The sequence below is a fragment of the Synechococcus sp. NOUM97013 genome (assembly GCF_014279815.1).
Classification (GTDB): Bacteria; Cyanobacteriota; Cyanobacteriia; order PCC-6307; family Cyanobiaceae; genus Synechococcus_C.
Genome location: NZ_CP047941.1, coordinates 2,350,181 through 2,407,851 on the forward strand (window position 1 = coordinate 2,350,181; position 57,671 = coordinate 2,407,851).

The 57,671-nt window shown below is 58.6% G+C and carries 37 protein-coding genes and 1 pseudogene (2 of these 38 running past the window's edge); 25 read left to right on the forward strand and 13 right to left on the reverse strand.

Features of this window, described 5'->3' with window-relative positions; translation table 11 throughout:
* Positions 1-3,538: the 5' portion of a CHAT domain-containing protein gene (locus SynNOUM97013_RS12705; protein ID WP_255442803.1), read on the reverse strand. It extends 530 nt beyond the left edge of the window; the window shows 3,538 of its 4,068 coding nt (coding positions 1-3,538); the start codon lies at positions 3,536-3,538; its stop codon lies beyond the left edge, outside the window.
* 136 nt (positions 3,539-3,674) lie between these two features.
* Here SynNOUM97013_RS12705 and SynNOUM97013_RS12710 point away from each other — a divergent pair, with 136 nt between their 5' ends.
* Positions 3,675-5,378, forward strand: a complete 1,704-nt coding sequence (locus SynNOUM97013_RS12710; protein WP_186480106.1) for a ShlB/FhaC/HecB family hemolysin secretion/activation protein — start codon at positions 3,675-3,677, stop codon at positions 5,376-5,378.
* Positions 5,379-5,647: 269 nt separating this feature from the next.
* Here the strand turns inward: SynNOUM97013_RS12710 and SynNOUM97013_RS12715 are convergent, their stop codons facing one another.
* On the reverse strand, positions 5,648-8,215 hold the full coding sequence (locus SynNOUM97013_RS12715) for a 4Fe-4S binding protein (protein ID WP_186480107.1): 2,568 nt from the start codon (positions 8,213-8,215) through the stop codon (positions 5,648-5,650).
* A 226-nt stretch (positions 8,216-8,441) separates the two neighbouring features.
* A complete protein-coding gene (alaS, locus tag SynNOUM97013_RS12720; RefSeq protein WP_186480108.1) occupies positions 8,442-11,123 on the reverse strand; it encodes an alanine--tRNA ligase in 2,682 nt (893 codons plus the stop codon).
* Between the two features lie 35 nt (positions 11,124-11,158).
* Between alaS and SynNOUM97013_RS12725 the strand changes: the two genes are divergently transcribed.
* The 5 genes from SynNOUM97013_RS12725 (at position 11,159) to SynNOUM97013_RS12745 (ending at position 16,740) form a co-directional block, all read left to right on the forward strand.
* Positions 11,159-11,572, forward strand: a complete 414-nt coding sequence (locus tag SynNOUM97013_RS12725) for a hypothetical protein (protein ID WP_186480109.1) — start codon at positions 11,159-11,161, stop codon at positions 11,570-11,572.
* Positions 11,569-14,769: a DEAD/DEAH box helicase gene (locus tag SynNOUM97013_RS12730; protein ID WP_186480110.1), complete on the forward strand. Its 3,201-nt coding sequence runs from the start codon at positions 11,569-11,571 to the stop codon at positions 14,767-14,769. The genes SynNOUM97013_RS12725 and SynNOUM97013_RS12730 overlap by 4 nt, the downstream gene beginning before the upstream one ends.
* A 4-nt stretch (positions 14,770-14,773) precedes the next feature.
* Positions 14,774-15,679, forward strand: a complete 906-nt coding sequence (locus tag SynNOUM97013_RS12735) for an SWIM zinc finger family protein (protein WP_186480111.1) — start codon at positions 14,774-14,776, stop codon at positions 15,677-15,679.
* Positions 15,672-16,157 (forward strand): MEKHLA domain-containing protein, encoded by a 486-nt coding sequence (locus SynNOUM97013_RS12740; protein ID WP_186480112.1) that lies wholly within the window; start codon positions 15,672-15,674, stop codon positions 16,155-16,157. Before SynNOUM97013_RS12735 ends, SynNOUM97013_RS12740 begins: the two co-directional genes overlap by 8 nt.
* Positions 16,158-16,326: 169 nt before the next feature.
* The gene (locus SynNOUM97013_RS12745; RefSeq protein ID WP_186480113.1) at positions 16,327-16,740 is read left to right on the forward strand and encodes an Hsp20/alpha crystallin family protein; all 414 of its coding nucleotides are present in this window, start codon (positions 16,327-16,329) and stop codon (positions 16,738-16,740) included.
* A 100-nt stretch (positions 16,741-16,840) separates the two neighbouring features.
* On the opposite strand, the gene SynNOUM97013_RS12750 is transcribed toward SynNOUM97013_RS12745, so the two are convergent.
* Positions 16,841-18,145: an NRAMP family divalent metal transporter gene (locus SynNOUM97013_RS12750; RefSeq protein WP_186480114.1), complete on the reverse strand. Its 1,305-nt coding sequence runs from the start codon at positions 18,143-18,145 to the stop codon at positions 16,841-16,843.
* Between the two features lie 72 nt (positions 18,146-18,217).
* Here SynNOUM97013_RS12750 and SynNOUM97013_RS12755 point away from each other — a divergent pair, with 72 nt between their 5' ends.
* From SynNOUM97013_RS12755 to SynNOUM97013_RS12780, 6 genes are all read left to right on the forward strand, one after another.
* Positions 18,218-19,972 (forward strand): diflavin flavoprotein, encoded by a 1,755-nt coding sequence (locus SynNOUM97013_RS12755; RefSeq protein WP_186480115.1) that lies wholly within the window; start codon positions 18,218-18,220, stop codon positions 19,970-19,972.
* The gene (locus tag SynNOUM97013_RS12760; protein WP_186480116.1) at positions 19,972-21,801 is read left to right on the forward strand and encodes a diflavin flavoprotein; all 1,830 of its coding nucleotides are present in this window, start codon (positions 19,972-19,974) and stop codon (positions 21,799-21,801) included. Before SynNOUM97013_RS12755 ends, SynNOUM97013_RS12760 begins: the two co-directional genes overlap by 1 nt.
* A 102-nt stretch (positions 21,802-21,903) precedes the next feature.
* Positions 21,904-22,617 carry a rubrerythrin family protein gene (locus tag SynNOUM97013_RS12765; protein ID WP_186480117.1) on the forward strand — a complete coding sequence of 238 codons (714 nt, stop codon included), beginning with the start codon at positions 21,904-21,906 and terminating at the stop codon, positions 22,615-22,617.
* A 44-nt stretch (positions 22,618-22,661) separates the two neighbouring features.
* On the forward strand, positions 22,662-23,189 hold the full coding sequence (locus SynNOUM97013_RS12770) for an NADPH-dependent FMN reductase (protein WP_186480118.1): 528 nt from the start codon (positions 22,662-22,664) through the stop codon (positions 23,187-23,189).
* 17 nt (positions 23,190-23,206) lie between these two features.
* Entirely contained in the window at positions 23,207-23,953 is a 747-nt protein-coding gene (locus SynNOUM97013_RS12775; RefSeq protein ID WP_186481639.1) for a pirin-like bicupin family protein, read from the forward strand.
* A 114-nt stretch (positions 23,954-24,067) separates the two neighbouring features.
* Positions 24,068-24,274, forward strand: a complete 207-nt coding sequence (locus tag SynNOUM97013_RS12780; RefSeq protein WP_186480119.1) for a hypothetical protein — start codon at positions 24,068-24,070, stop codon at positions 24,272-24,274.
* 10 nt (positions 24,275-24,284) lie between these two features.
* Here the strand turns inward: SynNOUM97013_RS12780 and SynNOUM97013_RS12785 are convergent, their stop codons facing one another.
* From SynNOUM97013_RS12785 to SynNOUM97013_RS12800, 4 genes are all read right to left on the reverse strand, one after another.
* Complete coding sequence (locus SynNOUM97013_RS12785; protein ID WP_186480120.1) at positions 24,285-24,533, reverse strand: hypothetical protein; 249 nt, start codon at positions 24,531-24,533, stop codon at positions 24,285-24,287.
* Between the two features lie 109 nt (positions 24,534-24,642).
* Complete coding sequence (gene gcvP / locus SynNOUM97013_RS12790) at positions 24,643-27,579, reverse strand: aminomethyl-transferring glycine dehydrogenase (protein WP_186481640.1); 2,937 nt, start codon at positions 27,577-27,579, stop codon at positions 24,643-24,645.
* Positions 27,580-27,635: 56 nt separating this feature from the next.
* Positions 27,636-28,025, reverse strand: coding sequence for a glycine cleavage system protein GcvH (gene gcvH, locus SynNOUM97013_RS12795; protein WP_186480121.1), 390 nt, complete (start codon positions 28,023-28,025; stop codon positions 27,636-27,638).
* Between the two features lie 21 nt (positions 28,026-28,046).
* Positions 28,047-29,324 (reverse strand): methionine gamma-lyase family protein, encoded by a 1,278-nt coding sequence (locus tag SynNOUM97013_RS12800; RefSeq protein ID WP_186481641.1) that lies wholly within the window; start codon positions 29,322-29,324, stop codon positions 28,047-28,049.
* A 211-nt stretch (positions 29,325-29,535) separates the two neighbouring features.
* Between SynNOUM97013_RS12800 and SynNOUM97013_RS12805 the strand changes: the two genes are divergently transcribed.
* Entirely contained in the window at positions 29,536-30,399 is an 864-nt protein-coding gene (locus SynNOUM97013_RS12805; protein WP_370586480.1) for an acyl-CoA desaturase, read from the forward strand.
* Here the strand turns inward: SynNOUM97013_RS12805 and SynNOUM97013_RS12810 are convergent.
* On the reverse strand, positions 30,387-31,112 hold the full coding sequence (locus SynNOUM97013_RS12810; protein ID WP_186480123.1) for a hypothetical protein: 726 nt from the start codon (positions 31,110-31,112) through the stop codon (positions 30,387-30,389). The genes SynNOUM97013_RS12805 and SynNOUM97013_RS12810 overlap by 13 nt on opposite strands.
* Before the next feature lie 55 nt (positions 31,113-31,167).
* On the opposite strand from SynNOUM97013_RS12810, the gene SynNOUM97013_RS12815 reads away from it, so the two are divergent.
* From SynNOUM97013_RS12815 to SynNOUM97013_RS12840, 6 genes and pseudogenes are all read left to right on the forward strand, one after another.
* Positions 31,168-32,100, forward strand: a complete 933-nt coding sequence (locus SynNOUM97013_RS12815; protein WP_186480124.1) for a fatty acid desaturase — start codon at positions 31,168-31,170, stop codon at positions 32,098-32,100.
* Positions 32,101-32,141: 41 nt separating this feature from the next.
* A complete protein-coding gene (gene rplI / locus SynNOUM97013_RS12820) occupies positions 32,142-32,600 on the forward strand; it encodes a 50S ribosomal protein L9 (protein ID WP_186480125.1) in 459 nt (152 codons plus the stop codon).
* A 76-nt stretch (positions 32,601-32,676) separates the two neighbouring features.
* A complete protein-coding gene (dnaB, locus tag SynNOUM97013_RS12825) occupies positions 32,677-34,095 on the forward strand; it encodes a replicative DNA helicase (protein WP_186480126.1) in 1,419 nt (472 codons plus the stop codon).
* 113 nt (positions 34,096-34,208) lie between these two features.
* On the forward strand, positions 34,209-38,654 hold the full coding sequence (locus SynNOUM97013_RS12830; protein ID WP_186480127.1) for an Ig-like domain-containing protein: 4,446 nt from the start codon (positions 34,209-34,211) through the stop codon (positions 38,652-38,654).
* 66 nt (positions 38,655-38,720) lie between these two features.
* Positions 38,721-38,822: pseudogene (locus SynNOUM97013_RS12835) on the forward strand (DnaB-like helicase C-terminal domain-containing protein); the annotation flags it as partial.
* A gap of 15 nt (positions 38,823-38,837) precedes the next feature.
* Entirely contained in the window at positions 38,838-39,047 is a 210-nt protein-coding gene (locus tag SynNOUM97013_RS12840) for a hypothetical protein (RefSeq protein ID WP_186480128.1), read from the forward strand.
* Between the two features lie 6 nt (positions 39,048-39,053).
* Here the strand turns inward: SynNOUM97013_RS12840 and SynNOUM97013_RS12845 are convergent, their stop codons facing one another.
* A complete protein-coding gene (locus SynNOUM97013_RS12845) occupies positions 39,054-39,941 on the reverse strand; it encodes a neuromedin U (protein WP_186480129.1) in 888 nt (295 codons plus the stop codon).
* A gap of 143 nt (positions 39,942-40,084) precedes the next feature.
* On the opposite strand from SynNOUM97013_RS12845, the gene SynNOUM97013_RS12850 reads away from it, so the two are divergent.
* The 6 genes from SynNOUM97013_RS12850 (at position 40,085) to SynNOUM97013_RS12875 (ending at position 56,051) form a co-directional block, all read left to right on the forward strand.
* Positions 40,085-41,047, forward strand: coding sequence for a response regulator transcription factor (locus tag SynNOUM97013_RS12850; protein ID WP_186480130.1), 963 nt, complete (start codon positions 40,085-40,087; stop codon positions 41,045-41,047).
* A 442-nt stretch (positions 41,048-41,489) separates the two neighbouring features.
* On the forward strand, positions 41,490-52,097 hold the full coding sequence (locus SynNOUM97013_RS12855; protein WP_186480131.1) for a cadherin domain-containing protein: 10,608 nt from the start codon (positions 41,490-41,492) through the stop codon (positions 52,095-52,097).
* An 85-nt stretch (positions 52,098-52,182) separates the two neighbouring features.
* Complete coding sequence (mnmG, locus tag SynNOUM97013_RS12860) at positions 52,183-54,159, forward strand: tRNA uridine-5-carboxymethylaminomethyl(34) synthesis enzyme MnmG (RefSeq protein ID WP_186480132.1); 1,977 nt, start codon at positions 52,183-52,185, stop codon at positions 54,157-54,159.
* Between the two features lie 24 nt (positions 54,160-54,183).
* Positions 54,184-54,924, forward strand: a complete 741-nt coding sequence (locus SynNOUM97013_RS12865) for a hypothetical protein (protein ID WP_186480133.1) — start codon at positions 54,184-54,186, stop codon at positions 54,922-54,924.
* 32 nt (positions 54,925-54,956) lie between these two features.
* Positions 54,957-55,532 carry a chorismate lyase gene (locus tag SynNOUM97013_RS12870; RefSeq protein ID WP_255443109.1) on the forward strand — a complete coding sequence of 192 codons (576 nt, stop codon included), beginning with the start codon at positions 54,957-54,959 and terminating at the stop codon, positions 55,530-55,532.
* Between the two features lie 87 nt (positions 55,533-55,619).
* Complete coding sequence (locus SynNOUM97013_RS12875; RefSeq protein ID WP_186480134.1) at positions 55,620-56,051, forward strand: hypothetical protein; 432 nt, start codon at positions 55,620-55,622, stop codon at positions 56,049-56,051.
* A 37-nt stretch (positions 56,052-56,088) separates the two neighbouring features.
* Here SynNOUM97013_RS12875 and SynNOUM97013_RS12880 read toward each other — a convergent pair whose 3' ends face one another.
* The 3 genes from SynNOUM97013_RS12880 to SynNOUM97013_RS12890 form a co-directional block, all read right to left on the reverse strand.
* Positions 56,089-56,610 carry a DUF1269 domain-containing protein gene (locus SynNOUM97013_RS12880; RefSeq protein WP_186480135.1) on the reverse strand — a complete coding sequence of 174 codons (522 nt, stop codon included), beginning with the start codon at positions 56,608-56,610 and terminating at the stop codon, positions 56,089-56,091.
* 91 nt (positions 56,611-56,701) lie between these two features.
* The gene (locus tag SynNOUM97013_RS12885; protein ID WP_186480136.1) at positions 56,702-57,337 is read right to left on the reverse strand and encodes an RNA helicase; all 636 of its coding nucleotides are present in this window, start codon (positions 57,335-57,337) and stop codon (positions 56,702-56,704) included.
* Positions 57,338-57,447: 110 nt separating this feature from the next.
* Positions 57,448-57,671, reverse strand: the 3' end of a protein-coding gene (locus SynNOUM97013_RS12890; RefSeq protein ID WP_186480137.1) for a SprT family zinc-dependent metalloprotease. The gene runs 325 nt beyond the window's last position; 224 of the gene's 549 nt are visible here — the last part of the coding sequence; the start codon falls outside the window, past its right edge; its stop codon occupies positions 57,448-57,450.

A 57,671-nucleotide genomic window follows, 5' to 3' on the forward strand; every position in this document is an offset into this window, starting at 1 on the left:
CGCCATTCAACAAAGCCTGTGGTGAGAAGTCGTCATTGAGATATCGATCAGCACCAGCGGAAGCTTCGAGTTGCTCCAGTTCCTGAGGCACAAGCGGCAACGGCGCAAGGGTCTCAAATTCAGATGCCCCCAGTGCCAGCTGCCGCCCAGAAGACGACTGAGATGGTGCCAATGGAGTGAGTGCGAGTGAAGGCGTCAGTCCGAAGGCGTACTTCTCACCGAAGAAGCTTGTCCCGTCACTGAGTGCAGCGAAAGGAACAGCTTGCAAGCCCTGATCGGCTGCGATCAGCAAAGTCTCAATCTCTTGGCCTTGAAGCGACTCCCAAATGGGAGCAACCAACAGGGCATGCAACTGACGCGATGGCGAAGCTGGGTCATCAACGGCCAGAGGCTCCTGCCGTGACAACTGACGGTAAAGAGCCTTCAACAAACTGGAAAATCGTCCACGGTTGAGCGACACGCGTCGAGCCTCCACGGGGGCATCCGATCCGATCAAGGTCAGATCAAGGAAGGCATCTTCGTCTTGGCCATTGGATGCCGACGTCTGCTGCGTAAACCGAACTTGGAGCACTGCAGGATTGGGAGCCAAACCGTCGCGTTTAACGCGACTCAAGATGTTTTGAACGTCCTCAACGCTACGGAGCGACGTACGCAATGCATCCTGAGGAAGTCCAAGTAATGATGCTGTGCGACTTGTCGCCGATTCATCCGATTTTTGAAACTCTGCGACGGCTTGCTCAGGAGACACAGTTTGAGGACTACCTGACGCTGCAGGCGGTGGTGCCGTGGTGCCTGCAACAGAGGCGGCGGAATCACCGCCACTACCAACATCAACTTGCAAAACAGGGCCAACAGCCTGCGACTGCGTCGTTATGGAACCACCTGAAGCACTGGAAGAAGAGTCAGACCCTGCCGCTGAAGATGATTCATTAGAAGTCAAAACGGAAACTTCAGCGATTACAACCAACTCTTCCAATTGGTCATCATCGAAGGGAACCTCAGCGACATCTTGCTGTTCCTCTAAGTCCGACGTCTCGTCAATTTCGACTTCATCAATTTCATCGATTGGTACATCCGTTGGCGGGTCTGTAGGCGCATCTGTGGTTTCTGTTGATGTATCTATTGATGTATCAGTTGGGGAACTCGTGACCGCATCAGACCCTGATCCACCGGATACGGAAGAAGGAGAAGCGGAAGAAGAAAGATCGACGAGCGACCCGTCACTGACAAATGTTGACCCCGTATAGCTGATGGATGCCGTAGCAGGAAATGTAAGCGTTCCGCCGCCAGCCTTAGTGAATGAACCACTACCAGTCACAGGGGCATCCCAAACCAGATCAAAACCACTGCCGACACTGATTCCGCCACCCCCAGAACCTAATTTCAAACTCGTATTCGTGACAGTCTCACTGCTATCGCGGCGCAGAAATGATGCATTGTCCAAAAAGATAGACGAGATATCTGGCAACACTTCCGAACCAGAAGGTTGATCCATCCAGACCGTGCCACCCCCAGTAGATTCAACTTTGGTGACATTTAAGGACCCCTTGAACCGAGCTGTTCCAGAGCCGATGTGCAGAATGTCACCAGGAGCCGAGGAAGATTGAAGACCACCCGAACCGAAGCTTGACTGAACAGAGCTCACAACAATTTGACTATCACCAAGATTCAACGCATCCTGCAGCGTGATATCACCTGCCCCCGCCAGAGTCAAAGAAGCTGAGACACCAGAATCGGAAGACACTGTATCGCTGAGCGTGAGACTGTCTTGCTTCACTTCAATCGTTGAACTCGATCGGAGCAAAACAGGCAGAGTAATTGAGTTATCACCCGAAAGACTGAGCAACTTACCCCCATCAAGCTCGACATTTTCACCAAGACTGATCCCGCCAGCCACCTCAAAAATGGCACCAGATTGAGCCTTAGTATAAGAGCCAGTACCCAGCGCGTTAGTTGCTGTTGCGCGCAATGTACCGGCTTGGATCGTGGTGTTGCCTGACCAAGAAGAGCTATCCCCAGAAACAATCAAACGACCAGCTCCGGATTTATTCAAATTTCCAGAGCCGGTGAGCGTGGCGGCCATCAGTGGAGGAGAGGAATCGCCAGAAGTACCGATCGTGGTATTCCCAGTCGAAATATTGAGCGGCCCATTCAGCGCTAAAGTGATGCCCGAAGAAGACGCTACATAGCCTTGTTCGGCATCCAAAGAGAGCCCGCCCGACCCCGTAGTGATGCTGGAATTCAGTTCGATATCTCCAGTTGCATCTAGAACAAGATTTGCAGAAGAGCTTGAGTAATCAATCGAAGCTCCAGATTCCCATGTGATATTTCCGGACTCTGATGAATCGTCAGAAGGTCCTGTCTGAATAATCACATTGCCACTTATCAAAGCAGATCCTATTTCAGCAGCACTCACAAATGATCCAGAGCTACTTGACTGGAATAGCTGTCCAGAGACAGAACTATCTGGAGTGATGTTTGTTTGCCCTGAACCGATTGTGATGTCGAAAGGATCCAACAACCAATCGCCAGACAATCCATTCGCAGCCGTGACATCTAAGCGTTCCGGCTCAGCTACCAGCACAGGCCCCGACGTTTCAATCTGGCCGCCGTTGCCAGCCACATCACCACCGCGTGCCAAAAGCGTGCCCTGCGCCACGGTGCCACCGGATGGATTGTTGAGATCACTCCAAATCACCACCGTTCCACCATTACCGGAGCCCGTGGATGAGGCATCCACAACAGATCCCGGCTTCATCCAGGTCTGGCTGGCCTGACGCACCGTCGGATCACTGTTCTGCCAGCTGCCACCAACCTGCACCAAACCGCCCTCAACGGTGCCCGTCGCCAACAGTTGCGATCCCTCTCCAACGCTCACTAAATCCCCTGTCAGCGTGAGCGAACCACCGTCACCTGCGGCATTGCTCACGGAAAGGCGGCTGTTCAGCACATCGATATGGCCACCCGGCGCATCCACCAACAGCGATTCGTCGATATCAAGCGACACCCCCTCCATGCGGATCAACGGACGCCGACCAGCCAAATCACCCGAAAGCAGGCCCAGGGCACCAGGCAATGGGTCGCCACCCAACCCAGGAATCGCCGTTAAGGGTGAGTTGAAAACATCAAAGACTCCACCTGCAAAACGCAGCTGGGAGGCAGTACTCAACGTGAGTTGGGGAATCTGCTGAAACGATGCGCCGGGCATCAATTGAATACCGCCCGGAGAAAGCAAAAACAGATGGGCCGGCGATGAAAGTGAAACGCTTTTATCAATGAAGCTTCCATCGGCTGCGGTGACACCCAACACGAGGTTGCGGATGCCATCGCTATCGATCGACACACCCTGGATGGCCCCTCGGGTGTCGAATTCACTCAGGCGGTGAAAGCGATTGCGACCACTATCGCTGCCACCACTAATCCGACACAAACCACTCTGGCAGCGACCATCAAGAACACCGTTAATTCGTGTTCCCAGAGAATCAGAAGCACGACTGGCAACATCCGCACGTGCAGAGACGCCGGTGATTAGGAGCAACAGTGGAATGAATGCCAGTCGTTTCATGCCACGTCTCCTAAGCCCTTAAGAGCAACACTGTTTTGAGCGTCCTGAAACGCTAGGACAATTCTCTCAGGGAATCTTAAAGTTCTGCTCAGTTTCAAGCGCTGCCTCCATGCTTCTCCTGTTGGCGCAGCTGGCTTCACCACCGATTCAGCCGGGTCCAGCTCGCTTACCAGCAGAGCGCGCACCCAATCAGCAACCACGGTTGCCATCGCAAACAGACAGCGAGACAACACCCTCCATCACGCTTCCCTCCGATGAACCCTTAACGCCAGCGGCTGAAGACTCAAGCCCCGCCGGTCACGACACGCCAGGGTCCAGTCGCACCGTCAACATCGTCGGGGATCTTCCTTACTCAAACGGCGATCTTTCAGAGCTGCTCGAACGCTGCAGCAAAGCCAACGACCAAGCCAGCCGACTGCAGCAGTGCGCCGAAGCACTCACAGGCCTTCTGCAAAAAGATGGCTACGTGAACTCCAGGGTGTACGTCGAGGCTGAACCAGCCCCTGGTCAACTCAACGTGGTCATGGGACAGCTCGTTGAGCTGCGGATCGAAAGCGAAAACGCCGGACTTGAGCAACGGGTGCGCCAGCGGCTCAGCCCGTTGCTGAACCGCACCTTGAATTTGCCCGACCTCCAACAACAACTGCTGCTCCTGAAACAGCGTTCTGTGGTGGGCACGGTGGCAGGCAGCCTTGGGAAACTGGGAAGTGACCCCACCCAAGCGGTGCTCAACCTGGTAGTGACGCCTGCCAAACAGCCCTGGCGCGGGGACTTGAGCATGAGCAACGACGGCAACGCTGGAAGCGGGGAATGGCGCAGCGTGGCGGTGCTGCAAAAGCCCACACTGCTCACCAATGGCGACGTTTTTCAGTTCTACGGAGAACTCAGTGCCGATGGCACTCCGGAATTAGGCACAACATTGGGCTCTCTCAGTTACACCTATCCAATAAGCGAATCCTGGACGCTCACTGGTTCCTTTGGTGCCAGTCGCCGGAAGCTAGTGGAAGCCAAAGGAGCCGCCAATGATCTGAGCTTTCGTCAATTTCAGGGCTTGGCCCAGCTGCAATGGACGTTTGCAGAGTCCAGCAATCAAACCTGGTATGCCTCAGCGGGACTCAGCATCAACCGCAATAACAGCTATCTCGACGGAGACTCTGTTCCTCTGATCATTGGCGGCGGTCCCGACGGCGACCTCACCACGGGATATTTACGTCTGGGATTAGGCCATGGCGGCAATCACGGCAACTTGGGATGGAACGCGCAAATTTACGGCCTACAGGGAATCGCAGGATTGAGCTCTCAAACCCAACTGGAGGATTTCTCCTTTTTCGGCATTCACCCCGGAGAGTCACGCGCACTTGGAGGAGTCGCATCATTGGGATGGACTATGCAGCCAAATCTGCAACTCAATCTGCGCGCTTCCGGCCAAGTGGCCTTCAACGAACTCACAAGTGACATGGGATTTGGCCTAGGGAGCGATGTTGGGCTTCGAGGCTTACCAGGAACATTGATCAGTGGAGACAATGGCTGGCTCAGCACAGGGGAACTGAACTGGACGTTCTGGCAAAACAGCAAGAACGCCCTGCAGTTGGTTCCTTTCATGGGGATTGGAGGCATCCAAACCACTCGCGACTCAGTGACCATGGACGACACAATCGGCACGGGGGGATTACTACTGCGCTGGCTGCGGGGCCAACACTGGTCTGTGGAAGTGGGCTGGGTCGATCAGTTCAATGCCAACGACAACGTCGGGATCTGGAACGACTGGTTGATCGGCAGCGGTGCCTACGGCAAGGTGCGCTATCGATTCTGAGGCAAGCGCTAACGCACACCAACGAGCCGGGCTTCTGAAGAAACTGAAGATCGACAACTTGCAAACGACTCTGTTCCTCGGTCACCGTGTGCCACCGGAGCGCAATTGGCTCCAAAATCATGCAATGCAAGCAACGGGATCAAAGTTCAAGGAGCACAAAAATTGCCCGAACTTGTTCGCACCAAACAAGCAAGATTTAAAGCAATTGGAATGCTGAACAAGAAGGTCTTCAAACGGAGCTACACGTCATTTTGCCAGCTTCGATAAAATCAAATAGGTGTGGCACCTGATCGCTTCAATCGCTTGGCAAGTTGACGCAGCAAGCCATGGGTGAAATGGCTCGAGCGTTGCAACAATTCATCAAAGGCGTGAGCCGGGAAAACAAAGACACCGAGGCCATCGGGACTGGCCTGAAGCAAGCCCATGGATGGCTCTCCGGAGATCACATCCATCGCACCGATGACAGAACCAGCATCATGATGCAAGAGCTGACCACCCTCGGTTGTTTCGGTTGCACCACCACGAAGAACGACCAGGATTAAGTTTTTCTGATTGACAGCATCTCCAGCTGACCACGATTTCAACCAGCCATGTTCAGCAACCCATAGCAATCCAGATGGCAATAAGTCACGAAACAAGCTCGAATTTGCCAAGTGTGGAAATTCATCATGATCACGATGCGGTTGCCCTTTGAGCTGACTCTCCAAAAACATCGATGTCCCTAGTCCTGGCCGGCCAGACTGCAATCGCGACGCAACAACCCCAGGCCTGATCAATCGCTCCACCATCAAGACCCAACCGGCTGTATCTGGATCAGGATCCATCCATAACGTCTCGAGCGCCTCATCCAAAGAAGCGCTCTGTTCTGGGATTTGCTGATACTCCTTTTCCAAAACATCAGGCGGAAGAGCTTGGGCAATTTCGTTCAAACGCTGCTCCATTGCCAACGCCAATGGATGCAGCAAAACCTGGTCAGAGGCTTGCTCTTGCAATGCCAACAAGTAGGCACGCTCTTGCTTGAACTGTTGCAGACGTGTCTGGATCCTCAGCTGCGCCAAATCACCAGAACTGTGGAAACGTCTCAGCACACGCTCAGCCTCAACATCCTCCAAACCTGAATCCAACTTCAAACGCTCCAATCGAGGCTGCAACTGCACAGGCAAAGAATCAACATCGAGAGTTTGCAAGCCGGAGATTTCCAGAAAATCCTCAACGATTTCGGCAAAAGCCTCCTCACGCAATTGCTGAAGCTGCAAAGTTCGCTCATCAAGCTGCAACAAAGTTGGTTCATCGGCCGCTAAAACACGGATGGTCGCGTGGTGATCTTCTTCAGAAAGCTGCAAACTCTGACGCAACTCTTCTAATTCCACTAGGGCTTTGGCGCGATCAAGAGAGCCATTACGAATCAAATCACGAATAACTCCTTGGTAAATCTCACGGGCACGTCCACGAACAGCAACAGGAAGAGCCTTGGCCAAAGTAAACACCTCTTGCGCCGACAAGTCCTGCAATCTCCTTCCATCCAATGCAGCATCAAGGCCTGGCAGCTGCTTCAATTGTCTCCTCAAACTGTCGGTTGTACTCTCACGGCGATAAGTCGACTGATCACGTGCCCAAGATCGGAATAAAACAATCGCAGAGAAAACTAAAACCAATGAGCGTATCCATTGAGCCCCATGGGGACCAAAAGCACCCTGACTTGGGTCAACAAACCAGAAAAAAATGTTGACTGATAAAAAAGTAGCCAGCAAACGAGTCCTGCTGACCGCTAAGTCTGCCGCTGAGGGTAGACCTAGCTTTTCATATTGACGCAAAAGAATGCGTTCAATCCCTTGGAATACAGCAACAGAAGCCCAGCCAGTCAAGACCAACAGCAGCGGGATCACAACAACCCTTGGGAATGGAAGCCAGCCGCGTAGAGGATCCCAAGCACGCGCAGGCAGTGTTGCATCAAAAGCCCAGTGACCCTGACGTAAATATGTCAATTCTGAATCTTGAGGGGCCATATGAGCCTCAACGGCCATCATCAACTCAAAGAACATCAGGACCAAGCCTGGATAGGAATACCAGGCCCAAGTCAATCCACGCTTACCGCGAAGAGACTTCCAATAATGGCGTTCAGAATCAATATCAATGCAAGAGGCTTGGCACGCCACACATGCACTTTGTTCCTTACCTGAATCAGCAATTGAGCGACACATTGACTGGGTGATCTTGCTGGTACTCCCGATATGAGCGGCTCCTCCAAGAGCACTACGCTGACCAGTCAAAATGGTCTGAACAGGACCCATCGGACAGATGTATTGACACCATGCCTTCCCGGCATAAAGCCAACCAACGAATGCAGCTGCTAACAAAGTAAAAATCAGTAGCGACGCTAGACCTATTGGACTGGAATTAACGACCAAGAGACGCAGACAAAGTCCAGCAATTAGAAGCGACCACTGCAACTGCACATGATGACGCGCAAGCCATGAATCCGGCTTGACTTTAATGGGCTCAAAACGACCCTTTTTATTCATAACTTTGCGCTGAATTCCAAGTGCTCGAGAAGTCTGGGAGACAAAAGCCAATGGACAAATTCGGCGCCAGAACTCATGGCTACCAACAACCAAGATCAACAACCCAGCCGGAACGATGACGCCCCAAAACAAACGATTACCAGGCTGGCGATGCATCAAACACTCGAGCGCATTGGGTTCACAACCTGGAGCCAGCGAGGTTGGCAACGTCAATGCTGGAATCAGCAGCGACAGGATCAACAAACACCAACCCGTCAATAAAACCCAGCGCACCACCCGCGCCTGGTGTTCTGGCCATTGGCTGAACCAACGCATGCTTCATCGCGCTCGAACGTCGCCTTAACTTCGCCAAATTGACCTTCGACAGTCAATCCGTCGGTGACAACCCAGCGTCGACGAACCGCAACTGGAAGCCTTGCTCGAACTGCTGAAGCTGCCGCTGAAGATCCAAAGGCAGGATCTGAGCGTGCAGGTGATCACCGATGACGCCTCACGGTGTTCCGCATGAAGCAAGCCACTGGCTTGCTTCATGGCGCGTTAATTACCCCTGCAGCTCTTGCTGCAACGAAGTTTTTGCATGTTCTAAAGCACCCTCCAGGGCCGCCCCATCGCGCCCTCCAGCCTGAGCCAGGTTGGGACGGCCGCCGCCACCGCCGCCACAGAGCTTGGCGATGCCACCGATGAACTTGCCGGCCTGGAGCTTGGCGGCAATCACCGACTTACCGAAGGCCGCCACCAAAATCACCTTGCCCTGATCAGCTGGATCCGGCAGTCCACCGATCACCACCGCAGCACCATCCCCCAGCTGATCCGCAAGGCTCTGGGCAGCCCCCTGCAGACCTGCGCCATCCACACCATCGAGCCGTTCCACCAGCAGCTTGAAGTCGCCCAGCGCAACAGCCTTCGAAGCCAGTGCCGCTGACTTGGCCACTGCCAGTTCAGCCTGCGCCGCGGCCAGCGCCTTGCCGGTGGCCTTCAGCTCGTCTTGCAGAGCCGTCACCCGCTCCACAATCTCCGCAGGCTGCGCCTTGAAGCGCTCACCCAGCTGCTTCACCACCGCATCACGTTCATTGAGATAAGGCAGCACCGCAGCACCGGCCACAGCTTCGATGCGGCGAATGCCGGCGGCGACACCGCTCTCACTCACGATCTTGAACAGACCGATCTCCGCCGTGTTGCCCACATGGGTGCCACCGCAGAGCTCCATCGACACGCCCGGCACATCCACCACACGCACCACATCGGCATATTTCTCACCGAACATCGCCACCGCGCCGGCGGCTTTGGCTTGTTCGATCGCCATCTCCTGCACTTCAAGCGCATGGGCATCGGCGATCCAACCGTTGATCAAGCTCTCAATGCGTTCCAGTTCCTCGACGGTGACGGCTCGCGGGCAGTGGAAATCGAAGCGAAGGCGGTCAAAACTCACCAGAGAGCCGGCCTGACCGATGCCGGGATCCACCACCTGTTTGAGCGCTGACTGCAACAGGTGTGTGGCGGTGTGATTGGCCTGGGCACGACGGCGGCAGGCACGGTCCACCCGGCCGTGCACCACATCGCCTACCGACAGCGCACCACGCTCCACACGACCGCTGTGCACGAACACACTGCGATTGCGGCTGACGGCCTCGACCATCACGATCAAGCCATCGCCAGCCTCGCCGTCCGCCACCAGGGTGCCGCGATCACCGATCTGGCCACCGCCTTCGCCATAGAACGGCGTGACATCCAGCACCACCTGCACGGCATCGCCAGCAACAGCGGTCTGCGCCGGCTCACCGTTGACCACCAGGGCCTGAATGCTGCTGCTTTGTTCCAGCTGCTCATAACCCCGGAATTCGGTGTCTTGCAGTCCTGCGGCCACCTGATCGATCGCGTCTTGCAGCGTGAGATCAATGCTCACCGCAGCTGCTTTCGCCCGCTGACGCTGCTGCTCCATCGCCGTCTCAAACCCGGCGACATCCACAGCAAGGCCATGCTCCTCAGCGATCTCCTGGGTGAGCTCCAGAGGGAAGCCATAGGTGTCGTAGAGCTCAAACGCCTGCTCACCACTGATCTGCGACGGCTTGGCGGCGAGCACATCCGCGAGCAACTTCTCGCCGCGTTCCAACGTCTCCAGGAAGCGTGCTTCCTCCCGTTGCAGTTCCGCCAGGATCACCTCCCGGCGCTCCAGAAGTTGCGGGTGTGCTGATTGCATCAGGGCGATGGAGGCCTCGCCCATGGCCTGAAGAAACGGCTTGTCGATGCCGAGCAAACGGCCATGGCGCACCACACGGCGCAGCAGGCGCCGCAGGATGTAGCCGCGGCCGAGGTTGCTGGCGGTGACGCCATCGCTGATCAGCTGGGTGACCGCACGGCTGTGGTCACCGATCACCTTGAGCGACGTCTTGCCCTTGTCGTCGAGCTGGTGGTAGTCCACACCAGCCCGCTCAGCAGCCGCCTGAATCAGCGGAAAGATCAGATCGGTTTCGTAGTTATTGGGAACCTTCTGCAGGATCTGAGCCATACGCTCCAGACCCATGCCGGTGTCGATGTTGCGGTTCGCGAGCGGCGTGAGCGTTCCCTCCGCATCGCGGTTCGACTGCATGAACACCAGGTTGTAGAACTCGATGAAGCGGTCGTCGTCTTCCAGATCGATGCCGTCATCGCCCAGTTCCGGCTTGAAGTCGTAGTAGATCTCCGAACAGGGTCCACACGGTCCGGTGGGACCGGAGGCCCAGAAGTTGTCTTCCTCATCCATGCGGATGATCCGCTTGGGGTTCACCCCCACCACCTCACGCCAGATCTGCTCGGCTTCGTCGTCTTCCCGGAAGACACTCACCACCAGATTCTTGGGATCGAGACCGAACACCTGCGTGCTCAGCTCCCAGGCCCACTCGATCGCCTGCTGTTTGAAGTAGTCCCCAAACGAGAAGTTGCCGAGCATCTCGAAGAAGGTGTGGTGCCTGGCGGTGCGGCCCACGTTCTCGATGTCGTTGGTGCGGATGCACTTCTGAGAACTGGTGGCACAAGGGGCTGGACGCTCCTGCTGGCCAAGGAAAATCGGTTTGAACGGCAGCATCCCGGCAATGGTGAGCAGCACCGTGGGGTCGTCAGGCACCAACGAGGCGCTGGCCATACGCTTGTGGCCGCGCTCTTCAAAGAAGGCCAGAAACGCTTCTCGGATCTCTGCACCGGTGCAGGGACGCGCTGCATCGGTTCGCGACGATCGTGCAACAGCCATGGCGGGTTCGGGCTCGAAAAGCGGGTCCAGCAGCCATGATCGCCCCTGAGCCGCCACCGACGTTGGCTGACAGCACTGCCGAGCCGAGCCGCGCTTCCCTGAGGCTGCGCTCCCTGAGCTGGGCCCTGATCGCGGGGGTCACAGCAGGGCTGATCAGCCTGCCCTTCGGGATCGACCAGGCCGTGCGATCAACAGGCTGTGGATTGTTTTACGGCCTGCTGGCCTTCCATCTGGAGCGGGTAGATCCAGAGGATTCCCATCTCCAGGCAGGACTGGTGGGAGCGATCTGCGGGGTGCGGACTTTGGGAATGTCGCTGGCTTCCCCTTGGGATGGTGCGGATGCCCTGGCATCATTAGTGAAGGACTTCGTCATGGGCTGGCTGCCGTTGATCGGCAGTTCGCTCCTGCTTCACGGGTTCCAACGCATGTTGTCTGCGTCGCGGCCATGAGCCTGCTGCACGCCACCTGGCTTCCGGCCATTCGTACTCCCAGCAGCTCCGGGCGAGCTGCGCTGCTCGTGTGGGCCGACACCTGGAGGGTGGCCGAGCCGATGGGACCCGGAGCGACACCGGCCATCCATCCATTCACGCTCAACGCCGAAGACCTGCGGGCCCTGCTGAGCGAACGGGATCTGCTGCCCAACGGCATCATCGATGCCACCGCCTGTCTCACCCTGCCGAGCCGCAGCGTGAAGCCGAAGCGCAAGGCCAAGGCCGCCCAAGAGTCGTCGAGTGACGAGGAACCTCCCTGGTGCGGTCTGCCGCTGCAGGCGGGCGAGCCGATCCCCAAAACCACGGAGTGGTGGCCCTGGCAGGTGCAAGGCCTGGCGATTGAACCGATGGCAGCGACGGAGTGGCTGGCGCGATTGCCCCTCTCTGGGCGTCATCCGGATCTGGCCGACGAGCTGCGCTGGTGGAGCCACATGCAGCGCTGGGCGCTCAGCCTGGTGGCCAGGGGGCGCTGGCTGCCGCAAGTGGAACTGAGCAAGGGCGAGGGTTATCCCCATCGCGCCCGCTGGGTGCCGCTGCTCAACCGGGAAGAAGATCGCCGCCGCCTGGAAGACCTGGCAGCACGACTTCCCCTAGTGGCGACCTGTGCGTTGCCCTGGCGTGAACCGACCGGCAAACGCAGCAATCGGATGACCCGCCTGCGACCTGAAGCGATGCGGGCCGCCAATCCCGTGGCCTGCTGCCGCCCCCGCAGCGGCCGCCTGCGGGTGGCCACCCTGCTGGAAGACCTGGTGGATGCCCAGCTGCGCAAGGGCTTCACACCGGATCAGGAAGGCCTGGACCCGTTGCTCTGCGCCTGGGAAGAAGCGCTCAGCTCCGACACGGGCGTGATCAACCTCAAAGACGAGGACGCCGAACGTCTGGCCACCGCCAGTCACCACTGGCGTGAGGGTGTGGCCGGCAATGTGGCCGCCGCCCGTGCCTGCTTGGAACTGGAGACCCCGGAGGAAGGTGAGGACCTCTGGCCGCTGCGTTTCTTCCTGCAGGCGGAAGCGGATCCCACCTTGAAACTGCCGGCCGGTGCGGCCTGGGCCGCCGGGCCCGACGGCCTGCAATTGGGAGAGATCCCGGTGGAGCGTCCCAGTGAAGTGCTGCTCGAAGGCATGGGACGGGCACTCACCGTATTTTCGCCGATCGAACGCGGCCTGGAGAGCGCGACGCCGGAAGCGATGCAGCTCACCCCGGCCGAAGCCTTCGTGCTGGTGCGCACCGCAGCACGCCAATTGCGGGATGTGGGGGTCGGCGTCGATCTGCCCCCGAGCCTCTCCGGCGGTCTAGCCAGCCGACTCGGCCTGGCCATCAAGGCCGAACTTCCCGAACGGTCCCGCGGCTTCACCCTGGGCGAAAGCCTGGATTGGAGCTGGGAGCTGATGATCGGTGGCGTCACGCTGACGCTGCGTGAGCTGGAGCGTCTGAGCGGTAAACGCAGTCCGTTGGTGCGCCACAAAGGGGCCTGGATCGAACTGCGACCCAATGACCTCAAGAACGCTGAGCGGTTCTGCGGCGCCAACCCGGAACTGAGCCTCGACGATGCGCTGCGCCTGACCGCCACGGAAGGCGACACGATGATGCGGCTGCCGGTGCATGCCTTCGATGCAGGACCTCGGCTGCAGGCGGTGCTGGAGCAATACCACCAGCAGAAATCACCGGATCCACTGCCGGCCCCCGAGGGCTTCTGCGGGCAGCTGCGGCCTTACCAGGAGCGGGGACTGGGATGGCTGGCCTTCCTGCATCGTTTTGATCAGGGCGCCTGCCTGGCCGATGACATGGGCCTGGGCAAAACGATCCAGCTGCTGGCGTTTCTCCAGCACCTGAAGATGGAGAAGGAACTGAAGCGACCGGTGCTGCTGGTGGCTCCCACATCGGTGCTAACCAATTGGAAGCGGGAAGCCGCAGCGTTCACGCCTGAACTGCAGGTGTGTGAGCACTACGGCCCGAAACGCCCCACGACGCCAGCAGCCCTGAAAAAGGCCCTCAAGGATGTGGACCTGGTGCTCACCAGCTACGGGCTGCTGCAACGGGACAGCGAGCTGCTGGAGAGCTTCGACTGGCAGGGCACGGTGATTGATGAAGCCCAGGCCATCAAGAACCCCTCGGCCAAACAGAGTCAGGCCGCCCGTGACCTGGCCCGAACCCGCAAAGGCACCCGCTTCCGCATTGCCCTCACCGGTACTCCGGTGGAGAACCGCGTCAGTGAACTGTGGGCGCTGATGGATTTCCTCAATCCCCGCGTGCTGGGGGAGGAGGAATTCTTCCGCCAGCGCTATCGGATGCCGATCGAACGCTATGGCGACATGTCATCGCTGCGGGATCTCAAATCCCGAGTCGGCCCCTTCATCCTCCGCCGACTGAAGACCGACAAAGCGATCATCTCGGATCTGCCGGAGAAGGTGGAGCTGAGCGAATGGGTGGGATTGAGCAAGGAACAGAAATCGCTCTATGCCAAGACCGTCGAAGACACCCTCGATGCCATTGCCCAGGCCCCCCGCGGCAAACGGCACGGCCAGGTGCTGGCATTGCTCACCCGCCTGAAGCAGATCTGTAATCACCCCGCCCTTGCGCTCAAGGAAGAATCAGCGAGCGACGACTTCCTGAAACGCTCCGTGAAGCTGCAACGGCTCGAGGAGATTCTTGAAGAGGTGATCGAAGCGGGCGATCGGGCGCTGCTGTTCACGCAGTTCGCTGAGTGGGGCAAGCTGCTACAGGGCTACCTACAACGGCGCTGGCGCAGCGAGGTGCCCTTCCTCAGCGGCAGCACCAGCAAGGGCGAACGTCAAGCGATGGTGGATCGCTTCCAGGAAGATCCGCGGGGGCCGCAACTGTTCCTGCTGTCGCTCAAGGCCGGCGGTGTGGGCCTCAATCTGACGCGCGCCAGTCACGTGTTTCATATCGACCGCTGGTGGAACCCCGCCGTTGAAAACCAGGCCACGGACCGCGCTTACCGAATCGGTCAGACCAACCGGGTGATGGTGCACAAATTCATCACCAGCGGATCCGTAGAAGAAAAGATTGACCGAATGATCAGGGAGAAGTCCAGACTGGCGGAAGACATCGTGGGCTCCGGCGAAGAATGGCTCGGAGGCCTCGACATGGGCCAGCTCAAGGAGCTGGTGAGCCTCGACGACACCCCGTCTTGAAACCATGAGCATCACTCCCAGCGGCATCAACACCTCCCTCGGCGATGAAGGGCTGGGCCAGCAGCCCTGGTGGGTTGAGCAGTGGATGGAGCTGATCAACTCCTACCGCTTCAAGAAACGCCTAGAGCGCGCCTGGACCTACGCCCGAGAAGGGCATGTCACTTCGATCCGTTTCGAGGGACGTCGCGTGCACGCCCGGGTGCAAGGCACCGGCGAAGACCCCTACAAGGTGAAGCTCTGGTTGGACGTTCTCAACGACGAGGACTGGAGCTACGTGCTGGAGGCCCTCACCCAGAAAGCCCGCTGGTCAGCCCAGCTGCTGGCAGGAATCATGCCGGCCGACATCGAGCGGGCCTTCGCCGCCAGTGGCCGGCGCCTCTTCCCCTTCAAGCTCCAGGAGGTGCGCAGCGAATGCAGCTGCCCCGACAAGGCGAACCCCTGCAAACACATCAGTGCCGTCTATTTCCTGATGGGGGAACGCTTCAGCGAGGATCCCTTCGTGCTGTTCCAGCTCAGAGGCCGCACCCGGGCCAAACTGCTGGAAGACCTCGCCGAGCACCGGCTCAAAGCGCTCCAGGCCCGGGCCGCGGAACTGTCCGCCGCGAGCGACGCATCTGCGGAAGCGGGAACTGCCGCTGAACCCGACACCCCTGGCACGATCACGCCTCCCCATCCGGCGGTGCTGGACCCGACGCTGTGGTGGCGTTACGACGCCAACCTGGACGGTGATCTGGTGGTGATCACCCCAGCCATGGAAGGAGACACCGGTCTGGACTCCGCAGGTGAACTGCCCCTCGCCGAGGAACCACGTTTCCCAGAGGCCAAGCCACGCTTCATTCAGCACCTGCGCGACCAGGGACAGGCCCTGGCGCAGCGGGCCATGCTGGAGGCGATGGCCGCCGGTGGCTGAGGCAGCACCCTGGCTGACACAAGAGAGTCAGGGGCTCACCTCCATTTTGCTGCGATCGCATCAACGGGCCTTCGGGAGAGCACTGCTTGCTTGCGATCGTCCAGGGACGTCACGGCGGCTGACCAACCAGGAGCTGTTCAGCAGCGCCATGGCGGTGCTGGCCCATGACAGCAGCAACGACCCGCGCTTGATCTATGCCAATGCCACGGCTCTACGCCTCTGGCAACGCCCCTGGCCCGAGATGATCGGCATGCCGTCGCGTTACACCGCTGAAGAAGGGGCACGACGGGAGCGTGCCTCCGCCCTACAGCAGGCACAGCGCCAGGACGCCATCGAGGGCTACCGAGGCATCCGCGTCAGCGGAAATGGACGCCGATTCATGATCAACAACGCCAGGATCTGGACCCTTTGGGATGAAGAAAATCGCAGCTTCGGACAGGCTGCCGCTTTCTCCAACTGGTATTGGATTGTGCCCTGAGAGCGAACGGTTCGGCTCTCACGCCAAGGCTGTCGCAACAACCGAACTCGGTGGTCTTGACCGTACCAAACCGGACGGTTCTCCACCTCTTCAGATTCAATCAACCGGCGCAGATTGATCTCGTGGGTGATGCCAACACCCCATCAACATCACTCCTGAGGAGTTCATCATGATCACCCTTCGCCAATCCCCCTTCGATCTGTTCGAGCGCCTCGACCAGCAGCTGTCCCAGGCGGAGCGGGTTCCCGCAGCCGAGATTCACGAAACCGCCGACCACTACTCCGTGCGCCTGGAACTGCCCGGCGTCGCCCGCGACTCGATCGATGTGAAGGCCACCGACCGCAGCTTGAGCGTCAGCGCCGAGCGGCAACCCCTGCAGCCTGAAGCGTCCGAAGAAGCGGCTGACTCCACCGAAACAGCCCTACTCAGCGAATTCCGCTACGGCACCTGGAGCCGCAGCTTCCGCTTTGCCCAGGGTTTAAACCGAGAGGCCATCACCGCCAACTACCGAGACGGCGTGCTGGAAATCACGGCGGGTAAAACCCAAAGTCACACCAGCGTGACGGTGGCTGTGGACGCCTGACTTGCAGCCATCACACAGGCATGACCAACAGAGAAGAGAACGAGACCCTGGCCCTCGCTTTCCGGCGAGGGCTTTTTCATGGCGAGCGGGCCCCTAGGGATCAACGCGTGAGCGACCAGCCAATGAACAACAAGCTGAAGCCCACCAGAAACACCAGACCAAACCAACTGAGCGCCCGCATGGCCGGTCCATCGCGATGCTGCGGCTCCACTAAGGGACTGTTCATGGTGTCCATCGCCATCCAGGCGAACACCGGCGCCGTGAGGAAACTGCCCGTCATCGCACCGAACACGAAATCCTTGACGGTGATGCCACCGCTGTAAGCCCAAAGCAGCGCCACCAGGGCCGCCAACAGATGAAGCAGGATCCACAGCCCCAGCCGCCGGCGCTGGGGGCCGGGCGCCGAGTCGCCCCGATCCACGCCCTGCAACAAACCCTGAATGGCGGAGATGCTGCGCGGATAGGCATCCAGACAAGTGAGCGTGGTGCTGAACATGGCAGCGAAGGCCGCTGGAATGATGATCCAGGCGGCCCAGGTGCCCATGGCGTCGGTGTAGATGCGGATGAGGTTCTGGGCGAAAGCGACGCCACTTCCCTGCATCATTCCGTCGCCGGTGCCATACATCGTGTAGGCACCAAGGATCACGAAGAACATGGACGTGACCACCGTGATGCCGTAACCGAGATTGAAGTCGGTCTCGGCCTCCTTGAGCGATGCCGTGTGATCACTGTCGCGGGCACGGGAGAACATCCAGAGCGATGGCCACACGCACATCTCCACGGGCCCCGGCATCCAGCCCATCAATGGGATCAGAAAACCAAGGTCGGCCAGCTGCCAAGGAGAAGGATCGGCCGCAAGCCAGGTGGAGGCCACATCGCCGGCGGGACCGCGGATCAGCAAGGACGCCGCGGCCACCCCGGTGAGCAGGGTGAGCAACGCCACCAGCACCTTCGACAATCGATCCAGAGCCCGGTAATGACCAAACAGAAGGATCAAGCCACAGGCCGCCAGAACAGCGATCGACAAGGCAAAGGGGTTGCTGTCAACCAGCAAGGGCACGTTGGTGAGCAGCAGCCCCGCCACGAAGCTCACCGCCGCAATCGTGAACGTCCCGGTGAACAAACTCACCAGCAGATACAAGGGCAGATAGGTCTTGCTGCGCTGCTGAAATCCCTCCAGCAAAGACAGCCCCGTGGCAGCCGTGAAGCGGCTTCCGACCCGAAGAAAGGGATATTTCACCAAGTTGGTGAGCAGGATCAGGCCCACCAGAGCAAACCCAAAACGGGCACCGGCGGTGGTGGACGACATCAGGTGGGAGCCACCGATGCAGGCACCGGCCAACAAGATGCCGGGGCCGAGGCTGCGTCGCACGCCTGAGATCGCGTTGACGGCGCTGGATGACATGACAGCTGAACGCACTGCAAGCCATCTTCCAACCCACCCTTCCTAAAGTTGATTTCCGTCGCATTTCCCGACATGGTCGCCGCCGCCCCGGCTGTCACCGGACGTTTGAGTCTTCAGTGCGAGGCGATTGCGTCCGACAGCAGCACGATCCGTTCCCTCGACTGGGAACGCAGCCGCTTCGACATTGAGTTTGGACTGCGCAACGGAACTACCTACAACAGCTTTTTGGTGCGCGGGGAACGCACCGCCCTGATTGACACCAGCCACGCCAAGTTCCGTGACACCTGGATCCCAATGCTGCAGGAGCAGATTGATCCAAAGGCGATCGATGTTTTGATCGTCAGCCACACCGAACCCGATCACTCCGGCCTGATTGGCGATCTGCTGGATCTGAATCCCGAGATTGAAATCGTGGGATCCAAGGTTGCTATTCAGTTCCTGGAGAACCAGGTGCACAGGCCGTTCAAATCACGGGCGGTGAAAAGTGGCGACGAACTGGATCTCGGCACGAACAGCGACAGCGGTGTGAGCCATCGCTTTGAGTTCCTTAGCGCTCCCAACCTGCACTGGCCGGACACGATCTTCTCTTTCGATCACGGCACGGGCGTTCTCTACACCTGTGATGCCTTCGGACTGCATTACTGCTCCGATGATGTCTTCGACTGCGATCCAGGCGCGATCGCGCCCGATTTCCGCTTTTACTACGACTGCTTGATGGGCCCCAATGCCCGCAGCGTGCTGCAGGCGCTCAAGCGCATGGATGGGCTGCCGGAGATCAACACGATTGCTGTGGGCCATGGACCCTTGCTGCGTGAACATCTGCAGCATTGGCTCGACGACTACCGCACCTGGAGCGGTCAGCGCAGCAAAGGCGAAAGCTATGCCGCTGTCTGCTATCTGAGCCAATACGGTTTTTCTGATCGCATCAGTCAGGCCATCGCCCATGGCATCGGCAAAGCCGAAGCTCAGGTGCAACTCGTGGACCTGCGCGCCACGGATCCCCAGGAACTGACGGCACTGATTGGCGATGCCAAGGCGGTGGTGGTGCCCACCTGGCCCGCAGAGCCCGACAGCGATCTGCAGGCAGCCATCGGCACGCTTCTAGCTGCCCTCGGTCCCAAACAGACGGTCGGGGTTTACGACGCCTTTGGCGGCAATGACGCGCCCATCGATGCTGTGGCCAGCCAATTGCGCAGCCAAGGACAAAAGGAAGCATTTGCGCCGCTGCGCATCCGACAGCTTCCCTCCGGTGCCGACTACCAGCGCTGCGAAGAAGCCGGAACGGACCTGGGTCAACTGCTGACACGCGCCAAAACCATCGCCGCCATGAAGAGCCTCGATGGTGACCTCGACAAAGCACTGGGACGGCTCAGCGGTGGTCTGTATGTGGTGACCGCCAGTCAGGGCGAAGGCGAGGCCCAACGACGCAGTGCCATGGTCGCTAGCTGGGTCAGCCAGGCCAGCTTTGCGCCCCCAGGCCTGACCGTGGCCGTCGCCAAGGACCGCGCGATCGAAACGCTGATGCAGGTGGGCGATCGGTTCGTGCTCAACGTGCTGCGGGACGACAACCATCAAGAGCTGATGCGTCACTTCCTCAAGCGCTTCCTTCCCGGTGCCGATCGCTTCGAAGGTGTGAACGTTCTGGAGGGCGTTGCGGACGGTGGTCCGGTGCTCGGTGATGCCCTGGCCTATCTCGGCTGCCGGGTGGAACAGCGGATGGAAGGGCCTGACCACTGGATCATCTACGCCGTTGTGGAACAGGGCAACGTGGCCGACACCGAAGCCATCACCGCCGTGCATCACCGCAAAGTGGGGAACCACTACTGATGGCTGAGACGTCAGCGCCGACCGCAGCCGCCAGCCAACGGGACGTGATCACCCTGCCCATCAGCCCCGGACTGGTGTGCCTGCGCGGCCTCAGCCCGCAACGGCTCCGCTTCGAGCTGGAATATGCCTTGGAGCGCGGCAGCACCGCCAACAGTTTTCTGTTTGAGGCTGGCTCTGCAGCCGATGGCCAGCCCTGTCCTGCACTGCTGGTGCACCCCCCCGGAGCGGCCTATGCGGATGTGTTCCTGCCCGCCCTGGCGTCGGCTCTCCCCGACGGTTGTGATGAGCTGCTGGTGGTGGTGGGCCATGTGAATCCCAACCGGGTGGCTCTGCTGCGCTCCCTGGCGGAGATCTATTCCCAGATCACGCTGATCTGCTCCAACCCCGGGGCCAAGCTGCTGCAGGAGCTGTGGATGCAGCGAAAGCCCCTGCCCCCAGGGGAACTGGACGAGCGTCCGCCACTGCCATCGCTGCCGGAGCTGCGGGTGATCCGCCAAGAGCAGAGCTTGCCCCTCAGCCATGGGCACACCCTGGACCTATTGCCGGCACCTACCCCGCGCTGGCCTGGCGGCCTGCTGGCGTTTGAGCAGAGCGAGGGGCTGTTGATGAGTGACAAGCTCTTCTCCGCCCATGTCTGTACCCCGGACTGGGCCGAAAGCAACCGCAGCGCCACCGAAGAGGAGCGACGCCACTTTTACGACTCGCTGATGGCCCCGATGGCCAGCCAGGTGGATGCCGTGGTGGGACGCCTCGAAGAGCTCGACATCCGCACGATCGCGCCGGGACACGGTCCCGCCATCGAAGCCAGCTGGCGCAGCCTGCTCAATGACTACCGGCGCTGGGGCGAAACCCACCAGAACGCCACGCTGAACGTGGCCCTGCTGTTCGCTAGCGCCTACGGCAACACCGCCGCTATCGCGGATGCCTTGGCCCGCGGCGTGAGCCGCACGGGTGTCGCCGTATGCAGCCTCAACTGCGAGTTCACCCCCAGCGATGAACTGCTGAAAACGATTCGCTCCGCCGACGCCATCCTGATGGGGTCACCGACGCTGGGCGGCCACGCGCCCACTCCGATCGTTTCAGCTCTAGGAACCGTTCTGGCGGAGGGTGATCGCAGCAAACCCGTCGGGGTGTTCGGCAGCTTCGGCTGGAGCGGAGAAGCGGTGGATCTTCTGGAAAACAAGCTGCGGGACGGCGGTTTCAGCTTCGGCTTTGAGCCGATCCGCATCAAGTTCAGCCCGGACCGCACCAAGGTGAAGGAGCTGGAGGAAACCGGCACCCGCTTTGCCAGGCAACTGCTACGCGCGGAGCAGCGGGCGCAGAGGCGCAGTGCCGGTGGCATGAGCGAAAGCCGCAGCGATCCCGCGGTGCTGGCCCTGGGACGCGTGGTGGGATCCCTGTGCGTTCTCACCACGCGGAAGGCTGAGCTCAGTGGAGCGATGGTGGCCAGCTGGGTCAGCCAGGCCAGCTTTTCTCCTCCCGGACTCACCGTTGCGGTGGCCAAAGATCGTGCAGTGGAAGCGCTGCTGCATAAGGGCGATCGCTTCGCGCTCAACGTGCTGGCCGAAGGACGCGAAACCGGTCCGATGAAGCAATTTCTGCAGCCATTCGAACCGGGGGCGGACCGCTTCGCAGGACTGGATCTGGAGAGCAGTCCTTCCGAGCAACCGCTTCTACCGAACGCTCTGGCCTGGATGGAAGGCGAAGTGAAGCAGCGGATGGAATGCGGAGACCACTGGCTGATCTATGCCGAAGTTCTGCATGGCGGCCTGTTCGACAAGGAGGGCAGCACCGCCGTGCATCAGCGCCGCAGCGGTGCGAACTACTAGGCGGATCTGCCCCCCTGAGCAGGGGATCAAACCGACTGCACGCCCCGCAACTCATACTCGCTATGAGTTAGGGCTAATCTGTTGATCATTTGATACCCAGGCATGGATCTCTCCAAACCCAATACGCACGCCAATCTCGAGGCCGCTTTTGGTGGCGAGAGCATGGCCAACCGCAAATACCTGTTCTTCGCCGATGTGGCCAAGGCACTGGGCCACAAGGAGCTGGCCAAGTTGTTCCGCGACACCGCCGCCCAGGAAACGGAACACGCCTTTGCCCATTTCCGCCTGCTGCATCCTGAGCTGGTGGTGGAGGATCCGGCGGCCTTGAGCGATGAGCAGAAGCAGACCATGCTCCGCCGCTGCCTCGAGCTCGCCATCGAGGGCGAAACCTATGAGTACACCACCATGTATCCGGAGTTCACAGCCCAGGCCCAGAAAGACCGAGACGGTGGCGCAGCGGCGGAATTCGCCGAGCAGTCCCAGGAATCCGCCACCCATGCCGACGGCTTCCGCACTGCAGCCAAGAACTTCGGCCTGCTCACCCCGATTGAGAAGCATCACGCCGAAACCTATGGCGTGGCTCTGAAAGCACTGCAGGGCAAAGGCACAGCAGGGCAGGCCGAGCAACCGATCCCGGGCCAATGGATCTGCAAGCAGTGCTCGATGATCTACGACCCCGTGGCCGGCGATCCTGATTCCGGCATTGCCCCCGGCACCCCGTTTGAAGCGATTCCCGACGACTGGGAATGCCCGATCTGTGGCGCCCGGAAGGCCAGCTTCGTGCCCTACAGGGCCGCGGAATTGAAGGCAGCCTGAGGCGGCATGGTCACAATGCAGTGTTCGACAGCGAAGGTGTGCCCATGAGCTCAACCAGCAGTCCTGATGTGCTCGTCATCGCCGCCAGCAATGGCGAGAACCTGAGCCTGGCGCAGCGGGTTGTGGCGCAGGTGCACAGCCAGGGGAAGCGCGCCGAACTGCTGGACCTCACCAGCCTCGACCTTCCCCTGTTCACACCGCGGGTCAAGGAGCAAGGCATGCCCGCAGGCGTGAGGCCCCTGCACCACCAACTGATGGCGGCACCCCGCTGGGTGATCTGCGCGCCGGAATACAACGGCTCCATTCCGCCGGTGCTCACCAACGCCATCGCCTGGCTGTCGGTGCAGGGGGATGACTTCCGAACGCTGTTCAACGGTCGACCGGTGGCCATGGCCAGCTTCTCTGGCGGGGCCGGCATCGAATTGCTGACGGTGCTGCGCATCCAGCTCACCCATCTCGGGGCGCAGGTGGTGGGACGCACGCTGGCAGGCAATCGGTCACGGCCACCCCAGGACAGCTCCATCCAGGATGTGCTCAAGCGCCTGCTGCAGATGTCGCCCCTGAGCCTTTGAGCGATCCCAGCGAGCCGATGTCCGACCTCTCCGCAGAAGCCCAGCAGCAGGACGCGGCCCTACTGCGGCGCCCGGGCCCCGAACGGTTTCACACGCAAACCGAGTGGCTGGACTCCTTCCACAGCTTCTCCTTCGCAGGCCACTACTCCCCCGACTGGATGGGCTTCGGGCCCTTGCGGGTGATCAATGACGACGTCATTGCTGCAGGCCGTGGATTCGGCATGCACTCCCACCGCGACATGGAGATCATCACCGTGATGGTGGACGGTCAACTCACCCATCGCGACTCGCTGGGCAACAGCGGCTTGCTGCAGACCGGAGAGGTGCAGCGCATGAGCGCCGGCACGGGCATCGTGCACAGCGAGATGAACGAGGCCGACCAGAGCTGCCGGCTGTTGCAGATCTGGATTGAACCCAGCAAGGACGGCCTCGCTCCCAGCTATGAACAGCGGGCGGTGCACCTCCGCGCCAACGACTGGACTCCGGTGCTCGATCCTCTGGACCCCGAGGCCATGGCCATCCAGCGCCCTGTCCACCTCTGGCGCGCCCAGGTCGCCAGGGGCAAGACCCTTGAACTACCGAGCGTTGAAGCGTCGCAGTACTGGCTTCAGGTCATTGATGGCGAGATCGAACTGAAGTCGCTCAGCAGCAGAAACACACTTCGCAAAGGAGATGGCCTGGGCTTCCGCGGTCGTCCCACAGGCCTGCAGAGCCTCGAAAGCCGTTGCGATCAAAGCGATCTCCTCTTATTTGCCCTGAACTAAGCCACGGCCGGTGCGGAGTCGCCCACATCAATCCCAAAGAGATTCGGGATTTGCGCCACACACCACATCTGGCGGACTGAAATAACGACGTCACCACACAGCTCCATTCGGCGAATGGGTATCAATCAGGAGCCTCAGTACGCGGTTCGCTATCGCGGTTTTGTTTTGCTGCAACAAAAGAACCACAGCTGGCTCGTCAGGCCGGAACGCAGTCCGATGACCTTGCTGCCGTTTCGCACGCCCACCTGCTCGCTGGCCGACGTGAAAGCACTGGTGGACTGGCGACTGGAACAGGAGCAGAGCCTGCTCTCAGCCGCCTAGAAGATCAGGCTCAGGCCGCCTGAGGCGGCGGGGTGGGTGATCCCTGCGACTGAATCGGGATCACCAGCGTCGCCCAACGCTCGGGACGTTCGGGACGCTGACGACGGGCCTGGCGAACGCCGAAGGGAACCCGCAGAACGTTGGTGCCTTCAATCGGCAAGGTGTGACCACGGCCCAGAGCGGCCTGAAGACAGTCGGGGATTTCGGGCAACTGCAGCGAATCCCCGTTCTGGGGCTTGGAATCGGAGGGGTGGTTCATGTCGCGACTCATCGGTTCCCTCTTTGCGACTGGTGAATGCTGTGCAGTGTGGAGAACAATTTGTTCTCCCGATGAAAAATCGAAGCTTAATTTCCGATTTCGGTGAAATTTATCGCACAGGTTGAACAGAAGCCAGCTCTTCCACGCTCGGGCAGGTGCAGACAAGGTTGCGATCACCGTGGGCGTTATCAATGCGCGCCACCGCCGGCCAGAACTTGCTGAGCCGCTGATCCGGCAGGGGGAAGGCCGCCTGCTCACGGCTGTAGGGACGATCCCATTGATCGGATGTCACTGCTGCCAGGGTGTGAGGCGCTCGGCGCAGGGGGTTGTTGTCAGGGTCACTGGCGCCCGACTCGATCGCAGCCGCTTCAGCGCGGATGGCGATCATGGCGTCGCAGAAACGATCCAGCTCCTCGAGGCTTTCACTTTCCGTCGGTTCCACCATCACCGTTCCCGCCACAGGCCAGCTCACCGTCGGGGCATGGAAGCCGTAATCCATCAAACGCTTGGCCAGGTCATCCACCTCCAGACCGGCGCTGCGACGGAGGCCGCGCAGATCGAGAATGCATTCATGGGCCACCAGGCCGCCCTCGCCCCGGAACAACACGGGGTAATGGGCATCCAAACGCTGGGCGAGATAGTTAGCCGACAACAAAGCAACCGCCGTTGCCTGACGCAATCCGGCAGCCCCCATCAAGCGCAGGTACATCCAACTGATCGGAAGAATCCCGGCGCTTCCCAGGGGCGCCGCCGACACCGCAGAGATCGCTTGCGCACCGCCGCAGTCCGTCAGGGGATGACCCGGCAAAAAGGGCAGCAGATGCTCGGCCACACCGATGGGGCCGACCCCGGGTCCACCACCCCCGTGGGGGATGCAGAACGTCTTGTGCAGATTGAGGTGACAGACATCGGCGCCGAACGCGCCCGGGCGGCACAAGCCCACCTGGGCATTGAGGTTGGCCCCATCCAGATACACCTGGCCGCCATGGTCGTGAACCAGGCTGCAGATCTCACGGATGCGGGTCTCGAACACCCCATGGGTTGAGGGGTAAGTGACCATCAGAGCCGCCAGGGACTCGGCGTGATCCCCGACCTTCAAACGCAGATCATCCACATCCACATTGCCTTGGGCGTCGCAGGCGACCGCCACCACGCGCATGCCGGCCATCACGGCACTAGCCGGATTGGTGCCATGGGCACTGGTGGGGATCAAACAGACATCGCGGTGGCCCTCGCCGCGGGACTGATGCCAGGCACGGATCACCAACAAACCCGCAAACTCCCCCTGGGAGCCGGCATTGGGCTGCAGAGACACCCCAGCAAACCCAGTCAGGGACGCCAGCCAGCGCTCCAGATCCCGCGCCATTTGCTGATTGCCCTGGAGCTGATCTGCGGGAGCAAACGGATGGATGGCGCCGAATTCACGCCAACTCACCGGCGCCAGCTCCGCCGCAGCATTGAGCTTCATGGTGCAGCTGCCGAGCGGGATCATGCCGTGCACCAGCGAGAGGTCCTTGCTGACCAGACGCTGGATGTAGCGCAGCAGCTCCGTTTCGCTGCGGTAGCGATGAAACACCGGTTGCTGCAACCAGGGCGCAGACCGCAAGGGCACTCCGGCCAGCGTTGAATCAAGAGCCCGATGCGCGTCATGAGCAGGAGCATCGACCTGCAGCGCCTCGGCCACGACCGCCAGCAACCGCTGCACCTCGGCGTCATCGCTGTGTTCATCCAGGCTGATGCCGAACCCTTCCGCCGCCTCCATCGCAGCGCCATCGGGCAGACAGCGCAGGTTGAACCCCTCCCGCAGCGCCAGGCGATGAATCTCCGGAGCCTGAGGGCAGATCACATCAATGCTGTCGAAGCGACAGCCATCGGGCAGGCGCAATCCCAAGGCCCTCAGGCCTTGCTCGAACTGAGAGCGCAACATCACCAATCGCCGGGCGATCCGCGCCAGCCCCTCCGGACCGTGATGGATGGCATAGAAGGACGCCATCACGGCCAGCAGCACCTGCGCCGTGCAGATGTTGCTGGTGGCCTTGTCGCGGCGGATGTGTTGCTCGCGGGTCTGCAGCGCCAACCTCAAGGCAGGACGCCCTTCAGCGTCGCGGGACTGACCGACGATGCGACCTGGCAACTGGCGCCGGTAGCTCTCACGGGTTGCGAAAAAGGCAGCGTGCGGGCCACCGCCGCCCATCGGTACACCGAAACGCTGGGAGCTGCCCACGGCGATGTCAGCCCCGAGACGGCCCACAGGTTCCAACAGCACCTGAGCCAGGGGGTCAATGGCTACGGTGACCAGCGCACCCTGTTCATGGGCCTGCGCGATGCAAGCGCTCGGATCCCAAAGGCGTCCGCTGCGTCCAGGCAACTGCAGCAACACCCCGAACACATCAGATCCCCACTGGAACTGATCTGGGTCAGCCACCTCGAGCTGCACCCCGATGGGCTGAGCCCTGGTGCGCAGCACCGCCAGGGTCTGTGGCAGCACCGCGGCATCCACCAGAAAACGCTTGGCTTCGGAGCGCTTGCACACCCCGAAGCTCATGGACATCGCTTCAGCGGCAGCGGTGGATTCATCCAGCAGTGATGCATTGGCGATCGGCAACCCGGTGAGCTCGCTGATCAGCGTCTGGAAATTGAGCAAGGCCTCCAGCCGGCCCTGGGCAATCTCCGCCTGATAGGGGGTGTAGGCGGTGTACCAAGCAGGGTTCTCCAGCACCTGACGCTGGATCAGAGCTGGGGTGACCGTGCCGTAATACCCCAGGCCGATCAAGGAGCGCATCACGCGGTTGGACTGGGCAAGTTGCTGCAGTTCCGTCAGCGCCTGGGCTTCATCGGCGCCAGCGGGAAGCACCCCCTGCGGGGGCTCGGGATCCAGGATGTCTTGCGGCACCACAGCCCGCACGAACGTCTCGAGATCGGCAAAGCCGAGCTTGGCGAGCATGGCCTGGGTCGCCGCATCGCCGGGCCCGATGTGGCGCTGAACAAACGGAGAAAGATGGTCCTTGGCTTGCGACTCCACCATGCGCTGTTCCAGCAAAGTCATGGTGCGCAAGCGTCCGAATGAATCGTAGGCAACCTGACGAAGCCGTCGCTGAAGATCTAACCCGCCGCAACCTTGGTGGCGTAGGTGGCGGCATCCATCAACTGCTCGAGTTGCGCAGGATCGCTGGGACGGATCACCAACAACCAGCCCTCGCCATGGGGGTCGTTCTGCAGCTGCTCAGGATCAGCCAGAACCGCTTCATTGCGGGTGATCACCTCACCGCTGAGGGGGGCGTACATCTCCTCTACCGCTTTGACGGATTCCACCGTGCCGAAGCCGGTGCCGCGGTTGAGTTCCGCGCCCACATCCGGCAGGTCAACGAACACAATGTCGCCGAGCTGATCCACGGCATAGGCACTCAGACCGATTCGCACCGACCCATCGTCCTGCCAGGCGTATTCGTGGCTGTCGGCGTAGCGGTAGTTGGTGGGAAAGTCGAAGGCCATCGAGCCGGTGGTCGGCGGAGTTCACTCAGTCTGGGCCAGATCCAAGTGTCCTGCCTCCGCCAGCGCCTCCAGCGCACGCATCAGCGCCAGCTCCACATGGGCCCGGTGGGTTCCTCCCTGCACATAAAGATTGAACGGCTCTCGCAGGGGTGCATCGGCGGAGAACTCACTGGTGCTGCCATCGATGAAGGTGCCACCGGCCATCACCAGATCACTGGCATACCCCGGCATCGCAGCGGGCACCGGATCCAGATAGGAACCAACCGGTGAACACGCCTGGAACGCGCGGCAGATCAGCTTGAGCGGCTCAGGGCTGCCGAGCTGCACCGCCTGAATCAGATCACCGCGCTGGGCACCGGCGGCGGGCTGCACCGCATAGCCCAGGTCCGCAAACACACCAGCCACCAGATCAGCGCCAATCAACGCTTCCGTCACCATCTGTGGTGCCAGAAACAGCCCCTGCAACAGCAGACGATGCAGGTCAAAACCGGTGCCGCCCTCACTGCCGATCCCCGGCGCTGTCAGGCGGCAGCAGGCCTGTTCCACAAGATCAGCGCGCCCAGCCACGTAACCGCCAGCGGGTGCAATCGTGCCGCCGAGGTTCTTGATCAACGAGCCCGCCACCAGATCCGCCCCCACATCACAGGGCTCCTGCGGCTCCACCAGCTCGCCGTAGCAGTTGTCCACGAAGCACACGCAGTCGGGCTGGCGGGCATGAATCCGGGCGCACAGCTGGCCGATCGCGTCGACGGTGAGGGAAGGGCGCCAGCTGTAGCCACAGCTGCGTTGGATCAGGATCAGGCGACGCGGTTGCTCCAGGGCCTGATCGAGTGCCTGGAGATCCACGGCACCGTCTGCGGTGAGCAGCAGTTCGTCGTAAGCGACGCCGAACTCCTTCAGCGACCCCTGTCCCTCCCCGCGCAGACCGATCACTTCCTCCAGCGTGTCGTAGGGACGACCGGTAATCGACAACATCTGATCTCCAGGCCGCAGAACACCGAACAAGGCGGCGGCGATGGCATGGGTGCCACTGACGAATTGCAGCCGCACCGCTGCCGCTTCAGCACCCAGGACGCGCGCGAACACACGGTCGATCACCTCACGCCCCTGATCACCGTGGCCATAACCACTCACCGAAGCGAAGTGCTGCGTGCCCACCCGCTCGGCGGCCAATGCATCCAGAACCTTCTGCAGGCGCAGCGTCACTTCCGCCGTGCGCTGACGGGCCAGGGGCTCCAAACGGTCACGTACCGCCAGCACATGACGTTGGGCAAATGCCTTTGCCTCGCTGGGATCCATCCGCTTGGCAACGGTGTTGACGCCCTGCCCTTCTGAAACTTGTGCCATCAAAAAGCCGCGATGAACCTGCTGCGTTCTCTTACATTCACATTTCCAACCGATTTGCCTGGGTCTCGGCTGTCGCCATTCCGACCGCAGCAAAAACGGTTCAAGGAGAAACTTCTTGGTTACCAGCACTCCGGCAGACACAAGCTCCACCCGCGAACTGCGCATGCGCGCAGCGGTGATGGCGCCCCGTGAACGCCTGCCTCGCCGACAGCGCAAGTTCAAAGGCGGCACCACCTCCTTCATGGTGGTGATGCACGTGCTGGCCACCGTGGCTCTGCTGCCACGCTTCTGGAGCTGGCAAGGAGTGATCGCCCTCGGCGTCCTCTACTGGGCAACCGTGCTGGGTGTGACTCTTGGCCTGCATCGCCTGGTGGCCCACCGCAGCTTCGAGGTTCCGCGCTGGCTGGAACGCGTGCTGGTGGTGATGGGCACCCTGGCCTGCCAGAGCGGACCGATCGACTGGGTGGCGCTGCATCGCCATCACCACAAATATTCCGATCAACCCAATGATCACCACGACGCTGGCCGGGGCCTTTGGTGGAGTCACAGCGAGTGGATGCTGCACGACATCCCGGCACTGGAGCACAAAGAGCGCTTTGGCGGCGATCTGATCAACGACCGCTTCTACGTGTGGCTGGATCGCTGGTTCCTGCTGCTGCAGATCCCCATCGGCCTGGCGCTGTACTGGTACGGCAACGCTGCAGGCGTCCATGGCGGCGGCCTTGGCCTGGTGCTGTGGGCCATTCCACTGCGACTGGTGGTGGTGTATCACGTCACCTGGTTGGTGAATTCCGCCACGCACGCCTTCGGGTATCGCAATTTCGACTGCCCCGACCTGTCGCGCAACTGCTGGTGGGTGGCGGTGCTGTCCTTTGGCGAAGGCTGGCACAACAACCACCACGCGTTCCCCGCCAGCGCACGCCACGGCCTGCGCCCGTTTGAGATCGACATCACCTGGCTGCACATCCGGCTGCTGCAGAAACTCGGCCTCACCCGCCGGGTGCGTCAAGCGCGCTACCCCGGTTGAGTCGCCGCGCGCAGCTCCCCTAAAAACGCTTCAGCGGTCTGGCCCTTGTTCCCCTCCAGGGCCAGATGCGTGGCATAAAGATCGAGGAACTCACCGTCGAGCTCCTCAGCGCTGTACTCCCTCAGGCCGGCCATCACCTCGGCAAAACGCTCCCGACGCTGGGGCTTGGTGACGGGATAGGCCTCCATCACCGCGTCTCGGCACTGCCGCCAGGCCTGCCCGCGGCAGAGACTGTCGGCCATGGCAGCACTCAGCTGAGCAGCCTCATCAGCATCGATGCGCCAGTCGAACCCAGGCGGCAGAGGCCCGAGGCCCACAAAGATTTCCAGAAAGTCCCCAGCACCCAGGGGCGCCCCGTCGGAGCCCAGCAGGGGAACCGCACTTTCACTGAGCACCCGCAGCAGATCGGGGTGGACTTCAGCCAGGTGGGTGCGAATCGGCTCGACGCCTTGATGCAACACCCCATTGGCCTGCCCCAGGGCCAGAAACAGCTCAGGTCCTGGGGATGAAAGCTTGCCGTTGCGCAGGTTGGAGATCTGGGAGTTGTGCACACGGCCCAGGTCCAGCGCATCGGCCAAAGCGGGCAAGACCTTGTGGGACCAGCCATTGCGCTCGTGCCACACATGGATCAAGTGAGCCATGGCTTGCCGCCCCTCCTCGAGGCGCTGCCGGTAACCCTTGGTCACATGATCAGAACCACTCACGCTGCTCATTTCTTGATACGGATCCGTATCGGATGTAATGTTTGGGCATCTAACGGATCAGACCATGGTATCCAGCGTGATTGACACGCCGTCACCGCCCAGCCGCCCCGCAGCCTCGCACCGCGCCCTGCAGCTGGCAACCCTGCTGCACCAGCCGCGAAAGGGCGAACAGCCGGTGCCCGCAGAAAGCGGAAAAAACTGGGCCACGATCGGATTCATGATCGTGATTCATGCCCTCAGCCTGCTGGCTCTGGCCCCCCGCTTCTGGAGCTGGCAAGCCGTGGCCAGCCTGCTGGTTCTCTATTGGGTCACCGCCTGCCTGGGCGTCACCATCGGCTATCACCGCCTGCTGTCCCACCGCTCCTTCCAGTTGCCGCAATGGCTGGAACGCTTCTTCGCCACCTGCGGAGCGCTGAGCTGCCAGCACGGCCCGATCGACTGGGTGGGGCTGCATCGCCATCACCACAAGTTTTCCGATACGGATGCTGATCACCACAACAGCCATCGCGGCTTCTGGTGGAGCCACATGGGCTGGATGTTCGAGCCGATCCCTGCCATGCAGGCCGTGCCTCGCATGACCGGTGATCTGGCCAAGGATCCCTACTACCGCTGGCTGAACAACTGGTTCCTGGTGCTCCAACTGCCACTGGCCGGGCTGCTGTTCTGGATCGGCAGCACCACCGGCGCCGGCGGCTGGGCCCTGGTGCTCTGGGGCATCCCCCTGCGCCTGGTGCTCGTTTATCACGTCACATGGCTGGTGAACTCCGCCACCCACTGCTGGGGCACCGTGGCCCACGACAGCGGCGACGCCTCTCGCAACAACAAATGGGTGGCAGCGTTGACGTTCGGCGAGGGCTGGCACAACAACCACCATGCCTTCCCCCACTCCGCACGCCACGGCCTTCAGTCGGGTCAGATCGACCTCACCTGGGAGCACATCCGCCTGATGCGCGCCCTCGGCTTAGCCAAGAAAGTGCGCCTACCGGCGGCGTCGTAAAGTTGCCGACTGCTCATTCGACGTCGTAGGGATCGTTCTCCATGGCCAAGCGCGTACAAGTCGTTCTGAACGAGGACGTTCTCAGCCTCGGCCGTGACGGCGATCTGGTGGAAGTGGCTCCCGGCTACGCCCGCAACTTCCTGCTGCCCTTCGGCAAAGCCGTTCCTGTCACCCCCGCGGTGATGAAACAGGTGGAGCACCGCCGCGCCAAGGAAGCCGAGCGTCAGGCAGCCCTGAAGCAGGAAGCCATCGCTTTCCGCACCGCTCTCGACACCATCGGCCGCTTCACCGTCAAGAAGCAGACCGGTGATGACGATGTGCTGTTCGGCACCGTCACCAACGGCGATGTGGCCGAAGTGATCGAAGAGGCCACCAAGAAGGAAGTGGATCGTCGCGACATCACCGTTCCCGACATCCACCGCACCGGGAACTACAAGGTGCAGGTGAAGCTTCACAGCGAAGTAACCGCTGAGATCAACCTGGAAGTGGTCAGCTACTGATCGCGACCACGCACACACTCTGACGTGGCCGGTGAAGGTGCGTCAGAGTGTTGATCATCTTTGAGCAGCTGCCGCCATGGTGAGCGTTCCCATGACTGGTGCTGGCGGCGAGTCCGCCGAAGAGGGACGCCGCGGTTTCGGTAAAGGGCGCCAGCGCGAGGAGCCCAGTTTTGAAGCCCTGCCGGATTCGATTCCTCCCCAGAACCTGGAGGCCGAGGAAGCCGTCCTCGGCGGCATCCTGCTCGACCCTGATGCCATCGGCCGGGTGGCGGATGTGCTGCAGCCGGAAGCGTTCTATCTGAATGCCCACCGGGAGATCTTCCGCACGGCGGTGATGCTCCACAGCCAGGGCAAACCCACCGACCTGACGGCGATGACGGCCTGGCTGGCCGACACAGGAGCGCTCGAGAAAGTGGGCGGCAGTGGCCGGCTGGTGGAGCTGGTGGAACGCGTGGCCTCCACCGCTTCGATCGAGCAGGTGGCCCGGCTGGTGATGGACAAGTTCCTGCGCCGCCAGCTGATCCGCTCCGGCAACGAGGTGATTCAGCTGGGCTTTGATCAAAGCCTGCCGATGGAGCAGGTGCTCGACAAAGCCGAGCAAACGATCTTTGCGATCAGCCAGGAGAAACCGTCGAAGGGACTCACCCCCACAGCGGAGATTCTGACCAGCACCTTCAACGAAATTGAAAGCCGCTCGCTGGGCACCTCGGTGGCCGGCATCCCGGTGAACTTCTACGACCTGGACGCCATGACCCAGGGCCTGCAACGCAGTGACCTGATCATCGTGGCCGGACGCCCCGCCATGGGCAAAACCTCGATCGTGCTCAACCTGGCCAAGAACGTGGCACAGCTGCATGACCTACCGGTGTGCGTGTTCTCCCTAGAGATGAGCAAAGAGCAGCTCACCTACAGGCTGCTGTCGATGGAGGTGGGCATCGAAGCCGGTCGTCTACGCACCGGTCGCCTGCAACAGGAGGAATGGCCGCTGCTGGGGCAAGGCATCAACACACTGGGCCAGCTGCCGATCTACATCGACGACAAACCGAATTCAGGTGTGCTGGAAATGCGCTCGCTCTGCCGCAGGTTGATGGCGGAGCAGGGCAAGGAACTGGGCCTGGTGGTGATCGACTACCTGCAGCTAATGGAGGGATCGAGCCCTGACAACCGCGTGCAGGAGATTTCGCGGATCACCCGTGCCCTCAAACAAATGGCCCGGGAACTGAACGTGCCGGTGATCGCGCTCTCCCAGCTCAGCCGTGGCGTGGAGTCGCGCACCAACAAACGACCGATGCTGAGCGACCTGCGGGAATCCGGCTCGATCGAGCAGGACGCCGACCTGGTGCTGATGATCTACCGCGACGAGTACTACAACCCGGAAACCCCCGACCGCGGCATCACCGAAGTGATCGTGACCAAGCATCGCAACGGCCCCGTAGGGACCGTGAAGCTGCTGTTCGAGCCCCAGTTCACCCGCTTCCGCAACCTGGCAGCCTGAGCTGAACCGAACGAGGATGGTTCTAAAAGTGCAAGATGCTTCGCTTCCCTCAGTTGAGGGAGGCGCACATCTCAGCAAGATCTCAGACTGAGCTCAGAGAATGCAAATGATGCATGAAAACCGCGTCTCGGGCCACTACCGCTGACACGCGTTGGGCAGGTGCTGGTCTTCAGAGCACGCGAGGACTCAAATCATGGCAACTGCATAAGAAAAAGAATCGACAAGCACCAAAACCGCGTTTGATCGTGACCACCCACGACATTCAGGGCGTTAACTGGCTGGAGGACTTAGACAAAGAGATCACCTGGATCCAAGGCGATCCAATTCAAGAAATCTCGAAGCAATTACAGCAGAAACAACAAAAGGGAAATCCCGCCAGTGAGCTGCATATTGTTGCCCACGGCAGCGAAGGAGAGGTCAAGCTCGGAAATACCGTTCTCGATACAACCTATTTTGAGCATGCAGCGCAGCAACTTGAGGCATGGACTCTTGAAGCAATCTTCCTTTGGAGCTGCGAAGCAGGACAAAACATAGAACTCAAGAAAACGCTCGAAAAACTGACAGGAGCTGATGTTTTCTCAAGCAAATCAGAAATCAACAGCCATCAATGCACACTTTTAAGCAGTGATGGCAACAAAGCCTCTCTCAGAACCCTAATCGGCAAAGAGAAACTTCAAGAATGGAAAGGCAATCTGTCGAACTCAGAAAACGATGAAAGCAGCGCTGTTCCAATCAGCGAAGCCGTCAGCAGTGAAACCATCAACACTAATGAATCAGGTTTCTCTGAAAACACAGGTCAAAAATTAGCTCTAGACACAGCATCAAGCAGCAACGAAACACCTCTCAATCCAGATTCAAGCAACAGCATTCAAACGACAGCTGAAGATTCGGATCCCGATTCGAGCCTGACCGGCAACGCTGAAGCATCAACAAGCGAGGCCCAGCAAGCCACAACGAAAACACCAGTTACAGCGGCCAGCCTGAAGGAGCTGTGGCACCCACAACTCCAGGAGTGGGCGGCAGAGGGTGCGCTATCGGAGGCAGCCAACGAGGCCTTGCAGCTTGATTCCAGCGACCCATCGGACCAGCTGGCAGCCTTAGTCGTACGCCTTGCAGGAGGCGAGACAAGTGACATTCCCGCGATTGAACTCCTGCAGCAAGAAGACATGAGCGGCGCCATGGGCGCCTACGCAACTTCGAATCAAACGATTTATATCAACAATGAATGGGTTCAAACAGCCAGCAACATTGAAGCCATCAAGGTTCTGACCGAAGAATATGGGCATCATCTAGACGCGCTCCTCAACGAAACCGACACACCAGGAGACGAAGGCCAATACTTCGCACAATTACTAATCAGCCCCAGCGCAGCATCAAGCCAATCATTTGCAAGCCAGGCAAACGATAGCGGACAAATTTTAATCAATGGCAAACCGATTAGCGTTGAATTTTCAAGCACTCAAGTTCTTGACGCAAACTATCAACAACTTGTTTTTGATCACACCAATTACGACACATCCTTCTCCGATCCCAATGGAAGTGTGGCTGCAGGGCAGTCAGTACTATTCAAAAATGTCATCACAATTAGCAGCCAAGCAGTTGATGCGCTTTACACAGTCCAGAGCATCAATTCAAATATAAGACTCGACAGACTTGATGACGGCGGGGTCGACAGTGACTACATATCCACAGATCTATACGGCCTCGCATCAGGCGAAAAGACCATCAACACTATAATCAGCTTCTATGAAGCCGGTACATACACAGGGGCAGGCACAGGCAATAAAGTCACCCTAGAGAATGTCGTCTTAAATACTTACGACATTGACATCAATCAATATCAAGTATTTAAAGACTTCCAATCGTATGAATTAGCCAACAACACAGGGCTAACAGTTACCACTCAAAGCGACGGGTCAGTAAAATTTGATGATGCCGGCAATCAAAATACAACTGGAACGCAAGACGAAGGCCGAGCAAGAATTTATTACGACGCTATCGATACATTTGAGATGCAAATGGGCTCAGATAACAGGGGGAGTATTTGGTTCTACCTCGACTTTCAACTAGGCCCCGCCTGGACTGGAGACACCACAACAACAGACACTCCGGCAGCAAACTTTACTTGGAGCACTCGAAATTTAACCGAAGACGCAGCCAATGTTGGCTCATTCACCGAAACAGCCACCATTACCTTTAACAATCCAGGAACAACAATATTTGCTGGATCGAACGGCGACACAATCACCCACACCGCATCAAATGTTCCAGCCGGTCTGACCACTGTTGTCACACGTACATCCGACACAACCGCAACACTCTCGGTCACAGGGAACGCAACCAATCACACGGCATCCGATGACTTAAGCAATATCGAGCTTGAATTTGAAAACAGCGCCTTTGATGTGCGCTCAGTAGGCGCAAGCTCAATCACCGATGCTCGAATCACTAATTTCGGCCTGAGCTTCATAGATGACACAACTCCACCCAAAATTGAACTCTCCTCCAATGTCTCCACTCTCAAAGCGGGCGAAACGGCTGCCATAACTTTCACTCTCACAGAGTCTTCCAGCAATTTCGTCTTCACCGATATCGATGTCACTGGCGGTACGCTCTCTGATTTCGCTGGCTCCGGCACCGATTACACCGCCACCTTCACACCAGACACTGACAGCACCACCAATGGTGTGATCCACGTTGACAGCAACAAATTCTCAGATTCATCTGGCAATAACAACCAAGACGGGGCCGAATCCAATAACACCGTCACCCTCACCGTCGATACCGTTCGGCCCAAAATCGCCCTCTCCTCTGATGTCTCCACTCTTCAAGCGGGCGATACGGCTGCCATAACCTTCACCCTCACAGAGTCGTCCAGCGATTTCGTCTTTACCGATATCGATGTCACTGGCGGTACCCTCTCTGATTTCGCTGGCTCCGGCACCGATTACACCGCCACCTTCACACCAGACACTGACAGCACCACCAATGGTGTGATCCACGTTGACAGCAACAAATTCTCAGATTCATCTGGCAATAACAACCAAGACGGGGCCGAATCCAATAACACCGTCACCCTCACCGTCGATACCGTTCGGCCCAAAATCGCCCTCTCCTCTGATGTCTCCACTCTTCAAGCGGGCGATACGGCTGCAATAACCTTCACCCTCACAGAGTCGTCCAGCGATTTCGTCTTTACCGATATCGATGTCACTGGCGGTACCCTCTCTGATTTCGCTGGCTCCGGCACCGATTACACCGCCACCTTCACACCAGACACTGACAGCACCACCAATGGTGTGATCCACGTTGACAGCAACAAATTCTCAGATTCATCTGGCAATAACAACCAAGACGGGGCCGAATCCAATAACACCGTCACCCTCACCGTCGATACCACTACCACAACTCCAACGTCGACTTCTTCTTTTTCAACACCTTCAACACCTTCCTCAGAATCCTCAGATTCTCCCTCACCCACTCCACCTGCAACTCCAACTCCAACTCCAGAGCTCAGCTTAGAAAAAAGCGATCTTTTTCTCGTACTGGACACCTCCACGTCCATGCTCCGCAGCGACCGCAACAATCACAGCAAATTTCAAAGCCTGCTGGCACTAGAAGCCTTCGCAAAAGACGCTGAACGCGCTGGCTATGCATTTCAACGCCTCGACACCAACAACACCATCACGTCAGGACAGTTACTCCAAGTACTTACCGAACAAACCACCGAGCAAGCCATTCAAGAGCTCAACAACTACACCATTATTGACAACCCCAACGATGATAAAAATGCCAAAGATCTCGACATTCACCTGATCACCTATAACTATTACGTTCAACACAAAACCTTCACCCTTTCGCGCAGCAGTGCCAGCAGCGGCATCGACACTATGCAATCCATCCTGTCGCTCAAAATGGCAGGAGAAGGGCTTGGCAACTCAATCGAAAACAACAACCATTGGGAAGAGCTTGGCCTACCTAAACCCAATCAATACGACCTTAAGAAAGGCAATTCGGACAGACCTTCCAACCTCTATGGCGGCACCGAACTGCTCGGCGCCTTGGAAGGGCTCGACTATCTCCTTACCCAAAAAGCCAACGACCCCAACCAACAGGCTCTATCCACCTCCATCGCCCTCGTTCTCGATGGGCGGCCGGTACGACGCAGCTGGTGGGACACCAGAACCGATTCAGCCTCCGATTCCATCATCGGCCAGGCCATTCCGCTACCGGAAACCCTTGGCAAGGAAGACATCACCACCTCAGGCCTCCGCTACGACAACCAAGGCAACCCGACCTTTCTCAAAAACAATCAGGGCCAATTGCAGTGGGAGGAAATGCAAAACGATCTCAATGCCGCCCTCAATCGTCTTGCTGAACTCTCCACCGATCCAGCCACCATGATTCAAGTGAATGCCTATGGCCTCAACAGCGCCGGTAGCACCTCCCTCAATGCCACCTATCAAGACCTCTTCTCCAACCAAATCTTCGACAACTCCGCCAGCAGCTGGAGCTACTCCCAGCAAACCATCAACTCAATGCAAGACTTCAACTTCTGAGGCGATCCCGACGCGACTCCAACATCGAAGAATCAATTCATGCGCTTCATCGACGCCCCCACCGAAGTTGTCGACCTGATCGTGACCAAGCATCGCAACGGACCGGTGGGCACCGTGAAGCTGCTGTTTGAGCCCCAGTTCACCCGCTTCCGCAACCTGGCAGCCTGAGCCAGGAAACCGCGTATGTGGATTGGTCGAATTCTGCTCCTGGGTGTTGGCTCGTCCTACATCGCGCGCTGGGTTCTCAGTCCACAGCGCCATCGCGACTATGTAGCCGGCTGGCTGAAAGCCTTGCGCAACACCACCCGCTGGCTGCCGCGGGGGCGCCACAGGATTCGCCGCTTCGGTCGGCGCACCTTTATCGCGACCCTCAGCCGCTCGAACCGGCGCTGATTCGGCTCAGTTGGGGAAGAGGATCTGCCACTGGGTGCGGATCGTCCAGTCACCCAGCAACTCCTCACCCAACACCTGAGGCTTCACCGCGTTGTAGTAGCCCTCCACCGACACCTGCATGGGCTGACCAGCCAGTCGGAACGAGCGACCCACACCGCCGCCGACCGGAACGACCCAGCCTTTGCCATCCGGCTGGGTCCAATCGGCAGCAATGATCGGCGAGGAAATCAGATACCAGTCGGGATTCAACTGGTAGCGCAGCAGTCCGCGCACCACCATGCGGTTGACGTCGTCGCGATCGGACTGGCCACCCACCGACCACACATTGCGCATGCGAGCCCCAACGACCCAGGGGCCGCGATGAAAAAAGGCCAGAAGTGCAGGACCGACGGACAACTTACCGCTGTCGATCGCGCCATCACCGATTGGCACCACCAGTGATGAGCCCAGGCCGATGGTGAAGTCAGGGCCGAGATCCGGCACCAAAAAGGCGGTGGGGCTGATGTCGGCCAAGCCGGCCTGACTGCGCTGATCCCAGCCCAGCAGTGCGGGCCCACCCGCCGGCGACAGCCCAATCAAGGGATCCGCCGTGGGCAAAGAAATGAAGCGAAAGATCGTGCGCGTCAGCACGGTCCAGTCGTCGTTCAGTCGGAAGGGAACAACGGGCTGAAATTTGAAGATCTGGATCGAGCGATCGGGCTGCGCGGATGGATCCACAGCCTCGGGAGCCCATTGCGAGTTCGGGACCACATCCCATTCACCCCACAGTCGCGTGAACGAGGTGATCGGATTGCGCTGGGCGGCAGCAGGCTCGGCGATCAACAAGCTCGCCGCAAGGCCAACGAGCAGAGAACGAACCACCACTGACAACAACCAGCGCGCAACGAGCGGCACCAGTGTCTGACCAAAACCTCAACAGCAGCCTCGACTACGCAGCCGCCATCCAGGAATGAACACAATCGCGTACGCATCGGCTCACCATCGCAAACGATAGGGGGCACTAACAGCAACAGTTTCAGCAGGTCTTCAGCTCGTCGGTGATCCAGTTCGACAGCACATTTTCCAGCTGCCAAGGCCTGCAGGAGCTCTTCCAACCACTGTCACCCGATCTTGTAGCGCTGCAGATGAGCCGCGGGCCGCTCCAGGGCCGACTGAGGATCTTTCACCTTGGCGCGATTCGCTTCAATCTGCTGGAAACCAATCAAAGCCTGTTTCTCAGCGGAACCCGCCGGCCGAAACCATGCACGGTGGCGGTCCCTCTCGAGCAGACCAAGACGTCGTCGCCTTATCGAGCGCAAGGCATTCCTGTGGAGTGGCCAGCCCTGATGGGATACAACCGCCACCTCGCCGACTTTGATCTGAAGCTGCCTGCCGGTGCCCGTCTGGCCACGATCGTGATTGCCAAGGAAGTGCTGCTGGAGCAGCTGGAGCGCCGAGGAGGAAGCAAACGCACCCTGGAACGCTGGGAAGGCACCAATCAGCTGGAACTGCTGCCGGACTTGCAACAACGCTTGCAAGATCAGCTCAACCAACTGATCCATCGCGATGCACAGGGATGGAATCCCGAAGACCCCGATCAACTGATCGACAGCGTGATTCGCTGCTTTGAACAGCCCCAGGCACGCACAAAGCAGATTGCCAAACGAGAGGCACGCCATGAAGCCGCCATCGATCTACTGCACTGGTGCGACAGAAACCCAATGAAGGTAGTCACCGTTGAAGCTCTCAGCGCCGAGCTCTTCCAATCCCGAACGTCATTGTTCAAGGGATCCAAGGAGCATTTCGAGCAGACACCCCTGGAGTTACAACGCTCCGTGCGCATGGACCGCGTCCGGCAATTGCTGCTGAACCCAACACGTCGCACCAACCAGGGCCTCACCGGTGTTGGCGACACTGCTGCATCGATGGGCTTCACCAGCCGCAGCCACTTCGCTCGGCGCTACCAGGAGCAATACGGAGAACACCCGCAGGACACACTCGCCAACGGCCCGAAAGAGTGATCGTGGACGACAAACGCATCAAAGAGCTGCCTTCTCCAACCGCAAACCTGGACAACGACTTGCCGCGACGGTTGTGCAGGCGCGAATCCAAAGCGAATCGGCCTAGAACAGTAGTCACGGAAGCATCAAAGCTTTAGCCGCCAAGCTCAGCTCTCAAAGCCGCAGCGACGTGGATTGTCGCTGCTCAGACCAGCAAAGAAATCAATCCAAAAGTATTCGTTGCTACAGAAACACAGCCGATGGCGGGTGCTCACCACCAATAAAAAAATCGCGCACTGATGGAATCGCTGATCGCGCACGAATGGGATCAACAGGCGGCGTTTTAACAGTGAAAAACCCTTAGAAACACCTTAGAGCTTCCTAAGAGTTGGGTTTTGGCTGGCTTCGGCCTGGCACGAATACTCGCTAAACGATGCCTCGCACGCCCTGAGGAGGTGTAGCGGTGTCGTTCACCCGGCTCGGCAACGACATTGATGGAGAGGCTGCCAATGACGTTTTCGGCACCTGCGTCTCCATTTCAGCCGACGGATCCGTCGTCGCTATTGGCGCCGATGGCAACGATTCAAATGGCAACTTAGCCGGACACGTCCGCATCTATCAGTGGGATTCGGGCTCCTCCTCCTGGAGCAAGCTCGGCGGTGATATTGAGGGCGAAGCCGCCGGTGACCAATGCCACACCGTCTCCATTTCTGGAGATGGCACTGTCCTGGCCGTTGGCGCTCAAAAAAACGATGGCAATGGCAACCAATCAGGCCATACCCGCCTGTACAAATGGGACGGCTCCAGCTGGAACCAACTCGGCAGCGATATCGATGGAGAAGCCGCTGGTGATTACAGCGGCATAGCTCTCAACCTGTCGAATGATGGAACGACGGTTGCCATTGGTGCCACTGACAACGATGGCAATGGCACCAACTCTGGGCACACACGCATCTATCGATGGGACGGCTCCAGCTGGAACAAGCTCGGCAGCGATATCGATGGAGAAGCTGCTGGTGATTACAGCGGCCATTCCGTTTCGCTTTCAAACGACGGCAGCACGGTTGCCATTGGTGCCACTAACAACGACGGCAATGGCAACAAATCAGGCCATACACGCATCTACGAATGGGACGGCTCCAGCTGGAACAAGCTCGGCAGTGATATCGATGGAGAAGCCGCTGGTGATGAAAGTGGTGTCTCCGTCTCCCTCTCCAGCGATGGCAGCACAGTTGCTATTGGTGCCATCAACAACGATGGCAATGGCAACAAATCAGGCCATACACGCATCTACAAATGGGACGGCTCCAGCTGGAATCAACGCGGTAGCGATATCGATGGCGAGTCTGCCAATGATCACAGCGGCAACTGGGTTTCCCTATCCGGCGACGGCACCATCATTGCCATTGGCGCAGATCAGGACGGCACTGGTAGCGGCTTACCAGGCTCCGTTCGCATCTACCAATTTAATGGCAGCGCCTGGAGTCAAGTCGGCAGTGATCTCGATGGAGAGGCGGCAAATGACAATTTTGGCCACTCAGTCTCGCTATCCAACGACGGCAGCACCGTCGCCATTGGCGGTCTTCGAAATGACGGAAATGGCACCAATGCTGGCCACGTAAGAGTCTTCAGCCTCTCTGATACCACTGCGCCCACCTTCTCCTCAGCTGCCACCAGCACCGACGGCACCAAAGTTGTCCTCACCTACGACGAGGCCCTCTCCGCCACAACCGCTGCCGCTTCTGCTTTCACAGTCACAACAGGTGGCAGCGCCAATGCCGTCACCGCCGTTGCCATCTCCGGTTCCACCGTTGAGCTCACGCTCACCAACGCCGTTAAAAACGATCAGGCCGTCACCGTTGCCTACGCCGATCCATCCGGCTCCAACGACACCAATGCCGTTCAAGACAGCCAAGGCAATGACGCTGCATCGCTAAGCAGCACCTCGGTCACCAACAACTCCACCGTTGCTGGTACAGCGCCCACCTTCCAATCCGCTGCCACCAGCACCGACGGCACCAAAGTTGTCCTCACCTACGACGAGGCCCTCTCCGCCACAACCGCTGCCGCTTCTGCTTTCACAGTCACAACAGGTGGCAGCGCCAATGCCGTCACCGCCGTTGCCATCTCCGGTTCCACCGTTGAGCTCACGCTCACCAACGCCGTTAAAAACGATCAGGCCGTCACCGTTGCCTACGCCGATCCATCCGGCTCCAACGACACCAATGCCGTTCAAGACAGCCAAGGCAATGACGCTGCATCGCTAAGCAGCACCTCGGTCACCAACAACTCCACCGTTGCTGGTACAGCGCCCACCTTCCAATCCGCTGCCACCAGCACTGACGGCACCAAAGTTGTCCTCACCTACGACGAGGCCCTCTCCGCCACAACTGCGGCCGCTTCGGCCTTCACAGTCACAACCGCTGGCAGCGCTAATGCCGTCACCGCCGTTGCCATCTCCGGTTCCACCGTTGAGCTCACACTCACCGACACCGTTAAAAACGATCAAACGGTCACCGTTGCCTACGCCGATCCATCCGGCTCCAACGACAGCAATGCCGTTCAAGACAGCCAAGGCAATGACGCCGCAGATCTGAGCAGCACCTCGGTCACCAACAACTCCACCGTTGCTGGCACTCCGCCCACCTTCTCCTCAGCGGCCACCAGCACCGACGGCACCAAAGTTGTCCTCACCTACGACGAGGCCCTCTCCGCCACAACCGCTGCCGCTTCGGCCTTCACAGTCACATCAGGCGGCATTGCCAACAACGTCACAGCTGTTGCTGTCTCCGGTTCCACCGTTGAGCTCACCGTCAGCCGGCCCATTCCCAGTTGGCATGACCTCGCCGTTACTTACACAGATCCATCCAGCTCCAACGACGACAATGCCGTTCAAGACGGCCAAGGCAATGACGCTGCATCGCTAAGCAGCACTTCCGTCACCAACAATTCAACGGTGGAAGGCAGGGCCTTCGAAGAAGCAGGCGACCAAAGCACACTCAAAAGCAGCACTACAGACGATTGGTATGGCACCGCTGTCACCCTCTCAAAAGATGGCAGCACGATGGCTGTCGGTGTACCGCGAGCAGCTGGTGGCGGTACAAGAAGAGGCCAAGTTCGTATCTACAAGCGCAGTGGAGACGATTGGAATCTCATTGACACGATTAATGGAACCCAAGACCTAGCTCAGCAAGGGCAAGCCATATCACTATCAGCCGACGGAAACATTATTGCGATTGGAGCCGCGGCTTATGACAACGGGAGCAAATCGGATGCTGGACATGTCCGCACATTCAAATACGACACGTCAAGCTCAAGCTATAGCGACTATGGCAGCAATCATGAAATCAAAGGCAACAACACACAAGACTATTTTGGCGTCTCGGTATCACTGTCAGCCGACGGAAAAATTTTAGCTGCTGGTGCAAGCGGACACGATTACAGCAACAAAAAAGATGTTGGCTACATAACAATATATCACTTCAACGATGATTCAAACAAATGGGTCCGAAAATTATTCAAGAGAGGATCAATAACACAGAACTATTTTGGTGGAGAAATAGCTGTCTCTGGCGACGGCAAAACGGTAGCAATAGGAGGCCCTGGCGCTAGTGGTTCGGCGGGCCAAGGGCGCGTTGTTGTTTACCGATACAACGAAAGCACTGAGAAATGGCTGCAACTAGGAGTAGGCAAATATGGAGTGGCCGGTGATGACCACTTTGGTCGATCACTATCCATCTCAGCTGATGGCTCAGTTCTAGCGGTTGGTGGACCGGAAAATGATGATGCCGGCAGCAACAGAGGCCGTGTTGATCTGTTTGAACTATCAGAAAGCGGAGACCTGCAACCCCTTGGCTTGCCCATCTATGGAGAAGCCAATGATGACCAGTCAGGTGTTGCTGTAAGCCTTTCTGACAATGGCAAGCGAATAGCCATTGCAGCCCACCTCAATGATGGCGGGGGAACTGATTCAGGCCAGGTTCGGCTCTACGAATTCATTGATGGCTCATGGCAACAGCAAGGCATTGACCTTGATGGACCCACCCAACAAAGTTTTAGAAATAACGAGAATATCGCAATCAGCCTGTCAGGTGATGGCACCCATCTGGCGATTGGATCTCCGGCTTCCAATGACTCAGCTCCAAATACTGAAGGATTGGTTCGCGTCTTCAAGTTCCATGACAGCGTCACACCAACACTGAGCTCGAGCCAAACATCGATAGATGGCGAAAAAGTCATTGTCACATTTAGCGAAAACCTGTCAGCAGATCGACCAAATAGCAGCCAATTCAGCATTTCGGTCAATGGGACAACCAGAACAATCACGGGGATTGAGGCCAAGGGACCAAGCATTGAACTAACTCTCGATCAAGCGATTAAGAGCAGCGATACCAACATTCAAGTTAGTTACAGCGACGCATCAGGCGGTGATGACAGTGCTGCAGCACAGGATTTCAGCGGCAATGACGCCAGCTCGTTTAGCAATCAATCGGTCACCAATCTCTCCGTCATTGACCTCAGCAGCCGATTCTTAGAGGATGAAGATGGGAATATATTTGCAGAGTATGGCTACGCCAAAGTTGGACCTGCTTTTACCCAGGTTGATCTCAATCTTTCAGGGGGCTTCTCATCTCCCCTGGTCTTTTGCAATGTTGTTAGCCGCAATGAGCGCGACCCGGTTGCAACAAGACTGAACGCGGTCACCAGCAGCTCCTTCCAAGTACAACTTGACGAACCAAAGTTTTACGGGACCTCAAAAGGAAAGAGCTTCCACACCGATGAAATCATCAGCTACTTTGTTATCGAATCAGGCAAGCACGAACTCACCGACGGCAAGATTTTTTACGCAAAATCGGAAGGCCAAAAGAGGCATCCCAGCAATCCCTCAACGAAATCACAAAGTTGGTCAAGCACAATCTCATACGCTGATGCCAATTTCAGCGAGATTCCTGTTCTGTTTGGTCAGTCACAAACGCATGCTGGTGCAGATTTCATCACCACACGCACGAAGAATGTCAGCAAAACAGGTTTTCAATACAGCTTTCAGGAGGCAGAGAACAAAGGAAGTCACCCAGCTCAGGAAACCTTTGCTTGGATGGCCTACTCGGGCGGCAAGAGCAACAGTGGCGGCATTGAACTTGAAGGACAAGCACTAGACAAAGTCTTTACCCACACGCCCAAACAACAATCATTTCTCAACAGCTACGCATCAACGCCACTCTTACTGGCTGGTCTGCGCACATTTGAAGGAGACGATACTTCCTTTAGCCGAGTTCATGCTCTCAACACCAGCGGCTTCACAGTTGCTCTTCAAGAAGAAAGCTCAGCTAACGGTGAGCTTGAACACGGCAACGAAAGTATCCATTACTTAGCGATTGCCACCAGCGCTCCACCAAGCATCCAGTCAGCCACCGAGAGCTTTGCTGAAAATACTGACACAACATCTCAGGTCAAAGTTATTGACCTGCAAGACTCCAACACCCTCACAGACAAGAGTCCAGATGGTGAAGCCATTAGCTACAGCATCAAGACAGGCAATACGGACGTATTTGCCATCAACTCCAATACCGGCGTCATCACAATTAAAGCTGGTACCAACCTGGATTACGAAACAACAACCAGCTATGCACTGACTATCAGCGCCCAAGCCGGCACTGCATCAACAGAAGCAGTTATCACGGTCAATGTCGACCCATTCAATGACAATGATGTTGTTTTAAGTGATAACAACATCAGTCAAAATACAGTTGCGGAAAATGCGTCTACTGGAACACCTGTTGGAATCACTGCCCTAGGAAGTGATGCTGACCGCGGCGTATCGATCAGCTCCTATGCACTCACCGACGATGCCGGCGGCCTGTTTGCCATCAACTCCTCCACCGGAGTTGTCACCGTTAACGGAGCGATCGACTACGAGAGCAAGCAATCTCACACGATCACAGTCAAAGCTACATCCTCCGATAACTCGGCAACAACTAAAGACTTCACCATTGCCGTCACCGACGTTGACGACAACACACTCTCGGTAGCCGACAGCAATTCAGCCACCAACACCATTGCTGAAAATGCCACAGCTGGTGATGGCGTTGGTGTTACTGCCCTCGGCACCGATGCCGACTACGGCACCTCCATTGCCTACGACTTCACCTCCAACCCAAGCGACCTCTTTGCCATTGATGCCTCATCCGGCGTCATCACTCTCGCGACTGACAAAACACTCGATTACGAATCAGCCCAGTCCCACACCCTCACCGTCCGTGCCACATCCACCGACTCCAACGGCGACACCTCAACCGCCACCAAAGAAATCTCCATTGCCGTCACCGACGTTGACGACAACACACTTTCGGTAGCCGACAGCAATTCAGCCACCAACACCATTGCTGAAAATGCCACAGCTGGTGATGGCGTTGGTGTTACTGCCCTCGGCACCGATGCCGACTACGGCACCTCCATTGCCTACGACTTCACCTCCAACCCAAGCGACCTCTTTGCCATTGATGCCTCATCCGGCGTCATCACTCTCGCGACTGACAAAACACTCGATTACGAATCAGCCCAGTCCCACACCCTCACCGTCCGTGCCACATCCACCGACTCCAACGGCGACACCTCAACCGCCACCAAAGAAATCTCCATTGCCGTCACCGACGTTGATGACAACACACTCTCGGTAGCTGACAGCAATTCAGCCACCAACACCATTGCTGAAAATGCCTCATCCGGCGCAACCGTTGGTGTTACTGCCCTCGGCACCGATGCCGACTACGGCACCTCCATTGCCTACGACTTCACCTCCAACCCAAGCGACCTCTTTGCCATCGATGCCTCATCCGGCGTCATCACTCTCGCGACTGACAAAACACTCGATTACGAATCGGCTCAGTCCCACACCGTCAAAGTTCGCGCCACATCCACCGACTCCAACGGCGATACCTCAACCGCCACCAAAGAAATCTCCATTGCCGTTACCGACGTTGATGAATTCACTCCCAGCCTCAGCGATGGGGATAGCACAGCCAACACAGTTGCAGAAGATGCAACAGCTGGCACCACTGTGGGCGTCACAGCCAAGGGCAGTGATGGCGATGCAGGAACCAGCTTCTCTTATGCCTTCGCCAGCGATGGCAACCCCAACGTTTTATTCGACCTGAATGCAACAACAGGCGTTGTCACACTCGCAGGGAGCCTGGACTATGAAACTGCCACGAGCCATTCCATCAAAGTTGTTGGCACTGCCACCGACAGCAACGGCGGTAGCAAAACAACAGAGGAAACCTTCCAAATCAATGTTGGCAATGTCAATGACAATGACCCAGCCCTAGCGGCACAAAGTGTTGACGTTCTGGATTCCATCAGTGCTGGCACTGAACTGGCCGACCTCAAGGATTCCAATACCTCGAATGACACGGACCGCGACGGCGATGCGATCGAATACTCGATCACGGCAGGCAATGAAAATAAACTCTTCGCCATCAATGCAACAACAGGAAAGTTATCGCTAGCCACTGGAAAATCACTGGACTATGACACATCAGATCAACACGTCTTAACCATCGAGGCAGCAGATACTGGCGGACGTTCAGGGACAGCAACAATCACCATTGATGTTCAAGATTCCAATACAGCCCCTGATGCGGTTGATGATGCCATAACCCTGAATGAGGACAGCAGCGTTGATGTTGCTGCCTCCAGTGGCATCATCCAAAGCAATGACAGCGATCAAGATGGCGATTCTTTAACAGTTCACAAGTTCTACCTCGGAGAAAGCACAGAGAGCTCCCCCATAGAAGGAATCCTTGGCCAAGCCATTAACGGCAGCTATGGATTACTCACACTCAATTCAGACGGCTCCTATCAATATTCAGCAGATAACGCCAATGCACTCGGTTCAGGCGAAACAGCTGTGGACTCGTTCCACTACGTAGTAAGTGACGGGAAGCTAACTGAAAAGGCGGACATCTCGTTCACTATCGAAGGGGTCAATGACGCCCCTTTTCTTGCAGACACAACCAAAAAGCGAAAATACATCGAGGGACAATCAAATGTAACCGTCATTGATGGCAGCCTTGACATCATTGATCCTGACGATACTGATATCGAAAGCGCATCGATTCAATTCTCATCGGAGACGTATCAAGCGACAGAAGATGTGCTTGGGTTCAATGATGCCTATGGCATTCAAGGCGGATGGAATGCGGCAACAGGTGTACTTTCACTCACCGGCAGCACCTCAATTTCTAACTACATCAAGGCACTGGAGTCGATCACCTATACCAATACCAATAATGTCAATCCTGTCATCGGGGAGCGCACAATCGAATGGACAGTTAATGACGGAGATGCCAATTCAACAGACGTGACCTCTATCGTTGACGTTGGCGGAACGAATGATGCACCAGAAAGCAATAACGAAGCCGTTGCAGTCGATGCCAGTTCAACCATCTCAACGACAACTCAAACAAATCTCTTGAGTAACGATACTGATCCGGAGGGAGACTCCCTTAGCATCCTAAAATTCCGCCTGGGTACAGAGAAAGAAAGCAGCACAGAGTTTCAAGCAGGCAACACAATTACGGGCCTATATGGAAGAATGACCATTCAAGCCGATGGTTCATACTCCTATATTGCCGATCAAACAGGAGCAAAACGGCTTCTTACAGACGAAACACGCACCGAAACGTTTACTTACACGGTCTCCGACTCTCAAGACACTGACGCAGGCGAAATAGAAATCACAATCACTGGCATCAATGACAGCCCAGTCGCTATTAACGATTCCTTCCAAGTCGAAGAAGATAGCTCAAAATTTAGGCCCGATGTACAAGGACTGCTCGCCAACGACACGGATGTCGATGGCGACGCCCTTTCGATTACAACCGTCAGAACTGGGAACGAAGCGTCAGTTTCAAGCTCCACCACCAGCAGCCGCACTGCCACAGGCACCTATGGAACTGTAGACATCAATGAGGATGGCTCCTATCGCTACGCCGCTGATCAAGATGCAGCAGATGCATTAGACGAAGGCGATCTGGTCACGGGCATCTTTACTTACACACTTAGCGATGGTGAAAGCACAGATCAAGGAGAACTTGAAATCGAGATTCGCGGTATTAACGATGCGCCGGTCTTAGCAGCAATTACCGGCGGAAGCGTTGCTGCACAAGACAATACAACTGACTTCACAAGCAACAATCTTTCAGGCCAACTCAGCGCAACAGATGCTGATGAATCAGCATCACTAACGTACGGCATCTCGACCTCTACTTCGTCGGCAAAAACTGCTTTCGCATCCAGCCCTCAACAAAGAGTCAACGCCAATCAATCTTCGACAACTTACACAGGCTCATACGGACAATTAACGATTAACCCAACAACGGGGTCCTATCAATACACACCTAATTCAACGGCTATTTACAGCCTAAGCGCTGGCCAACAAGCCAATGATAGCTTCGATATTTTTGTCAGCGATGGAAGCCTGACATCAAATCAGTCATACAACATTACGGTGACTGGAGCGAATCATTCTGCGGGCTCAGGAACGAGCGGTGGTGGTGGCTCGAGCTCCACAGACTCCGGGTCAACGGGAACTGATCCAGGAGACACGGGAAACACAGGTTCAGGATCGATAGACGGAGGTTCAAGCGGAACCGAATCGCCGGACACTGGCAGCACAAGCCCAGGATCCTCTGGCGGCGGATCTTCCGATACTGAAGGATCATCAAGCACAGGGTCGACTGGTGCTGGATCCTCTGATTCTGGATCTGATTCATCGAGCGCAAGCAGTACAACCACCAGCACAGAAACAGCGAGTGCTGGCTTAGGAGACAGTGGCTTCGCAGAAACCAGCTTTGTAGGCAGCGACTTTGCCAGCGAAGCGATCGCTTCATTGCTGGCAGATCCCATCACAGGGTCGGAAAATAGCTTCGATCTTGAAACTCAACCCCAAACACTTCTCGTAGCATCCGCGGGTGTTAGCAGCCTTCAAAACATCCAACCCAACGAAGCAGAGAACGAAATAATTCAGAATAACAATTCTGGAGATGGCGGCACAAACAATCTCTTCATCCCATCAACCGCCGCAATCGACAGCTCAGATGAATTCCTAAGCGCCATTCAACAAGATATCGCGAATATCCTGAGCACGATTGATAGCAACAACGGCGTTCGCATTCAACTGCCAACAAGCTCCGCAGAGGTACTGACGCCACAAACCCTGGGGCCATCGGACCAAGACGAATCAACACTTGCGCCTGAGACACTCGATTTTGACAACAACGAAGAAGGAAATAACCCTGAAAATATTGACTCTGAGGCCTCGGATCTCTTGAGCTGGCAACAGTTTGCTCCTGCCGACAAAGCAGGCATGATCCCATTGCTGATCTCACTCAATGCTCGTCCCCAAGGGGACATGATCGTTCAACTGAGGGCAAGCAATCTCAATGCTTTTGGATCAGCAGACTTTAATTTCACGCCTGAGAACTGGAATCAACCTCAACTCATCTGGATTGATGCCAATCAGATCGAATTCGAAGGAGAAAGCGAAACACTAGAACTTAAGGTCGGGCTTCTATCCGCCACCGATCCTGACACCGTTGATATTGAGATTCTGAACATCGAAATTCAAGACCCGACACCATGTGCAGAATCAAAGTGCGGACAAGCAGCTGCTCAAGCTAGAGAAATCGATGGCGAAGACGATCCAAATCTCGACCTTGAGCTTTCAACGATAGCGGAAGAAAGGTCGGCATTTTTCTTATTCTTGAGGTCTTCTTTATCTCCATTTCTTGTGCTCACAAACATGGCGCTTCACATGATTCGCCAACTACAACCAGAAGAGCCAACACAAGTCGCCTCACTGGAACTGAGCTCTGCAGCAGACAATCAAAGGGTTCAAGAGCAAACACCCGATTCAAAGGTCGACAACGTCCACGTGTTTGCCCCAATCGACTTGAGCAGCATGTCCGAAACAGCCACACCCAACGTCTTAAGAGACACTGCAAACCAAATCGGACAACTCGAACCAGCGTCTTTGCTAACGGACAATCCCAATCCCTTCGAAAGGTTTTAGGAGGACGCACAACCCGTTCAACAATCGCAGCAGGAAACCTGCTGACACCAGCGAACCCAAATCACTAAAGGGGGAGAATGGGGAAATGACGACCAGCTCGACCGCCACGGAAGTTTTCGACGTGATCGTCGTCGGGGGCGGTCACGCGGGCTGCGAAGCCGCCATCACCAGTGCTCGCCAGGGGCTGAGCACGGCACTGTTCACACTCAACCTGGATCGCATCGCCTGGCAGCCCTGCAATCCAGCCGTGGGCGGCCCCGCCAAAAGCCAACTGGTGCATGAAGTGGATGCCCTTGGTGGTGTGATCGGGCGCCTCGCCGACGCCACCGCCATCCAGAAACGGATCCTCAACGCCAGCCGCGGCCCTGCGGTCTGGGCCCTGCGTGCACAGACCGATAAACGGCAGTACTCACGCCAGATGTTGCAGCTGCTGCAGCACACCCCCAACCTGGCCCTGCGTGAGGCGATGGTCACAGGGCTGGAGATCGAAGGTGATCCCACTGGCGGTGGAGAGTCCTGGGACCCGAGCCAAGGTCCAGCTGCACGCATCACCGGTGTGCGCACCTATTTCGGCAGCCTTTACGGGGCCAAAGCTGTGGTGCTCACGGCCGGCACCTTTCTTGGCGGACGCATCTGGGTGGGCCACCAGTCGATGGCCGCAGGACGGGCCGGTGAGCAGGCCGCCGAAGGGCTCACTGAAGCCCTGCAACAACTTGGGTTCCACACCGACCGACTGAAAACCGGCACCCCAGCGCGGGTAGACCGGCGCAGCATCGCCCTCGATCAACTGGAAGAGCAACCCAGCGACGCTGCAGACCGGTTCTTCTCGTTTGACCCCGCCGCCTGGAGCAGCGGCGAACAGATGAGCTGCCACATCACCCGCACCACGGCAGCAACCCATCAACTGATCAAAGACAACCTGCATCTCACCGCGATCTATGGCGGCGTGATCGACAGCAAGGGCCCGCGCTACTGCCCCTCGATCGAAGACAAGATCGTGCGCTTTGCCGACAAGGACAGCCACCAGATCTTCCTGGAACCTGAAGGGCGCGACACGCCGGAGATCTATGTGCAGGGCTTCTCCACCGGCCTACCCGAACCGATCCAGTTGCAACTGCTGCGCAGCCTGCCTGGCCTGGAACAGGCCGTGATGCTGCGGCCGGCCTACTCCGTGGATTACGACTATCTGCCGGCCACACAACTGCTGCCATCGCTGGAAACCAAACGCGTGCAAGGGCTATTCAGCGCTGGTCAGCTGAACGGCACCACGGGCTACGAGGAAGCCGCGGCACAGGGGTTGGTGGCTGGACTGAATGCCGCAAGGCGCATCCGCGCTGAAGCGGCGGTGCACTTCCCGCGAGAGGGGAGCTACATCGGCACCATGATCGACGACCTGGTGAGCAAAGATCTGCGCGAGCCCTACCGGGTGCTCACCAGTCGCAGTGAGTACCGGCTCGTGCTGCGCGGCGACAACGCCGACCGTCGTCTCACCCCCCTGGGGCGGGAACTCGGACTGATTGATGACAGGCGCTGGCAGCTGTTTGAGCAGAAGCTCACGGCCATGGAGCAGGAAAAGCAGCGGCTGGAACAGCAGCGCCTGAAGGTGAGCGATCCCGTCGCCCCCGCCGTGGAGCAGGAGACCGGGGCGCCGATCAAAGGGTCCATCACCCTGGCCGACCTGCTGCGCAGACCGGGGATGCACGCTGCGGATCTGGTGCGCCATGGCCTGGCTGACGGCGATCTACCGCTGCCGGTGCGAGAAGGCGCCGAAATCGACATCAAATACAGCGGTTACCTGGCCCGCCAACAGCAACAGATCGACCAGGTGAAACGTCAGGGCCAGCGCAAGCTGCCCGCAGATATTGCCTACGCGAGCATCGGCACCCTCTCGCGGGAAGCGAGGGAAAAACTAGCGGCCGTCCGCCCCCTCACTCTTGGGCAGGCCAGCCAGATCCCTGGCGTGAGCCAGGCGGACCTCACCGCGCTGCTGATGTGGCTGGAACTGCAGCAACGGCGCGATGCATCCGCAGCATCCCTCGCTTCCAACGCCAACGCTCGATAGCGTTGGTCCACTGAACTGGCTCTGGTGCCACCTCGTCTCTCCACTTCCAAGGCTTACTGGAACCTGCGTGCGGAACAGGTGATGGATCGCGTCTTCAACGATGACGACCACACGCTCGAGGCCGTGGAGGTGCAGGTGGAAGCGCCCCCAACAGCACCAGCCACCAGCACCACAACGCGCCACAACAAGCCTTTGACATGGCCGCAGGTGTGCCTGGCAGCGGTTGGTGTGGTGGCCGTGCTCGGCAGCGCAGGGCTCACGCTGCACTGGCGCCAGAGCCAACAGGCCCTGGAACGCGACCGCAACCTCGCTCTGCTCGAGCAATTGCAACGGCAACCCTCCCCAGCAACGGATGCCAGCACCGTTGCCAGTCCGCCAAACGACGGGGAACTATCTGAAGGCTCCAGCAGCGACGCTGCCTCCGATCCTGAACTCGCCCAGAGCGGCCTCACCATCACCCCCCTGCCGAGCGCCCCGCCGGCGCAGCTGGAACCGATCACGCTTCCCATTCCATCGGCGGCGATCGCACCACCGGTCACGACCGAGCCGTTAACCATTCCCGCTGAACCACTACTCGTCGGCGTCGTCCACAGCGGCAACGGCGGCGGATCGGCCATTTTTCAAATCGGAGACCTCTCGGTCTCGTCCTTCCCGGGCGAACCCATTGGCAACAGCGGCTGGACCCTGCGCAGCGTCAGCGCCAATGGCGCTGTGATGGAACGCGAGGGGGCCCAGCGCTCCCTGAGCGTGGGGGGTGCCTTCTGAACAATTCGAACACGCTGTCGCCATCGCCAACCATCCTCTGGGAAGCACCCACCGCTTCGGTGCTGGCCGGAGAAGAGCCCGGATGGCTGCCCGGGCCCTGGCGCTTGATGCTGCTCGGGGATGGCAGCCCGACCCGCCACCTGCGTCTGCTCACCGGCCACAGCGTGCAGGTGCGCCTTGTGGCTATGGCTGCAGACAACACCAGTGATGCCGCAATCGGCGGCGCACGCCCTGCGGAGGTGCAGGAACTGGACCCACCGCTGTTGCGCCGTCAGGTCTGGCTGGACTGCGGCGGCACCACCCTGGCCTGGGCCGAAAGCTGGTGGAATCAAGCCGAAGCCGAACAGAATCTGCGCAACAAGGAACAGCCCATCTGGCTGAGCCTCACCCAGGGCCGCTCGGAATTGTTCCGGGAGGTGGATGGTCTAGCGCTCGTGAACGAATCCTGGCTGGAGAAAGGCTTCGGGGAACGCGGACCGTTCTGGAGTCGCCATTACCGCTTTTTCCGCCAAGGCCGTGAACTCACCGTGATTCGCGAAGTGTTCAGCCCGGCGCTGGAGCGCTGGCTGGGGGAAGCGCCAAGACGACCGCTTCATGCAGCGTCATGAAGAAAGCCAGCGTTTGATGCGGATTCGCACTTGACAGCTTGCGGGGTGATGTGCTGCAGCAATCATGACCGCATCGGCAACGGTTCTATGGCGAACTCCACTTGGGTGACCCTCCACGATTTGGGCCGCCGTTTCGGCATCTCTTCGATCCAATGCGGACGCACTCTCGAGCAGGAAGGATGGCGAGACCGGCATGGCCAACCGACACCCGCAGCCCTCTCAGCCGGTGCGGTCGAGCAGCGCACACCCCACAGCCACGGGCGCAGCTTCCTTTGGAATGCCGACGTCTGCGCAGTGGCGCTGGAGCGACGCGGCTATCAACCACTGCCCCGCTCCGAACACGTGGGGCAATGGGTGGACTTACTGGAAGCGATGGACCATGGCTCTCCGTCCATTACCACCACCGCTGATCAGATGGCCGAGGAGCTGCCGCCGGAGCTGGTCGAGGACGTCAACCGTCAACTCTCCAATCGCGGTTGCCGCTACCAGGTGCACCGTCCGCTCAGCGGCAGGCACTGAGCGTCCTCAGGCGAGCGCCCTCAAGCACTGCGTGCCATCAACCAAGGCGCAGGGCTTCGGCCTGCTTGCGCGCACGCTCGAGCTGCTCTTTGAGCGTCTCTTCATCCGTATGGCTGAGGTTGGTGTGGATCAGCCGGGCGTGGGGCGCATGGCGACGCAGGCGCTCGATCACCCGATCAGGGGTGGAATCACGCACAAGCAATGCCAGGGCAGCCGTGCCCTGGGGCAACGTCTCCGCCAGCTCCTCCAGAAACTTGTCATTGATGCCGATATCACTGAGAGAACCGGAGGCGGCACCGGCTCCGGCACCCACAGCAACACCCAGCAGTGGATTGGCAAAGAGCAATCCGATCAGCAAACCCCAGAAGCTGCCCCCCATCGCTCCCGCCGCGGTCATGTTGATCGCCTGGCGCAGGTGCACGTGGCCATCCTCGCCGTGCTCAAGCACCACCGCATCTTCCAGGGTGATCAGGTGCTCCTGCTGAATGGTGACCAGCTCAAGCCGCACCTCCTCGGCCTCTTCGACCTTGGGAAATCCCACCACCACGAGGTTGCTCATGCTTTGGATCCAGCGAATTCCAGGCTAGGAACGCTCTGGAGTTTGAGCCGTTGAGACTGTTGAGCAGACGGCCTTAAGAGCTAACAGCCGCTCAGTCGCGGCGGCGACTGGAGCGGGGCAACGGTCGCCTGGCGCTGGTGCGTGGCGGGGCCATCGGTGCAGGGTCAACCGGTGATGGATCAGCCGGTGATGGACTGGATGGGCCGCTCGATCGCTTCCAGCGATCCACGCGAAAGTTGTCATCGTCGGGCCAGGCGTCATCCGCCTCCGACACAACCGGATCGGGCTGAACGCTTGGTGCCGGTGGTGACGGCTCCACCGCTGGCGGTGGTGGAAGCACGGGCTGCCGACGCGACATGGCCTCGAGGGGACGCTTCCGCCCAGCAGACACTGGTCGCTCCATCCGACTGGCAGACGACGATCTGGCTGAAACAGACCTTGAAGATTCAGAGGAGCGCGATGGCGAGCGTGGGCTGTCCCAACGCGACGAAGGTTCAGGCGGTTCCCGCCAATCGTCTTCTTCATCCAACAGCCAATCGATGCGGTCACCCACCCAGCGACCCATCGCATCCAGGCGGGATGCCCCATCCAAACGATCAACACCCCGTCGTCCCGGGCGAGCACCGGACACGCCATCAACGAGCTGGCGGCCCGTGTCCAGCCAACGATCCAAGCGTCGATCGAAGGGATCAGGACTGCGCTGGGGGCGTGGTCGACGTGAATCCATGATCTGACGTTACCGACGCCTGTGCTGCAGCCAACGCTCCCGTTGCAGCCCGATCAGAACAATCGAAACCCCGCCCAACTCCAACGCCCAGAAAAAAACCTCCATCGGCCTCAGTTCTGCTCCGGCGCCGGTTCGTAGCGAAGCAGACAACTGGCGTGCCAGCGACCCCCATGGTGCTGATTGCAACAGGCGCGGCAGGCCGCCTGTTGCATCCGGCGGCGGTAGGGCGTCCGCCGACCGCAGGAGGGACAGACAGCCACCCAGCGCGGAGGGGTCTGCGGCACAGGAAAGCGGTGGCGCACGCTCACCTCAAAACGCGACTGCGATGCATTGA

Excerpts from the sequence above, each read along its gene's own strand:
- SynNOUM97013_RS12710 (WP_186480106.1), top strand. The coding sequence starts at position 3,675 with ATGCTTCTCCTGTTGGCGCAGCTGGCTTCACCACCGATTCAGCCGGGT.
- SynNOUM97013_RS12715 (WP_186480107.1), bottom strand. The coding sequence starts at position 8,215 with ATGCGTTGGTTCAGCCAATGGCCAGAACACCAGGCGCGGGTGGTGCGC.
- alaS (WP_186480108.1), bottom strand. The coding sequence starts at position 11,123 with ATGGCTGTTGCACGATCGTCGCGAACCGATGCAGCGCGTCCCTGCACC.
- SynNOUM97013_RS12725 (WP_186480109.1), top strand. The coding sequence starts at position 11,159 with ATGATCGCCCCTGAGCCGCCACCGACGTTGGCTGACAGCACTGCCGAG.
- SynNOUM97013_RS12730 (WP_186480110.1), top strand. The coding sequence starts at position 11,569 with ATGAGCCTGCTGCACGCCACCTGGCTTCCGGCCATTCGTACTCCCAGC.
- SynNOUM97013_RS12735 (WP_186480111.1), top strand. The coding sequence starts at position 14,774 with ATGAGCATCACTCCCAGCGGCATCAACACCTCCCTCGGCGATGAAGGG.
- SynNOUM97013_RS12745 (WP_186480113.1), top strand. The coding sequence starts at position 16,327 with ATGATCACCCTTCGCCAATCCCCCTTCGATCTGTTCGAGCGCCTCGAC.
- SynNOUM97013_RS12750 (WP_186480114.1), bottom strand. The coding sequence starts at position 18,145 with ATGTCATCCAGCGCCGTCAACGCGATCTCAGGCGTGCGACGCAGCCTC.
- SynNOUM97013_RS12755 (WP_186480115.1), top strand. The coding sequence starts at position 18,218 with ATGGTCGCCGCCGCCCCGGCTGTCACCGGACGTTTGAGTCTTCAGTGC.
- SynNOUM97013_RS12760 (WP_186480116.1), top strand. The coding sequence starts at position 19,972 with ATGGCTGAGACGTCAGCGCCGACCGCAGCCGCCAGCCAACGGGACGTG.
- SynNOUM97013_RS12765 (WP_186480117.1), top strand. The coding sequence starts at position 21,904 with ATGGATCTCTCCAAACCCAATACGCACGCCAATCTCGAGGCCGCTTTT.
- SynNOUM97013_RS12770 (WP_186480118.1), top strand. The coding sequence starts at position 22,662 with ATGAGCTCAACCAGCAGTCCTGATGTGCTCGTCATCGCCGCCAGCAAT.
- SynNOUM97013_RS12775 (WP_186481639.1), top strand. The coding sequence starts at position 23,207 with ATGTCCGACCTCTCCGCAGAAGCCCAGCAGCAGGACGCGGCCCTACTG.
- SynNOUM97013_RS12780 (WP_186480119.1), top strand. The coding sequence starts at position 24,068 with ATGGGTATCAATCAGGAGCCTCAGTACGCGGTTCGCTATCGCGGTTTT.
- SynNOUM97013_RS12785 (WP_186480120.1), bottom strand. The coding sequence starts at position 24,533 with ATGAACCACCCCTCCGATTCCAAGCCCCAGAACGGGGATTCGCTGCAG.
- gcvP (WP_186481640.1), bottom strand. The coding sequence starts at position 27,579 with ATGACTTTGCTGGAACAGCGCATGGTGGAGTCGCAAGCCAAGGACCAT.
- gcvH (WP_186480121.1), bottom strand. The coding sequence starts at position 28,025 with ATGGCCTTCGACTTTCCCACCAACTACCGCTACGCCGACAGCCACGAA.
- SynNOUM97013_RS12800 (WP_186481641.1), bottom strand. The coding sequence starts at position 29,324 with ATGGATCCCAGCGAGGCAAAGGCATTTGCCCAACGTCATGTGCTGGCG.
- SynNOUM97013_RS12805 (WP_370586480.1), top strand. The coding sequence starts at position 29,536 with ATGCGCGCAGCGGTGATGGCGCCCCGTGAACGCCTGCCTCGCCGACAG.
- SynNOUM97013_RS12810 (WP_186480123.1), bottom strand. The coding sequence starts at position 31,112 with ATGAGCAGCGTGAGTGGTTCTGATCATGTGACCAAGGGTTACCGGCAG.
- SynNOUM97013_RS12815 (WP_186480124.1), top strand. The coding sequence starts at position 31,168 with ATGGTATCCAGCGTGATTGACACGCCGTCACCGCCCAGCCGCCCCGCA.
- rplI (WP_186480125.1), top strand. The coding sequence starts at position 32,142 with ATGGCCAAGCGCGTACAAGTCGTTCTGAACGAGGACGTTCTCAGCCTC.
- dnaB (WP_186480126.1), top strand. The coding sequence starts at position 32,677 with ATGGTGAGCGTTCCCATGACTGGTGCTGGCGGCGAGTCCGCCGAAGAG.
- SynNOUM97013_RS12830 (WP_186480127.1), top strand. The coding sequence starts at position 34,209 with ATGAAAACCGCGTCTCGGGCCACTACCGCTGACACGCGTTGGGCAGGT.
- SynNOUM97013_RS12840 (WP_186480128.1), top strand. The coding sequence starts at position 38,838 with ATGTGGATTGGTCGAATTCTGCTCCTGGGTGTTGGCTCGTCCTACATC.
- mnmG (WP_186480132.1), top strand. The coding sequence starts at position 52,183 with ATGACGACCAGCTCGACCGCCACGGAAGTTTTCGACGTGATCGTCGTC.
- SynNOUM97013_RS12875 (WP_186480134.1), top strand. The coding sequence starts at position 55,620 with ATGGCGAACTCCACTTGGGTGACCCTCCACGATTTGGGCCGCCGTTTC.
- SynNOUM97013_RS12880 (WP_186480135.1), bottom strand. The coding sequence starts at position 56,610 with ATGAGCAACCTCGTGGTGGTGGGATTTCCCAAGGTCGAAGAGGCCGAG.
- SynNOUM97013_RS12885 (WP_186480136.1), bottom strand. The coding sequence starts at position 57,337 with ATGGATTCACGTCGACCACGCCCCCAGCGCAGTCCTGATCCCTTCGAT.